General features: G+C 40.3%; 43 protein-coding genes. 27 read left to right on the forward strand and 16 right to left on the reverse strand.

Going from position 1 to position 45,283, the window contains the following annotated elements:
* Positions 1 to 52 precede the first annotated feature (52 nt).
* Positions 53 to 751, reverse strand: coding sequence for an HAD-IA family hydrolase (locus tag AB7U21_RS00350; RefSeq protein ID WP_333786702.1), 699 nt, complete (start codon positions 749 to 751; stop codon positions 53 to 55).
* Between the two features lie 380 nt (positions 752 to 1,131).
* Between AB7U21_RS00350 and AB7U21_RS00355 the strand changes: the two genes are divergently transcribed.
* The 4 genes from AB7U21_RS00355 (at position 1,132) to AB7U21_RS00370 (ending at position 5,882) form a co-directional block, all read left to right on the forward strand.
* Positions 1,132 to 2,583, forward strand: a complete 1,452-nt coding sequence (locus tag AB7U21_RS00355) for a hypothetical protein (protein ID WP_428386386.1) — start codon at positions 1,132 to 1,134, stop codon at positions 2,581 to 2,583.
* Positions 2,584 to 2,729: 146 nt separating this feature from the next.
* The gene (locus AB7U21_RS00360; protein WP_333786700.1) at positions 2,730 to 3,269 is read left to right on the forward strand and encodes a methyltransferase domain-containing protein; all 540 of its coding nucleotides are present in this window, start codon (positions 2,730 to 2,732) and stop codon (positions 3,267 to 3,269) included.
* A gap of 50 nt (positions 3,270 to 3,319) precedes the next feature.
* A complete protein-coding gene (locus tag AB7U21_RS00365) occupies positions 3,320 to 4,681 on the forward strand; it encodes a B12-binding domain-containing radical SAM protein (protein WP_333786699.1) in 1,362 nt (453 codons plus the stop codon).
* A 31-nt stretch (positions 4,682 to 4,712) separates the two neighbouring features.
* Complete coding sequence (locus tag AB7U21_RS00370) at positions 4,713 to 5,882, forward strand: glycosyltransferase family 4 protein (RefSeq protein ID WP_428386389.1); 1,170 nt, start codon at positions 4,713 to 4,715, stop codon at positions 5,880 to 5,882.
* 50 nt (positions 5,883 to 5,932) lie between these two features.
* Here AB7U21_RS00370 and AB7U21_RS00375 read toward each other — a convergent pair whose 3' ends face one another.
* The 5 genes from AB7U21_RS00375 to AB7U21_RS00395 form a co-directional block, all read right to left on the reverse strand.
* Positions 5,933 to 6,889 carry a hypothetical protein gene (locus tag AB7U21_RS00375; RefSeq protein WP_333786697.1) on the reverse strand — a complete coding sequence of 319 codons (957 nt, stop codon included), beginning with the start codon at positions 6,887 to 6,889 and terminating at the stop codon, positions 5,933 to 5,935.
* 81 nt (positions 6,890 to 6,970) lie between these two features.
* Entirely contained in the window at positions 6,971 to 7,663 is a 693-nt protein-coding gene (locus tag AB7U21_RS00380) for a cytidylyltransferase domain-containing protein (protein ID WP_428386391.1), read from the reverse strand.
* 43 nt (positions 7,664 to 7,706) lie between these two features.
* On the reverse strand, positions 7,707 to 8,504 hold the full coding sequence (locus AB7U21_RS00385; RefSeq protein WP_428386393.1) for an HpcH/HpaI aldolase family protein: 798 nt from the start codon (positions 8,502 to 8,504) through the stop codon (positions 7,707 to 7,709).
* Positions 8,479 to 9,393, reverse strand: a complete 915-nt coding sequence (locus AB7U21_RS00390) for an NAD(P)-dependent oxidoreductase (protein ID WP_333786695.1) — start codon at positions 9,391 to 9,393, stop codon at positions 8,479 to 8,481. Before AB7U21_RS00390 ends, AB7U21_RS00385 begins: the two co-directional genes overlap by 26 nt.
* The gene (locus tag AB7U21_RS00395; protein ID WP_333786717.1) at positions 9,393 to 10,316 is read right to left on the reverse strand and encodes an NAD(P)-dependent oxidoreductase; all 924 of its coding nucleotides are present in this window, start codon (positions 10,314 to 10,316) and stop codon (positions 9,393 to 9,395) included. The genes AB7U21_RS00390 and AB7U21_RS00395 overlap by 1 nt, the downstream gene beginning before the upstream one ends.
* Before the next feature lie 345 nt (positions 10,317 to 10,661).
* Here AB7U21_RS00395 and pseB point away from each other — a divergent pair, with 345 nt between their 5' ends.
* The 15 genes from pseB to AB7U21_RS00470 all read left to right on the forward strand — a co-directional run bounded on the left by pseB (position 10,662) and on the right by AB7U21_RS00470 (position 26,237).
* Complete coding sequence (gene pseB, locus AB7U21_RS00400) at positions 10,662 to 11,645, forward strand: UDP-N-acetylglucosamine 4,6-dehydratase (inverting) (protein WP_333786694.1); 984 nt, start codon at positions 10,662 to 10,664, stop codon at positions 11,643 to 11,645.
* A 76-nt stretch (positions 11,646 to 11,721) separates the two neighbouring features.
* A complete protein-coding gene (locus tag AB7U21_RS00405; protein WP_333786693.1) occupies positions 11,722 to 12,054 on the forward strand; it encodes a WxcM-like domain-containing protein in 333 nt (110 codons plus the stop codon).
* Entirely contained in the window at positions 12,051 to 13,184 is a 1,134-nt protein-coding gene (gene pseC, locus AB7U21_RS00410; RefSeq protein ID WP_333786692.1) for a UDP-4-amino-4,6-dideoxy-N-acetyl-beta-L-altrosamine transaminase, read from the forward strand. Before AB7U21_RS00405 ends, pseC begins: the two co-directional genes overlap by 4 nt.
* A 27-nt stretch (positions 13,185 to 13,211) precedes the next feature.
* A complete protein-coding gene (locus tag AB7U21_RS00415) occupies positions 13,212 to 13,940 on the forward strand; it encodes a glycosyltransferase family protein (protein ID WP_333786691.1) in 729 nt (242 codons plus the stop codon).
* 58 nt (positions 13,941 to 13,998) lie between these two features.
* The gene (locus tag AB7U21_RS00420) at positions 13,999 to 14,883 is read left to right on the forward strand and encodes an aldo/keto reductase (RefSeq protein ID WP_333786690.1); all 885 of its coding nucleotides are present in this window, start codon (positions 13,999 to 14,001) and stop codon (positions 14,881 to 14,883) included.
* The gene (locus tag AB7U21_RS00425; protein ID WP_428386398.1) at positions 14,864 to 15,682 is read left to right on the forward strand and encodes an SDR family oxidoreductase; all 819 of its coding nucleotides are present in this window, start codon (positions 14,864 to 14,866) and stop codon (positions 15,680 to 15,682) included. Before AB7U21_RS00420 ends, AB7U21_RS00425 begins: the two co-directional genes overlap by 20 nt.
* A gap of 207 nt (positions 15,683 to 15,889) precedes the next feature.
* Positions 15,890 to 16,438 carry a UDP-4-amino-4,6-dideoxy-N-acetyl-beta-L-altrosamine N-acetyltransferase gene (gene pseH / locus AB7U21_RS00430; protein ID WP_333786688.1) on the forward strand — a complete coding sequence of 183 codons (549 nt, stop codon included), beginning with the start codon at positions 15,890 to 15,892 and terminating at the stop codon, positions 16,436 to 16,438.
* Positions 16,428 to 17,474, forward strand: coding sequence for a pseudaminic acid synthase (gene pseI, locus AB7U21_RS00435; RefSeq protein WP_428386400.1), 1,047 nt, complete (start codon positions 16,428 to 16,430; stop codon positions 17,472 to 17,474). Before pseH ends, pseI begins: the two co-directional genes overlap by 11 nt.
* A gap of 19 nt (positions 17,475 to 17,493) precedes the next feature.
* A complete protein-coding gene (locus AB7U21_RS00440; RefSeq protein WP_333786686.1) occupies positions 17,494 to 18,243 on the forward strand; it encodes a sugar phosphate isomerase/epimerase family protein in 750 nt (249 codons plus the stop codon).
* A gap of 189 nt (positions 18,244 to 18,432) precedes the next feature.
* On the forward strand, positions 18,433 to 19,902 hold the full coding sequence (locus AB7U21_RS00445; protein WP_428386402.1) for a hypothetical protein: 1,470 nt from the start codon (positions 18,433 to 18,435) through the stop codon (positions 19,900 to 19,902).
* Positions 19,903 to 20,072: 170 nt separating this feature from the next.
* The gene (locus AB7U21_RS00450) at positions 20,073 to 21,128 is read left to right on the forward strand and encodes a glycosyltransferase (RefSeq protein ID WP_428386404.1); all 1,056 of its coding nucleotides are present in this window, start codon (positions 20,073 to 20,075) and stop codon (positions 21,126 to 21,128) included.
* Between the two features lie 210 nt (positions 21,129 to 21,338).
* Positions 21,339 to 23,828, forward strand: coding sequence for an oligosaccharyl transferase, archaeosortase A system-associated (locus tag AB7U21_RS00455; RefSeq protein WP_333786683.1), 2,490 nt, complete (start codon positions 21,339 to 21,341; stop codon positions 23,826 to 23,828).
* A 50-nt stretch (positions 23,829 to 23,878) separates the two neighbouring features.
* Positions 23,879 to 24,367, forward strand: a complete 489-nt coding sequence (locus tag AB7U21_RS00460) for a 3-isopropylmalate dehydratase small subunit (RefSeq protein ID WP_333786682.1) — start codon at positions 23,879 to 23,881, stop codon at positions 24,365 to 24,367.
* A gap of 8 nt (positions 24,368 to 24,375) precedes the next feature.
* Positions 24,376 to 25,242 (forward strand): DUF7714 family protein, encoded by an 867-nt coding sequence (locus AB7U21_RS00465; RefSeq protein ID WP_333786681.1) that lies wholly within the window; start codon positions 24,376 to 24,378, stop codon positions 25,240 to 25,242.
* A complete protein-coding gene (locus tag AB7U21_RS00470) occupies positions 25,239 to 26,237 on the forward strand; it encodes an isocitrate/isopropylmalate family dehydrogenase (RefSeq protein WP_333786680.1) in 999 nt (332 codons plus the stop codon). The genes AB7U21_RS00465 and AB7U21_RS00470 overlap by 4 nt, the downstream gene beginning before the upstream one ends.
* Positions 26,238 to 26,265: 28 nt before the next feature.
* Here AB7U21_RS00470 and flaJ read toward each other — a convergent pair whose 3' ends face one another.
* Genes flaJ through AB7U21_RS00500 form a run of 6 tightly spaced genes read right to left on the reverse strand, consistent with a single transcriptional unit; the run spans position 26,266 to position 32,612 of the window.
* On the reverse strand, positions 26,266 to 27,918 hold the full coding sequence (gene flaJ, locus AB7U21_RS00475) for an archaellar assembly protein FlaJ (RefSeq protein WP_428386407.1): 1,653 nt from the start codon (positions 27,916 to 27,918) through the stop codon (positions 26,266 to 26,268).
* Positions 27,919 to 27,929: 11 nt separating this feature from the next.
* Positions 27,930 to 29,588, reverse strand: a complete 1,659-nt coding sequence (locus tag AB7U21_RS00480) for a type II/IV secretion system ATPase subunit (protein WP_333786678.1) — start codon at positions 29,586 to 29,588, stop codon at positions 27,930 to 27,932.
* A gap of 17 nt (positions 29,589 to 29,605) precedes the next feature.
* Positions 29,606 to 30,301, reverse strand: a complete 696-nt coding sequence (locus tag AB7U21_RS00485) for an ATPase domain-containing protein (RefSeq protein WP_292352286.1) — start codon at positions 30,299 to 30,301, stop codon at positions 29,606 to 29,608.
* A 15-nt stretch (positions 30,302 to 30,316) separates the two neighbouring features.
* Positions 30,317 to 30,844 carry a flagellar protein G gene (locus AB7U21_RS00490; protein WP_333786677.1) on the reverse strand — a complete coding sequence of 176 codons (528 nt, stop codon included), beginning with the start codon at positions 30,842 to 30,844 and terminating at the stop codon, positions 30,317 to 30,319.
* A gap of 54 nt (positions 30,845 to 30,898) precedes the next feature.
* A complete protein-coding gene (locus AB7U21_RS00495; protein WP_333786676.1) occupies positions 30,899 to 31,333 on the reverse strand; it encodes a hypothetical protein in 435 nt (144 codons plus the stop codon).
* Positions 31,323 to 32,612, reverse strand: a complete 1,290-nt coding sequence (locus tag AB7U21_RS00500; RefSeq protein ID WP_333786675.1) for a FlaD/FlaE family flagellar protein — start codon at positions 32,610 to 32,612, stop codon at positions 31,323 to 31,325. Before AB7U21_RS00500 ends, AB7U21_RS00495 begins: the two co-directional genes overlap by 11 nt.
* A gap of 175 nt (positions 32,613 to 32,787) precedes the next feature.
* On the opposite strand from AB7U21_RS00500, the gene AB7U21_RS00505 reads away from it, so the two are divergent.
* Entirely contained in the window at positions 32,788 to 33,807 is a 1,020-nt protein-coding gene (locus AB7U21_RS00505; RefSeq protein ID WP_333786674.1) for a methyltransferase domain-containing protein, read from the forward strand.
* A gap of 228 nt (positions 33,808 to 34,035) precedes the next feature.
* Here AB7U21_RS00505 and AB7U21_RS00510 read toward each other — a convergent pair whose 3' ends face one another.
* Positions 34,036 to 35,094 carry a response regulator transcription factor gene (locus AB7U21_RS00510; RefSeq protein ID WP_333786673.1) on the reverse strand — a complete coding sequence of 353 codons (1,059 nt, stop codon included), beginning with the start codon at positions 35,092 to 35,094 and terminating at the stop codon, positions 34,036 to 34,038.
* Positions 35,095 to 35,466: 372 nt separating this feature from the next.
* On the opposite strand from AB7U21_RS00510, the gene AB7U21_RS00515 reads away from it, so the two are divergent.
* Entirely contained in the window at positions 35,467 to 36,771 is a 1,305-nt protein-coding gene (locus AB7U21_RS00515) for a PAS domain-containing sensor histidine kinase (protein ID WP_333786672.1), read from the forward strand.
* A 73-nt stretch (positions 36,772 to 36,844) separates the two neighbouring features.
* Here the strand turns inward: AB7U21_RS00515 and alaS are convergent, their stop codons facing one another.
* Positions 36,845 to 39,619: an alanine--tRNA ligase gene (alaS, locus tag AB7U21_RS00520; protein WP_333786671.1), complete on the reverse strand. Its 2,775-nt coding sequence runs from the start codon at positions 39,617 to 39,619 to the stop codon at positions 36,845 to 36,847.
* Positions 39,620 to 39,867: 248 nt separating this feature from the next.
* Between alaS and AB7U21_RS00525 the strand changes: the two genes are divergently transcribed.
* From AB7U21_RS00525 to surE, 3 genes are all read left to right on the forward strand, one after another.
* Entirely contained in the window at positions 39,868 to 40,143 is a 276-nt protein-coding gene (locus AB7U21_RS00525; protein ID WP_333786670.1) for a hypothetical protein, read from the forward strand.
* A 90-nt stretch (positions 40,144 to 40,233) separates the two neighbouring features.
* Positions 40,234 to 40,650 (forward strand): hypothetical protein, encoded by a 417-nt coding sequence (locus AB7U21_RS00530; RefSeq protein ID WP_333786669.1) that lies wholly within the window; start codon positions 40,234 to 40,236, stop codon positions 40,648 to 40,650.
* A gap of 91 nt (positions 40,651 to 40,741) precedes the next feature.
* Positions 40,742 to 41,527, forward strand: coding sequence for a 5'/3'-nucleotidase SurE (gene surE / locus AB7U21_RS00535; RefSeq protein ID WP_333786668.1), 786 nt, complete (start codon positions 40,742 to 40,744; stop codon positions 41,525 to 41,527).
* Between the two features lie 6 nt (positions 41,528 to 41,533).
* Here surE and AB7U21_RS00540 read toward each other — a convergent pair whose 3' ends face one another.
* Both AB7U21_RS00540 and moaA read right to left on the reverse strand, forming a co-directional pair.
* On the reverse strand, positions 41,534 to 41,683 hold the full coding sequence (locus tag AB7U21_RS00540) for a hypothetical protein (RefSeq protein WP_333786667.1): 150 nt from the start codon (positions 41,681 to 41,683) through the stop codon (positions 41,534 to 41,536).
* A 2-nt stretch (positions 41,684 to 41,685) separates the two neighbouring features.
* On the reverse strand, positions 41,686 to 42,612 hold the full coding sequence (gene moaA, locus AB7U21_RS00545; protein WP_333786666.1) for a GTP 3',8-cyclase MoaA: 927 nt from the start codon (positions 42,610 to 42,612) through the stop codon (positions 41,686 to 41,688).
* 83 nt (positions 42,613 to 42,695) lie between these two features.
* Here moaA and AB7U21_RS00550 point away from each other — a divergent pair, with 83 nt between their 5' ends.
* The 3 genes from AB7U21_RS00550 to pspAB all read left to right on the forward strand — a co-directional run.
* Positions 42,696 to 44,009: a cobyrinate a,c-diamide synthase gene (locus tag AB7U21_RS00550; protein ID WP_333786665.1), complete on the forward strand. Its 1,314-nt coding sequence runs from the start codon at positions 42,696 to 42,698 to the stop codon at positions 44,007 to 44,009.
* A 61-nt stretch (positions 44,010 to 44,070) separates the two neighbouring features.
* The gene (gene htpX / locus AB7U21_RS00555) at positions 44,071 to 44,952 is read left to right on the forward strand and encodes a zinc metalloprotease HtpX (RefSeq protein WP_428386413.1); all 882 of its coding nucleotides are present in this window, start codon (positions 44,071 to 44,073) and stop codon (positions 44,950 to 44,952) included.
* Positions 44,952 to 45,283, forward strand: a 332-nt coding sequence (gene pspAB, locus AB7U21_RS00560; protein ID WP_428386415.1) for a PspA-associated protein PspAB, incomplete at its 3' end; no start/stop codon positions are given. The genes htpX and pspAB, both read left to right, overlap by 1 nt.

The following is a 45,283-nucleotide window of genomic DNA, read 5'->3' on the forward strand; positions in this document are numbered from 1 at the left end:
GGGGAGCCGGGATACAATGGGATGTCCTTATTCAGAGCATATGAGATAGGTATCAGCAATACAATCCCTCCAGATATGACCTCAATTCTTCCAGATCAGAGACCACAATTTCAACATCCTTTTTCTCTATAAAAACATTAGTGCTGCCAGATCTCACCCTGCCTATAAAACGTACACCGGCAGTTTTTGCAGCTTTATAATCGTTCAATGCGTCACCTACAAAGATAGCATCATCCTCCGGACAAACTGTATCAGATAATATTTCTGCAATACATTCTTGTTTTGGTCGGGGAGAGCCGTAAATAGCCTTAAAATAATGATGCAGATCCCTTTGCGTTAATATTTTGTCCAATTCCGTAAAGGGAGTTGCAGAAACTAAAAATAAGGATGTTCTAGCTGAAAAGTATTGTAAGAAATCTATACTCCCTGGAACAAAAGGAGAGTTCAAAACCCCGTCAAGTACTAATTCCGAAAATCTATTGCATAAATATTCATACTGTTCATCAGACAATGGCTCTTTTAACACATTTCTGTAGAAATATCTGAACTTTTCAAATCTTGACATACCCCCATTTTCCCTATGGAAATTGACGATTTCTTCAACATGTCCAGGTGCAAATGAAAACAATCGTCTAAAAGCTTCAGTCTTTACTTCAACTGATTCTAAAATAACTCCATCGAAATCCAGTATGATCAGAGGGCATTTATTATTTAGTAACATTGCTATGTACCGATTATAGTATTTGAACACATCAGACTTAAGCTTTAAAGAGGAAATACAAAATCCTTCACTCGTTGTATATTGCAGTCTTAGGTTTATTGTATAATAATCTTTGGGAATTTGGATTCAATGAATTGCTCGATATAGATCTTCCCACCACAATAAATTCATCGGATGACATCGATGTGATTTTTATTTCTTCATATGCAGATTAGTTATGGATATTGGGAATGTCAATTGAAAGCGTTATACTTATCAATGAGATTTTATGTATATCGTTAAAAAAAGCATTATAGTTTTGCAACCATGGGATGGTGAGGAAGCAAGTCAGCACGAAATTGCTCAATTTTCCATAAGATTTTACAACATATATTTTAATAAATAGAAATACATATAATATTCAACAGCCCATGGAGAAAAGGATGGTAAAAAAGAGGATATTGTTTATTGCACATCACAATAACGATTTTGATCATTTTCTGCCACTTATTGTAAATTACAAAAAAGATCGGGACATATCCACGAAGATCCTTGCATTCTATACCAAGGACGGGATATTGAAAAACAAATTACATAAATACATTTGCACTTCGAATTCCATTGAACTTGATTCTATGATGGACATCTGTCATTTTGGAAAAATAAATAATTTGCTCAATAAAATACATCTGTTTGTTTTGACTCATCTCAAAGAGGGAGAGAAAACTGACAGTAGATCAAAAAGAATTAAACAAATGACTGCAGGTTTCATAAAATCTCCGTTGAATACGGTTCTGAGATTTTTGCATTATTCTTTTTTAAGATACCACGTAATTTCTTCAATTTTTTTGTTGACACAGAAAAATATAAATAAATATATTGACTCAAATAATATTGACCTAGTAATTATCGATCAAAGAACAGCTGATGAATCATTGATCGATTCAAAACCCATAAACAGGTTTATAGATGCCTATACAGGTAAAATAGATCCCATGAACCTGGTACTATTAAGATTTGCGAAAACTGCCAGGGAAAGGAAAATTCCAATCGTCATGATGCCACATGGCCCTCAACCCATTTCAAAACCAAACATAGACCCGAAAAATAAATTGCGTATTGAAAAGTTAAAAGATCCATTTAGACCTGATTTCCTGTTTCTGGGTTCCGAAAAGGAATTATCATCACTTCACCATATGGAGGGCATAAGATCTACTTTTTATCTGGGTGATCCCAGATTTGACATTGAATGGATCAATTATCTGGAATCTTGTGCCTTGGATGTATATGGACCAACGGTTACAAAGCCTGCTGATAAAAAAGTGTTGTTGTACTTGATGGATATTTTTACGTATGACTTGACAAATAATTTTGAGTATAAGAAGAGAATGCATCAGGATATTTTGTCACTTGTCAACTATTTTCCTGATCTCGAAGTGTGGGTAAAACATCACCCACGTGACGTATTTGACATTCCTCTGGATGATTTCATTGTCAATGATAAGAGAAGATCCATAAAACAGTTTGGGAACGACACAGATACAAATATTCTATTAGCAAAAGCAGATATTTGTTTGGCAGCATCATCAACAGTATTAATATCACCTATATTGCAGCGAAAACCTGTCATCTTTTATGACAAATGGAAGGAAGTGCTTCAAAATGCAACATCGATCTACGATGGTGTTTCATTTAAAGCTTCATCACGGAAGGAATTGATAACTCAGTGTGAAAAAATACTGAAGGGAGAATATTTTATAGATGACGCGTATCTGGAAAAACTTTACAGGGATGTATTCTCAGGGAATTATTTGTACGAAAATATGCTTTTAAAATACAACACGCAAATTGACAAAATTCTGGAAACGTATAAGATAAATTAAATTGAATTAAAGAGTTGTGGAATAAATTCTACAGACAGTGAAGCCATTACAGCAATAAATCTCTGAGCGGGAAAACAAGAGAAAACAGTTTTGTCTGAAATAGAAATGGGCGTTTAATAGAAGCAAGGATATGGCAAGGGAATGAGATGACATTAAGAAACATTGAACCTAGAAAAGCATTTTTAATCAAACATTATAAAGAAAACAGGATTTTAAACGTTGGATCTGGTGGGCTATATCTGAAAAATGCGATCAATATTGATATGAATGCACTGAAAAAGCCCGATATTCGTGGAGATTTCCATCATTTACCTTTTAAAGACAAATCTTTTGATGTCGCTTTTGCACTTGATATTATTGAACACACAGAAACCCCGGAAATATTATTAAATGAATTGGAACGTGTCAGCAATAACGTGATAGTAGAATGTCTTGATTTCGACCTATGCCCTGCAAACTGGACAGATGATAAAACACACGTGTATTACATAAATAGGAAAACAATGAAAGAAATACTGTCTCCAAGAGGATATAATCTCTTTCATTTTGTGAGATTGCACCTAGAAGGAGAACACTTTAGAAAAAGTATGCTTGTGGGCGTGAGAAAACCAAAATTGTTTGACAAGCAGATGTTTTTACTTATTTCAGCTAAGCATGCATTCACAAGGTTTTTAGAGAAAGTTTGAAACCGCCAGATAGAATTATACGCTAGAATTAAGTTCATGAGGGGAAAGGTATGGACAAAAGCAAAAAAATATTACTAGTTGATCCTCCACAGAATGATTTCCATGAAGGGATGAAGAAAAGATACCCATCTGGAGCTTTGGTTTTGATTGGAACAATGTGCTACGATCAAGGACACGATGTTAAAATTGTGGACATGACAGCTGAAAATGTAAGCATATCGGACTTAAAAGCTATAATAGAGTCTTTCTCCCCTGATATATTAGGAGTGACAGAAAATACATTCCAAACCAAGTTTGCCAGGAAAATAATAAATGTAGCTAAAGAAGCGGATCCGGGATTATTAACTGTCATTGGGGGACCCCATCCATCATCAATAGGACTAAGGATATTCGATGAAATTCCACAATTAGACGTATCGGTTATAGGTGAAGGTGAATTCACGTTCCTTGAAATTGCCCAAGGGAACGATCTTAATTCTATAAAAGGCATTTGTTATAAAAACAAAATACATGAACCAAGGCCATTTGCGGAAAACCTGGATCACATACCATTACCAAAATTGGATCTTGTTGACATAGAAAAATATGTGGGAATAGCGGGCAGCGGGAATAAATCAATGTATATAATGGCATCACGTGGTTGCCCTTCTCATTGTATCTACTGTAACAAATCCGTATTTGGACATAAAGTACGATTTAGAGATCCTCGGAAAGTCGTTGAGGAAATAAAATGGTTGCATGAGCAATATGGCATTTCAGACATATATTTTCAGGACGATACATTCAATTTTAAGAGAAAATGGATTGAAGAAATCCTTAATCTCATCATAGATAACAAATTAAACAAAAATATAACGTATCAGGCTCCTTTTAGAGCTAACAAGAACCTGGTTGATGAAGAACTTCTGAAACTGGCAAAAGATGCAGGCTTTAAACAAATATTGTATGGAGTAGAAAGTGGAAATCAAAATATGTTGGACACGATGAAAAAGGGGTTGACCATAGATGAAGTCAAGAGAGCTTTCAAGCTTACCCATGATGCTGGCTTAGACTCGTTAGCTTTTTTTATGATAGGTTTACCTGGTGAAAATGAAAAAACGATCATGGACACTGTGAATCTGCAGAAGCAACTGAATAGCTCCTCAGGCTTTTCCTTGGCTACTCCATTCCCAAATACGGAATTTGAAAAAATGTTAAAAGATAAAGGTCATTTACTCAATGACAATTATGATGAATACCGCTATGGTGGATGTTATATCCGTACAGATGAATTAAATAATGAAGAACTGGAGTTTTATTATGCTCTTGTTACTTTGAGTCGAGAAAATGATCTGATCTCTAAATTGCCTATCTTTAAAATGGCCAAAAACAGATTACTTTGTAAGATCTATCACCTCTATCGCCATATGTAAATGAGCGAAGTTGCTGTTCTGAGATAATCTATTGAATGCAAAAATAGTATGGAAAATGGATTTTATGAAAATTGGGATCATAACCGAAGTTATGGATATAGAAGAGAAATCGGGGATACCGAATTATCTTAAATATATCCTGAACAACATTCCAAATATAGAACACGAGCATGATTTTTATCTGATCCACTATCAAAAGAGCAATGATCCTTTATACAAGAACATGAATGAGATCATAGCACCTTTGTATTCAGTGAAACCTACAAGATTCTTGCAAACAACCCTTACTGATGCACTGAAACTACCCTCCTTAATAAAAGAGAATGAAATAGATCTAGTTCATAATCCATCACCTACTCCTTTTCACAACCCACTGTTTCTTCAGAAGGGATTTAAAAAAGTAATGACAATTCATGATCTATACAAGTTTCTCCCTTCATTCCAGACAAAAATATACAACAACCCAAAGATATGGACACACGACATGTTGTGGCGAAGTACTCTTTTTGCAATAAGAGAGAGGGTCGATAAGTTCATAGCAGTATCTGAAAATACAAAAAAAGATATGATAAAATTCCTGAAAATACCCGAAGATAGAATAGAAATAATTTATTCAGCACCCCATGAAAGATTTAAGCAAGTAGGAATGGAAATACCTGAGTACATTAACTCCCCGTTTATCCTATCTGATAATATCCGTACAGACATTATTGAAATGTACTACGGACTAAGAAAAAGGGGAGTTGAGATAAAATTAGTCATTTTCGGTACAGGCAATGTTAACCCACTGCAAAGAGCAAAACTCGAAAAAATGATGGAAGAACTGGGACTTGAAAAAGAAATAATTTTTGCAGGGAGGGTCTCCGACGAAGAATTGTTGAGACTGTATAATACAGCGGAGCTTTATATACGTCCTTCTTGGTATGAAGGATTCGGTCTTCCGCCATTAGAAGCTATGGCTTGTGGCTGCCCTGTTATCGTGTCCAATGTTGGTGCTTTACCGGAAGTTGTAGGAGATGCTGGAATTCTGGCAAACCCCCACAATATCAATGAATGGACCGATAGCATGTACGAGATCCTTACAGACGAAGGCTTGAGAGAGGATATAGTAAGCAGAGGCTTAGAACGGGCAAAGATGTTTTCCTGGAAGAAAACTGCCAAAGAAACAATTGCAGTGTATGAAAGTGTCTGCAATTCGTGAAACACTCAGCAAGACTTACCTTTCCTGATGTATTTGCTTTTTTAAAAAAGTTAGTTTCGCAAATAATCCTCGGGTGTCTTAAAAGCAGAATCCGGTACATTGACATTTAATCTTTGTCCTTTTTTGGTACTTTCCTTAAATTGCCGGTGATACTCCTCATTCAAAAACCGTGTATCATGTTCTATTTCTTTTTGTGAACGAAGAAATTTGGTATGGAAATAAATTGGCTCTTCGTACACCACATCCTTATGAAGCAACAAATTTTTCATGCACTGTATCTGTTGAATCGGAAAAAGAAAATAATTCTCCAGCATTTTCAGTTGGACCATTGATGAACGGTAAGATACTATATCTAAAAGATACTTATTCCCGGCAAAGTACAAATATTGGTCAGCTTTATAAAACCGGGGATGGCTACTGTGTATTGGAGATTTTTCTGACAAGTATTTATAGTCCTCAGTTACTACATTATAACCTGCAACCCGGATATGCTCTTTAGATAGAATAAATTTTTTAAAATCCTCTGTCGCGAATTCAGGCCTTAGTATATGATCGGCATCCCATTGAGGAGCCACATGCGAAAAAGTAGTTTTAGACATCCCGAAGTTAGTTAAATAACTTATCGTATGCAATGATCCTCGTTTATAATAAGGCGAAACAAATAGCTCCGACAGAGCATCGATCTTTCGTCGAATCCGGTTTTTATAGACAGGTGCTTTTACCTGATCCAGACCAAATGGATAGTTATATATTCTTATTTTTGGTGACTTAAAACTCCTGACAATACTCTCAGTTCTATCCCCTTCTACCTGCACGATCACCACAACTATTTCATCGAAGAGTGGTAGACAGCTTTCTATGCATGGACCGATCCATCTTTCGTCACCATAGCATCGTATTACCGCAGATAAGCCCTTTTTTCTGTTTTTGTACCATTCCCGGTCTATATTAAATTCTTCGTATCCTTCGATATTTTCTGTGATCATCCGGAAATTTTCAAACGACATAATCTTCCACTTCACTCTCTTTGCAAATATTAAATAAGATAGGATGCATTTTTAAAAATATAGATTTTAATAGGTTCAAAATCAATTGATATTTTTATTCAGAATAAAATCATATACAGCTTCAGCAATTATGAAATCTTCCGGTTCGTCGATATCTATACATTCAATTTTAGGTACCTCTACAAAAAGAGGAGTCTTCCCCACACGTTTTTTGTTTGCCATGAAATTATCAATTGAAATAATATAAAAATTAGAATTGTCTTCATATAAAGGAAGCATATCCTGAGAGGGAAGCATTATCTGAGGATCATGATTTACGGGGATCTTGTTATGGTCATAGAACCTTGTCTGATATTTTGTAACTCCCATGACAGAATCAAAACCTTCATTCAAACCCTCAAAATAGCACTTAATCGCATAGTCTATAGTATCTGGCTTTAAGAGAGGATTAGTAGCATGGGTTTGTAAGAAATGATCGGTTTTGATATATTGGATGTCGTGTTCAATGATAGAGTTCATGGGAACTTTATCTCCCAATAAATGTTTTGGCCTTTCTATTATACTGACCCTTGGGAAATTCTGCTTTAACAGAGAAATAATTTGCAGGCTGTCTGTATCCACAAGAATCTGATCTACATATTTTGCGGACTCTAAACTTCTGAGTATATGAAAAAAAAGAGGGTCTTTCCCGAAGATCCTTGTATTTTTTGAAGGTACTCGTTCACTATGCCCTTTCATTGGTAGTAGTGCAGTTACAGAAAAATTGTTCCTCATAATCCGTTCATCCTTTATGGCTGGTGTACCAATAAAATAAAATCTACTGTTTGTTTATCCGATGGATCTTATCCAGATCTGTTCTGCACGCTTCTGCCAAAAACAAGCTATCCAGACTATATCCCAGGAAACGATATCCTTCCTCGATCTTGGCTTCCAACAAATCTATTTCAGGAGGTACTACATGAAATCCGGAAATAATATTTGCCTTTTTAGCTGCTTTCTTGACCTTTTCCAGAGACTTTGTCACTTTTGGATCATTGAATTCTCCGGGAATGCCTAAAGAACCCGACAGATCATAAGGCCCTATGATAAAACCATCTACTCCTTCTGTCAGGATAATTTCTTCAATATTATTTACTGCATCAATGTGTTCTATCTGGACAATAACAATACTTTCTCTTTCAACCCAGTATTTATATTTTTCAAAATCCACGCCATATCCCTGAGCTCTTGCAAGCCCTACACCTCTGGTACCGATCGGCGGATATTTAACAGCTTTAACTGCAAGTTCGGCATCTTTTGCATTATTCACCATTGGAACTATAACACCGTGGGCACCTGCATCCATTACGCGTTTTATAAGATTGGGATCGTTATTTCCAACTCGGACAAGTGGAACGCAACCAGAGAGTTCAATCACCTGGATCAACTGCTGTGCCTCATGTAATGTGATAGCACTGTGTTCCATATCCACAGTGAGCCAGTCAAAACCGCTTTTGGCCATAATTTCAGCAATTGAAGGATCACCGATCGTGATCCATGAACCAATAGTTAATGTATGGGTCCGCAACTTATACTTTAGAGTATGTTTTTCATTTAGTTTTAGTTTGCTTGCCATTTTCAATCTCCATTTGTACCTCTCGCAAACAATCAAGAATTCCTTCATTTATGTCAATATATGTTGAAAGATTGATCCGGAGCGGAATGTCTGGCTCAAAAGAATAAGGAGTTATTTTGTAGTGACTATTTTTATCGCTATCTTCAAAAATAATAGTCAGTTTTTCGCCCAGGATTTCCTGTATCATATTGAAAAACTCCTTATGGGACATCTTCTGGTGCCCGGTGATCAATACGGATCTATTTCTAAAATCACTGTTATTGGCAATATTAATAGTTTCACGGGCAGCGTCATTTATGTGAATGTACTCTCGTAAAGAATCAGGAGAACCATAATATGTATATTGTTTACTTAACAGAAGCTCCTTTAAGACACTATACAGGAAATTCCAATTGTTTGCTTCCCTTCCATATAAGCTCCCATATCTTATAATGCTAAAATCAAGACCGAATTCATTTGAATATGTTTTACAAAGAGATTCACCTGTTTGCTTCGAAATTCTGTAAAAGGAACCCCAATTACCACTTACATAAACTGAACTTGCAAACACAAAACGATTTACTTTATGTTTTCTTGCAGCTTCTAGACAATGTAATGTACCCATCACATTTACTTCCATTGTTTCTACAGGATGCTTTAATGCATCCTCCAGATTTGCAATCGCAGCTGTATGGAAAACTGTGTCACATCCTTCCATAGCAGATTCCAGTTTTGAGCTATCAAGGATATTACCCTCAATAAATTGTATAGGTCCGATTTCAGACATCTCATCCATGAAAGAGGATTTAGCAATATCATAAACAATTACTTCTATCCCTCTGTTTGACAATTCCCTGACAATATGATGTCCTAGAAAGCCATTCCCACCGGTAACCAGTGCTTTATTCATTATAGATCCCTTAATTTAGTGATTAATCCGCTAATCGCTTCTTTTTCCATCTCTTGTCTTGATTCAATAGTATTGGACGCAACATGAGGCGTTGTGACGATCTGTGGGTATTCAAGCAATTTTCCGCTATATGGTTCTACCGGGAACACATCTAAACCTGCCCCCCATATTTTATCTTCTTCAATTGCTTGTGCAAGAGCATCTTCATCTATAAGTGAACCACGTGAAGTATTGATCAAGATCATATCATGTTTACAGTGTTCAAATTCTTTTTTGCTCATTATTGGTTTGCCTTCTGAGAGCGGAGGCAGATGCAAAGTCACAATGTCAGCAATTTGGAGAAGACTGTTTAATTTATCCATTCTTATCCATTTTGTACTAAAGTCATCCGGCAAAAAAGGATCATAATAATAAATATTGCATCCCAGCATCTCCAACATTTCAGCAACCTTTCGTCCTATTCTGCCAAGACCGATAATGCCCACAATTCTGCCTGCGAGCAAGAAACCGGAATCAACCGAATAATCGTTTTTACGCATATTTTCGTTATATATAGCTATTCGCTTTAATACAGCAAATATCAATGCGATAGTGTGCTCTGCAACTGATAAAACAGGTGAGTTGGGAGTGTTCATGACCGAAACGCCATATTCATTTGCGGCTTCCATATCAATATTATCAATTCCTGTACCAACACGAGAGATAACACGTAGATTTGGAGAGGATTCAAACACACGTCTCGTAAACTTTTCAGTACCCGCAATAACGCCTTCCACATTTGTAAGTATAGAACACAGATCTTCCTCATTAAGACGTTTACCAGTGTTATTAATATATGATATTTCCCCAATGTCACGAAGTGACAATGACAACAATTGTGTTGCCGAAAATGAACGAATTGTTATTGCAATTTTTGCATCCACTATCAATCAGACCTCTATCTGGAACGAAGAATCGGTGATTTATTTAAGGTTGTAGATATATAAATATACATGGTTCCTGCCCTGTGAAAAAACTTATTTGAATGAACTCATTTTTACCTCTATTGCGACATGGATCTACAACTTTCAAGAAAAAGATGACACATCAGTAACATAAAGAATGATTGACAGTGACTTCAGTTTTTTAAGCCGGATCCAAGATCCTGTGCTGAAAGCAAAGTTTGATCTGGAAATGAAAACAGCTAAAGGAACTACAATCAAAATGAACTTTATATATAAAATGCCCATTATAAGTGTACATAATCACATTCCAAAGTTGGTAAAAGCATGCAAAGCAAAATTGATCTATCCTTATTCGATGGTAAAAATGTACTTCTCACGGGGGGAACCGGTTCTTTCGGTAAAAAATTCACTGAGATCGTGCTTAGGGAATTCAATCCGAACAGCCTGAGAATATATTCCAGAGGAGAATTCAATCAGTACCTAATGAAACAGGAATTCAATGACAAACGCCTCAGATTCCTGATAGGTGATGTAAGGGATCGGGACAGGCTATATCGTGCAATGAACGGAATAGACATTGTGGTCCATGCAGCAGCATTGAAACAGGTACCTGCCTGTGAGTATAATCCTATCGAGGCTATTAAAACCAACATCGATGGATCAGTGAATGTAATTGACGCAGCTATTGACAATTCTGTTGAAAAAGTGATGGCTATCAGTACAGATAAAGCTGTGCATCCTGTAAACCTTTACGGAGCGACAAAAATGGTTGCTGAAAAACTGTTCGTTCAGGGAAATACCTATACCGGCAAAGGAAGAACCAGATTTAGCTGCGTGAGATATGGAAATGTTATCGGCAGTCGGGGAAGTGTGATACCTTTATTCAACGAACAGAAGAAAAGCGGTGTTCTGACAATTACTGATGAAAGAATGACACGTTTCTGGTTGACTCTTGACCAGGGTGTTCGTTTTGTACTCAACTCGATCCAGCAGATGCGTGGAGGAGAAATTTTCGTTCCAAAAATACCCAGTATGAAAATAACGGATCTGGCAGAAGCAATAGCCCCAGAAGCAACTAAAGAATTTACTGGTATCAGGCCTGGGGAAAAACTACATGAAATTATGATCACAGAGGACGAATCCAGGCATGTGAAAGAATTTCCTGACCACTTTGTGATCGAGCCGGAGTTCTCATTCTGGAAAAGAGAAAATACCCCCTCTGGAAAGGAGCTTCCTGATAATTTCAGATATTCAAGCGATATTAACGACAAATGGCTTACAAGCGAACAACTGAAAAAAATGTTATGATGTAGCCATGTTATACGATAAATTGACACGGGTAAAACACAGAAGAGATGATGGATGGCTTTCTGAACTCATATCAATGAATTATGAAGATGAGCCCTTCAATTGTGTGCATTCTTATGTGGTATCTATCGAACCCATGAAGTCCAGAGCCAACCATTATCATAAAAGTAAAGAGGAATGGTTAGCTCTGGCTGCCGGGAAGATCAAATTATGTTTAAAGGACATGGTTTCCGGCGAGTATGAAGAGATCGTGCTGGATTCAAGATCAGAGACATATGAATTGATCTACATCCCACCATTGGTGGCTCATTCAGTAAAGAACATTTCAAACACTGAAGCCAGTGTGATAGTTTTCAGTAAAAACCCTGAGAACAAAGAGGATACAATTCCCTATGAGGTTGCGTTATGATTCCTTATGGGCATCAAACAATAGATGATGAAGATATTGAAGAGGTTATAAAGGTCCTGAGAAGTGATTGGTTAACCACTGGACCAAAGATATCTGAATTTGAAAATGCTCTCTGTGACTATGTAGGATCTGAACATGCAATTGCAATGAACAGCGGTACCAGTGCCCTGGATGTTGCCGTAGCTTCACTCGACTTACCAAAGGGATCAGAAGTTATTACTACTCCCTTTACATTTGTCGCCACAAGCAATGCACTGCTGTACAACGGTCTGAGGCCTGTTTTTGCAGATATTGGAAGAGATACTCGTAATATCGATCCAGAAGATATCAAAAAAAGGATTACACCAAAAACTAAGGCAATACTATATGTGGACTATGCAGGTCATCCCTGTGAAATCGAAGAAATACAGGAAATCGCCAATGAACATAGCCTCTACCTGATAGAAGATGCATGTCATTCCCTTGGAGCCAGTTATCATGGGAAAAAAGTAGGTAATTTTGCGGATCTTACAGCCTTCAGTTTCCATCCTGTGAAACCAATAACTACAGGAGAAGGGGGAGCTGTAGTTACGAACAATCTGGAACTGGCACAAAAAGCAAGGATGCTCCATAGCCATGGTATAGACAGAAATGCAGTGTCACGTTATGGACCCGATGCAGGATGGGCATACGATATGAAAATGCTTGGCCGGAATTATCGGATGACAGATATTCAGGCAGCCCTTGGAATTTCCCAGCTGGGGAAGATCGATGGATTTATTGAAAGGAGGAATGAAATCGCATTATATTACAAGGAACTCCTCCAGGATATTGAATTAATAAGCCTCCCTATAACGAAAGAAAAAATAAGACATGGATGGCACATTTACACGATCCTGCTTGATAAATCAATAAACAGAGATGAATTTTTCAAGTACATGCGAAAAGAGAATATTGGAGTAAATCTCCACTATATCCCGGCTTATCGTCACAGTTATTACGCTGAGAACTTCAGTTTCAGCAAAAAAGACTATCCTGTGACTGAGGATGTATTCAAACATATTATTACATTACCTTTGTTCCCTGAAATGACCGAGGAAGATGTTGAGTATGTGGTGTCATCAATATTGAAGATCATTCATTCTTTATAGATACATGACCGCTCAGAGTTGCTATTAATGAATATTGCTGGAATAATTCAAGCAAGAACAGGGTCTACAAGGCTGCCTGGTAAAGTTGTAAAAAAAATTGGCAATAAAACAGTTCTGGAAATATTATTATGCCGCGTTAAAAATTTAAAGTTTTTTAATAAATTAATTGTTGCTACAACCACTAAAAGGGAAGATGACATTATTGAAACAATATCCTTACAGAATGCCGTTCAAATATTTAGAGGGTCTGAAGAAAATGTATTGGACAGATATTATCAAGCGGCAAAGGAATACAATGCAGATATAATCGTAAGGATAACGGCCGATAATCCGTTGGTGAGTCTTGATCTCATTGCATTTCAAGTCGATCATCTGATAAAACATGATTGCGACTATGTTAGTTCAAAAGGGATAATAATAGGTACAGGAAGTGAAGTTTTCAACTTCCGATCATTAAAAAGGTCATGGGAACTTGGAAAGGAGAAATACCATATTGAACATGTGACTCCTTATATATATGAAAATGAGGAATCCTTTAAAGTCAAATATGTCAGTCCAATAAAAGCTCTTGAAAGAGAAGATATACGATTAACAATTGATACAAAAGAAGATTTTAGGCTTTATTTAAAATTAAACGAGGCCTTTGGAGATCTCTCATATACAGATATCATAGAAATTATCGATTATTTAGATGAACACCCCGATATTAAGGAAATAAATCAAAATGTTAAACAGAAAAACTATAGGGATTGCTGAAAATAAGATGACTTTCCCGCAAAAATGCTAAGTGATGCTTTGAGAAAGGTGAAATCCAATGGTTTCAAGATTAACACTCGGAACAGCGCAGTTAGGTTTAGATTACGGGATCAATAATAAAATCGGGAAGCCGCAGAAAAAAAAGGCATTAGATATACTTGAATTTGCATTTACGAACAATATTAGATCTTTTGATACAGCAAGTGTTTATGGAGATAGTGAAACCATACTGGGTGATTTTCTTAGGAATAAAGAACATTCATCATGTTATATCACGTCCAAGTTAGGACCGCTTGCCAAGAATGAAATTCATCATAGTAATTTAGAGCAAGAGATATTCCAAAGGATCCAAACATCGCTAACTAATTTGAAAATAGAATGCATTGATAACTATCTAATTCATGACTTTCAGGACATTGCTCTGTATGATGAATTGATACCAATTCTGATCAAAGCGAAAAGTTCAGGATTGATTAAGAGTATTGGAGTATCTGTCTATACACCCCAAGAAGCTGAAAAAATAATAGAGATAACTGAAGTCGATACGATACAAATTCCTCTGAGTATTCTGGATCAGAGATTTCTTAAAAATTCGCTCCTCAAAAGATTGAAGGAGCGCGGATTCACAATATTTTCCAGAAGTGTTTTTTTGCAGGGATTAGTTTTCATGGATGTAAATAATTTACCTCCAAACCTGACATCAGCTAACAAATATTTAACAAAGTTAAACCAGCTGGCTCAAGAAAATAGCACGAACCTATCCAAACTGGCATTGGGCTTTGTTAACTCGATTGAAGAAATTGATTCGATCATAATTGGTGTTGATTCAGTTCTGCAATTGAAACAAAACATCGAAGATTTTAAATCCCTTGATATTTTTCCTTTCGATACCTCTATATTTGCTAATATTGATGAGAACATAATTGACCCAAGGAAATGGTGAAGTTCTAATGCTATTAAACAACATGTTTGATCTAAGAGACAAAGTAATTTTAATAACTGGTGGAGGTGGCCATTTAGGAGAAAGCATGTGTGAAGCCCTTGCAGAATATGGTGCTAATTTAATAATTGGGAGCAGGGATATTGAGAAAAATGATAAGTTATCTCAAAAACTTAATGAAGAGTTTGGAAACGACAACTGTTCATTGAAGCTGGATATATCCGACTATGAAAGCATAAAAAACGCCTTTGAGTCCATAATCCAAAATAGGGGTAGAATTGATGTCCTGATAAACAATGCATTCTACGGAGCTGGAAAAGATCTGCTTTCAATGACAAACGAAGAATGGAATACTGGAATTGATGGTAGCGTTAGTTCAGTATACAGGTGTACAAAAGCTGTTTTGCCCCACATGATAGCGAATAAGGCCGGAAAGATAATAAACATATCTTCAATGTACGGATTGGTTTCTCCTGATGTATCAATATATGAAAATAATAACTTTTACAATCCTCCAAATTACGGTGCTGGTAAAGCAGCAATAATACAATTTACGAAATACGTAGCAGCAGTGTATGGTAAATTTGGAATAAGTTCAAATTCAATATCTCCAGGCCCATTCCCAAATCCATATGTCCAAAAGGACAAAGAGTTCATAAAAAAACTTGAAGAAAAAGTTCCATTAAAGAGAATAGGACGTCCAGATGATTTAAAGGGTACAATTCTGCTGCTTGCATCAGATGCTTCTAATTACATAAACGGCGCAAATGTCGTAATTGATGGTGGCTGGACAATATGGTAGATAAATAAGCAAACCCGGTTAAAAAAGAATTTGTTTTACAAATAACCAAATTGTTCTAAAAGAAAGCAGTATTATTATAAAATAAAGAGAGAAATTAATATTGCCACCTTTCGGCAGTTAAATCCCAGAATTTTTAAATATATTGTAAATACAATGTAATTACCTGTTTCAAAAGCATATATATATAAAAACTATGGGAGTTTGCAGATGCTCGATTTACAACAAAATTTCCTTTTTGATGATTTGCTTGTAAAAAATTTTCTGAACCTTTCCCAAGAAGAAAAAGATATCACAAGAAATTGCAGGAACCATGAAACTATTAGAAGATGGATGTATTCAGACAGCATCATATCTCCAGAAGAACATGGTGAATTTCTTGATGATTTAATACATGATTTTAAAAATTTCTATTGGATCGTTCAAAAAGAACACGATTTCATAGGTGTAATTTCTTTAAATAGGGTGGATTTGAGAAATAAAAACGCTTATCTAGGAATATATTCAAACCCTTACTGTAAACTTAAAGGAAAAGGAAATTTACTAATTGAATGTCTAAAAAAAATAGCTTTTGACATTGCTAAACTCCACACATTGAAACTTGAAGTAATGGATGAAAATGAGCATGCAATAAATTTCTATGGAAGATCCGGATTTAAAGAAGAGGGCCGATTGAAGGAATTTGTTTTAAAAAATGGCAATTGGTATGATATGATTGTTATGGGAATAATAGAGGGAGAAAAACTACATGGAAATTAAAATTGGAAAGAGAAATATAGGAAATGACAATCCAGTTTTCATAATTGCAGAGCTCTCAGCCAATCATCTTCAGAATTTTGATCTGGCTGTTGATACCATAAAAGCCATAAAAGAATCCGGAGCAGATGCTGTTAAACTTCAGACATATACTCCGGATACGATTACCATAGATTCTGACAACGAATACTTCCAGATCAAACAGGATACCCTTTGGGATGGGAAAACACTTTACGAACTATACAAGGAAGCATACACTCCATGGGAGTGGCAACCTAAACTCAAAGAACTGGCAGAAGAGTTAGGACTTATAGTTTTTTCATCTCCTTTTGACAGAACAGCAGTTGACTTCCTTGAAGAGATGAACGTCCCAGCCTATAAAGTTGCATCTTTTGAGATAACGGACATTCCACTAATAGAATACATTGCATCGAAAGGAAAGCCTGTGATAATCTCTACAGGTATCTCCACGCTATCAGATATTGAAGAAGCAGTGAATGCATGTAAAAGGATGGGAAACCATCAGATATCACTGCTGAAATGCACGTCTGCTTATCCGGCGCCTTTTAAAGAAATGAACTTAAGAACGATCCTGAATCTCAAAGATACTTTTAAAGCGGTCGTGGGAATATCTGACCATACACTTGGGATCTCTGTGCCAATAGCATCAGTAGCACTTGGAGCTAAAATAATAGAGAAGCATTTTATTCTGGATAGGAACATGGGTGGACCGGATGCTGCATTCTCACTTGAACCGGAAGAGTTCCGGTCCATGGTCAAAGCTGTAAAGGAAGTTGAAAGCGCACTTGGAGAGGTTAACTACGAACTAACGGAAAAGATCAAGAAAAGCAGAGAATTTTCAAGGTCCCTATTTATAGTAGAGGATGTTAAAGCTGGCGATAAGCTAACTCCAGAGAACGTTAGATCAGTAAGGCCAGGATTTGGGCTGCATCCAAGATACCTTGACAGAATACTTGGCCGAAAAGCAAAGAAAGACATTAAAAAAGGAACTCCTTTAGACTGGGATCTTGTAGAATAGATTATGGTTTGGGATCAATATGAGATTTGGCCTGAAATTGTGGTCTACTAATTCGGATACGCTTCCGGAAGCGGAACAACTTATCAATCAAGATGTATTTCATTATATTGAGCTGACACCAGTTCCTGAAACCGATATATCTCCCTTTCTTGCTTATGATCTGCCTTATACGATCCACATCACTACAGAAAGACATGGAATGAATATTGCAAACAAAAATAATCATGACTTCAGTCTTGGAATTATATATGATTGTATTGAGTGGGCAAACGAACTTGATGCAAAATATATGGTACTGCATCCAGGGTTTGGAGAAATTGAACATGCAATTGACCTATTGAATATTTTAGATGACGAGCGGATATTAATAGAAAATATGCCTAAAACAGGAATGAACAATGAAGTCATGGTTGGATACTTACCGGAACAGATCGAGAAGCTAATGAATAATAAATTTGGATTCTGCTTTGATCTGAATCATGCAATAAAAGCAGCTATCGGTCTGGGAACGGAATACAAAGCATTCATCGATAGTTTTCAGACACTATCACCATTTTATTATCATATATCAGATGGCGATCTGAATGTAGAAATAGACCAGCATTTAAATATTGGAGAAGGAGAATATGACCTAAAATATTTGATGAAATCTCTGAATGCGGGTTCTAAAACCTATATGACCATTGAAACACCAAGGATCGATATTCACTCTCTGGAAGAAGATAGCATAAATGTCCAAAGATTAAAAGGGATCATAGATAGTTTATAATTTACAAGGATCGTGTTATAAAAAAAGAGAACATATCGGACACAATTGAACAGATACATGATCTATTATGTAAAAAAAGTGTGAGATAACCGAAAAGTCACATCCTGCTTTGATCTAAACTATTTTTATCCAGCTGACCATGTTTTATAATCATAATATTCATATAAATTTTATTAACCTGAGGCTACTATGAAAATCCTTATCTACATGCCTTTTGCCGACTGGGTGCCACACCTTGCAACAGATCTTGAGATCGCTGCCAGGCATATAGATGCTGGCGACGAGGTGCATATCATACAGTGCTCAAGGGATCTGCCAGCCTGCGAACCAAATCCAAACCACCTCAAGATCAGATGTTTCCTGTGCAGATCCAGAAGAGATAAAGGATTGAATATAATCGGTCTCCCAGAGGAAAATAGACACGAACTTGCATTGAACGATTTCATCAGAGATCTGAAGGTACCTGATTTTACGTCGATGGAAGAATTAAAGAACTTCGAAGTGAATGGCATGGATGTGGGAATGGCAGTTGCTTCTTCACTGATCAGCATGGTAAGGGAGCCAGACCCAAATGTTACTCACTATAAACCATTTATAAAAAAGAATCTGATAATGTCGGTCGCTGTCTATGATGCCATCGAACATCATCTTCAAGAAATAAAGCCCGATATTTTCTATTTGTTCAACGGAAGATTCGCCCCCTTAAGACCTGCATTAAGAGCTGCTCAAAATCTGGGAATAAAAACCTATGTTCATGAAAGAGCCGGTGTCCTGGAAAAATATTCACTCATCGAAGATACGTATCCGCATGATATAGCATATCAGAAGGAACAGATAGAAAAATGCTGGAACAACGAATCGGATGAGGAAAAAAGAGAAAAGACTGCGATCAAATGGTTCGAAGAACGCAGGGGCGGAAAGGATCAAAGCTGGTATTCATTTACTAGATCCCAGATAAAAGGAAATTTGCCAGATGGTTTTGAACCTTCGAAGAGGAACATTGCGATCTACATTTCATCCCAGGACGAATTTGAAGCCATTCCGGGATGGAAAAACCAGTTATACAGGAACCAGACAGATGCAATAAAAGATATAATAAATGCTGATGTTGATAACGACATCGTATTTTATTTAAGGATACATCCGAATTTAAAGGGCCTGAAGAACACTCAAACACAGGAATTAAGCAAATTACAGGCCCACAACCTGAAAATAATTCCTGCAGATGCGAAGATCGATTCCTATCAATTAATGGAAGCATGTGAGAAAATAATAACTTTCGGCTCAACAATGGGAATTGAGAGCGTTTTTTGGGGCAAGCCCTCTATTCTTGTAGGAAGGGCGCTCTACGAAGATGTTAAAGGATGCTATATACCAAAAGATCGTGATGAACTTATTGAGCTTATCAACAAAAAATTAGATTCTCCTGACAGAACAGGAGCCATTAAATATGCATACTGGCAAACCGCCAATGGACATAGATACATATATTACAAACCGGAATCTGTGAGACATGGTACTTTTATGGGAAAGTATCTCAAAAATCCTCGGGCTGAGAGATTAAAAGCCAAGATCCTATCAAAAAACCGGCTTTCAAAATTGGTTTTCAATTTTGCTTATTTAGTAAGAAAGATAAAATGGAAACTGCATCTGTCATGAATAAAAGTTTTGCTTTTTTGACCCGGATCTGTTTGCAATAAATAAAACATAAAATGTTGAATAATTATAAATGGTTAGAATAAATGTTACTAGATATGATTGATCTACTGTTGGCATGGCAGACCCTTGTTGTATTCGAGGTCGGTCTTTTTTCCTCATATACTATGATCATGTACATATATTCCAAGAAAAAGGAAGAACTGCCTGATATTGATGATCTGCCAACGGTCACACTGATAATACCAATGTATAATGAAGAAAAAGTTATCCGGAAAAAGATCGAAAATACATCTCAACTCAATTATCCTGAAGATAAATTAGAAGTTATAGTTTTAGATGATTATTCCACAGATGCTTGTGAAAGCATTGCAGTGGAAACAATAAAACAACAAGAACTAAATGCTGCTGTTGTAAAGAACGAAGGCGGAAAAGGAAAAGCAAGAGGTTTGAACTGGATATTCCCGCAGATCAGTAGTGAAATAACTGTAATATCCGATTCCGATGCATTATTAAAAGAAGATTCCTTATTGCACATCACAAAGAACTATTCTAATCCCATGATAGGTGGAGTTATAGGAAAAATAATAATCATCTCTGATAAAAGAAGAATATCCAAATCACAAGAAGATTCATATAGATTCTATTTTGACCTGTGGAGACAAGGAGAAAGCAAGATAGCATCTGTTTCCGTGTGCAATGGCCCATTAATGAGTTTTAGAACTGACCTGTTGAAAAAAATAAAGGTCGATCCAAATGCCTACGCAGATGACTCAGATATACTGTTTAGGACAATTCAATTAGGCTATAGGGTAGTATATGAAAAAAAAGCCATAGTATACGAACGTGTTCCACTTACCCTGAAGGGACGTACTATCCAGAAGATGAAAAGGATAAACGGCTTAAGAAAAGTCTACCTGAATAATCTTAGTCTTCTTGGAAAAGGAAGCTTCGGAAAAATCATATACCCCTATGCGCTTCTAACACATATAATATCTCCATTGATCATTCTGTTTTTGGTCCTCTTTTATCCTCTGATAGCTCTTAAAGAACCTTGGTACCTTGGATTATTGGTGCCCCTGATCATACCGAAAATAGGAGAAGTATTACTATCTTTTGTGATCACCCAGTTGATAATGAACTTCTCATTCCTTATACCAACATCAGGTTCCTGGGAAGCAGTCGAAGATGCAAGGTATAATGTAAATATAACAACTAATAATAAATAACGTGATGTGGGAAAACTAAAATTTACCTGATGATATATCAGTTTAAGAAATGAAAGAGCGGATACGTGCTATCAAAGAATAGAAACAACATCGTACCACTTGCGAACAATAATATATAACAAGTTAAACTTACATGTACCATTTATCATTTTATCTTGAAAATAAGCGTCTACCTATCAGTTCAGTTGAGCAGGACAAAGAGTTGAATACATGACCAAAGATGAAGTTGTCAAAAGAGATCTGAAAGGAAGTATCCCTTATGCATTGGGGATCTTGATCTCATGTCTTGTAACGTTCTATATAAGGACCATCCCAAAAGCACAGGTTTTTGTAGCTGAGAACTTTGTAAGGTTCAGCGAGAACGATCCATGGTACCATCTGAGGAATATCGAATCAATACTGTCCAATTATCCTCACTTTTTGTGGTATGATGCTTATACCAAGTATCCCACAGGCACGAACCAGGTCTTTGCGCCCCTGTTCGATTGGTCCCTTGCAACAATTATATGGATATTAGGATTAGGAAACCCAAGCCAGGAACTAACACAAACTGTATGTGCATACTATCCTGCATTTTTGGCCACACTTGTAGTCATAGCCACATATTTTGTTACCAAATGGATATTTGACAGAAGAACAGGATTGCTGGCTGCTGTGCTGATCGCACTTGCACCCGGCCAGGTACTATCGAGGTCTATTATAGGCTTCAATGACCACCACATTGCAGAAGTTTTGTTCAGTACGATGACCGCAGCTTTCCTTGTCATGGCAGTGAAAGTTGCAAGGGAACACCCCCTCACATTCTCTAACCTTAAAAAGGCACCGTTTGAAACCATCAGACCTGTATTACCTTATTTCGTACTTACCGGTATTTCCATGGGACTCTACACTCTTACATGGAAAGGTGCACTTTTCTTCAGTCTGATCATTGGTCTTTACATTACAATACAGCATGTTGTGGACCACATGCACGGCAGGACCACTGATTACCTGGCAGTGGGCGGAGTGATCATTTTTGCAGTCACACTGCTGATGGTGCTGATAGCGCCTGAGATAGGAGGAACGAAAAGTACTCAAGGAAAGGCTTTGCTTGCAGGGATATTGGCTTTTCCGCTGTTCACGCTCCTGTCTACCGAAATGCAAAAAAGGAAAATGGACAGGAAGATCTATCCTCTGACCATATTAGCTGGTTTTGCAGCGGTCATACTGGTATCAAAGATCGTATCTCCCTCCTTATATACAATGCTCATTAGCGTATTTGGGTTCTTTAAGAGGACAGGTGGTGCCCTGACCATAGGAGAGGCAGCACCCCTTGATCTGTTCGATGGTTCGTTCTACTATTATTTTGCGGTCATGGGTATTGTTTCCATTATTGCACTTGCTGTACTGACCTATGAAGCTACAAAAAAGAAGAACACGCAGGAGAAAACAGTTCTTATAGTCTGGACATTCATGGTACTGTGGGCAATGCTGCAACAGAACCGTTTCTCCTACTACTACGCAGTGAATGCAGCAATACTAAGTGCATACCTTGGTGTCAGGTTCCTTGACCTTGCAGGCTGGAAAGACCTTAAACTGAGCAACCTGATGGCAACTGAAAAAGTTAAAGAAAAGTCTTCCGGCAAAACAAAAGAGACAACAACTCACAAGCTGAAACCCATTCACATCATATCGTTGATAATAGTTGTTGTCGTATTGATCCTCCCCAATTACAGCCTGGCAACACAACAGGCTCAGTACGCAGGGGGTCCTAATGGTTACTGGCTGGAAGCACTTAACTGGATGAGAATTAATACACCTGATCCGGGTCTTGATTTTTATGAGATATATGAAGCCCCTGCAAGCGGAGAGGTCTATCCATACCCGGATACAGCCTATGGAGTTATGTCCTGGTGGGACTACGGACACTGGATAGAGGTCATTGGACGCAGGATACCAAATGCAAATCCTTTCCAGCAAGGCATTGGCGGACGCAGGAACACTATTGCAGAAGAGAACCTTCCGGGGGCAGCTACGTTCTTTACCGCTCCTTCCGAGGAAGAAGCAACTGCAGTTCTTGAAGCCATCCATCCTGACGCCGATAAGATGGGAGCCAGATACATAGTATCAGATGTGGAAATGGCCACGGGGAAGTTCTACGCAATGGCCTCCTGGACACTGGATACTAACAATTATTATACGGCTGTGCAAACTGACCAGGGAGTAGTGACCGTTCCTTATGAGCGTTACTTCAACTCCATGGAAGCAAAGCTGCATATTTTTGACGGCAATGGTCTGAAGCACTACCGCATGGTCCATGAATCTCCCGGCACCAGCACACAGGGTCAGGAAATAGGGTATAAGAACGTGTACAACGTCCTTCTGGGTGGGAACATCAAAGAAGATAATACGGGTTATGTGAAGATATTCGAATACGTAGAGGGTGCCACGATCACAGGAACTGCGCCTGCCGGAGAGAGTGTGACCATCAGTACGACGATCAGCACCAGCCAGGGCCGGTCGTTCACATATTCACAGACAGCAACATCAAATGGGACATATGCATTCACAGTTCCTTATTCAACAGAAGGCCCTGTCTCCGGACAGACCCAATTTGATGTAGCACCCACAAAGCCATACCAGATCAGCTATGGCAGTGTGGTGGAAGAAGTAAAGGTCACCGAAACCGATATACTTCAGGGTAATACGATAGAGGTGTGAACTCCCGGATATACAAATAGCAACTGAGTAGCCAGCTTAAGGTGAAACATATGGAGAAGATCATCAAAGGAAGAACATGGGTCTTTGGAGATGACATCGATACAGATGTCATAATACCTGGAAAATATCTCCGTACTACGGATATGCAGGTCTTTGCTGACCATGCGATGGAAGGGATAGACCCTGATTTTTCTAAAAAGGTAAAGCCTGGAGATATAGTGGTCGGGGGTAATAACTTCGGTTGCGGCTCTTCAAGAGAACAGGCTGCATTAGCACTTAAATATGCAGGAGTGGCCTGTGTTGTGGCCAAGTCCTTTGGAAGGATATTTTTCCGCAACGCCATAAATGTTGGCCTTCCTCTGATGGAAGCCGATATACAGTGCCACGAAGGCGATGAGATAGAGGTTGATCTTGAAAACGGGAAGGTCACTGTTAACGGGAAAGAATATACGGGCAATAAACTGCCCGATTTCCTTCTGGAAATACTCAGTGATGGAGGACTTGTACCCCACCGCAGGGCAATGCAGGGGAAAAAATAGAGGTTGTAATGATATTCCCTGAAGAGTACAAGTACGTGGGAGTTACAAGGATCCATCCGGATGATGCACATGAAGAGCCGGTATATTTCCTTAGCCGCTATTTAATAGTAGAACAGGTCACTGATGTTGGCCGGGAATATTCCATATATCGGATTGAACATACCGGAGAGGAACTATTAAGGAAGGTCACAAAGATCGAACCCATAGCCTCTGGAGAACAGGTTATAAAATACGATAAAGAATTAAATATCAAAGATAGAAGGCTTCTTATAAAGACAGCTGCAGAAATTTGTGAAGCAAATGTAAATACAGTTATCTTCACAGGTTTTGATAAGCATGTGACGTTTGTACATGATCCCGACATCTCTGAAATAATCGATCTTGAAATAGTGGATGTGATCCCGCCTGAACCCTCCTGGCTTAGCCTGATGGTAAGAAGGCTTGAAGCAAGCGGCATCTTTGGGGATCTAAGCATACGGTTCAAAGAGAATATGAAGGATCTCAGGCAGTTCGAAGGAGAAAGAACTGTGTTCCCGTGTTCTTCATCAGGGCTTGAAGGAAAATGCCTCGACTCTGACATTATTACTGAAGACGGATCACTGCTTGTAGGTTGCGAGATCTCCAGAAAACTCTTCGAATCAAGGTTCCCTGGCCTTAAATATGATTTCATTAACATTTGCCCTTTCCGTTCTGATATTTACACGCCGCAAGGCCCCTTTGTGACACGGTGCTGCTTATCCGAAAGATCGGGCCTTGCTACAATAAATGGGATCAGAGGGGCTGTGGTCCACTGGGGAGCCTCGGAGTTCCAGGTGGCCTTAACAATAAGGGAACTTGTACAGCAGATCCGGAAAGAAAAAGGTGAAAGCAAATGAAAATTGCAGTGGTGGAAGGAGATGGGATAGGCAAAGAGGTAATACCTGCGGCTATAGATGTTCTTGATGCCCTTGCCCTGCCTTTGGAAAAGATACCTGTGGAACTTGGATACGGGAAATGGGAAAGGACAGGCTCTGCCATCACAGACGATGACCTCGATACCCTGAAGGAATGCGATTGTATCCTGTTTGGAGCTATTACAACACCATCTGACCCTGCTTATAAGAGCGTGCTCCTCACAATACGCAAGGAGCTTGACATGTATGCCAATATCCGCCCCATAAAACCTATAGATGGGATCATGGGTGTCACGGGGAGAAATGATTTCAACCTGGTGATAGTGCGGGAGAACACAGAAGGCATGTACTCCGGCATAGAAGAGATACATGAGGATGTAGCGTATACTAAAAGGGTTATTACCCGCAAAGGATCGGCAAGGATAGCTGATTACGCCTGCAAGCTTGCAAAAAGCAGGCAAAACCGTGTGGAGATAGTCCATAAATCCAACGTACTTAAATCTGACAGGTTATTCCTGGACGTGTGCCGTGAAACAGCCTCGTCCTATCATGTGGAATATCACGACACTTTGGTAGATTCCATGGCCTACAACCTTATCGTACACCCGAACAGATACGATGTCATAGTGACCACAAACCTGTTCGGGGATATACTTAGCGATATGGCTGCCGCCCTGGTTGGCGGGCTTGGGCTGGTACCAAGTGCGAACATCGGAAAAGAACATGCGTTCTTTGAACCCGTTCACGGAAGTGCTCCTGACATAGCCGGAAAAGGTATAGCTAATCCCATTGCTGCCATTTTGAGTATGAAGATGATGCTTGAATGGTATGAATTGACAGAACAGGCAAAAGTGGTACAGGATGCCATAGAATATAGCATAAACCAAAAAATGGTCACATCCGATCTTGGAGGCAAGGCCACCACAAAAGAAGTGGGAGAGGCCATTGCAGACCGTGTTCGACAACTTATTGATTGAATATACGGATTTTTCAGTTACATTTCTGTCAACTCATACCCAAAAGCGACCATATGGAAGCCTTCGTGATCACAGCCGTAATACCTGATATCCACACCATTATCACAAAGTCGATGGTAGCACTGAGAAGATGACCCCCGTCAACAACCCTGATCAGAAGTGCAGACATCAGAGAATGTGCAATCATGATGAGCAATACCATCAAAGACAATACTTCAACGTCTCCTATATTCGTATAGATAATCATGCCCATGGACATCCCCGCAGGCATTTCCACACTGGCGAACATACTCTGCATCAGGTCGATCACACCCACGGAGATGTACATCGTAAAACCAATTCCGGCAGTAAGACCGTAAAATACTCCCACAAGGCTCGATGCAGATTGAACCCTCTTTTTTCTTAGAGTCACTATCCTGTGGAAATTCGTAGCTATGATATCGCCTATGATCTCAGGCTTGCCTCCAAGGTTAGTTGACTCAACGAACATTACACAGAACCTCTGAATAAGATGACTGCCCGTATTTGCGGAAAAGAACTCCCATGATTTGAACTTGTCGATCCTGGTGTTTAGTCTCTTGTACAGCTCGTTCACATCTTTTGTAAGAGGACCAAAATCATGGATACGCAATGCTTTCAATGCTTCATCTATCACTCCACCCCTGGCACCTGCCGAGCTTCCAAGAGACCTGATAAAGGCAGGAAAATTCTCATCCCTGCGCCTGATACTTTTCTCGATCTTGCGGCACACCCTTCCTGTGTACACAAGAGGGGTCAAGCAAAGTGCAATAGCGATGGGTGTGACAATTTTTCCGTAAAGCAGAACAGCAATAGTAACAAGGATACATGCCCCTATAGAAATAGGGATCGAACGGTATAATTTGAGCTTATAGTCAGGAATTATGTGAGATTTGCTCCACAGAGGATCCTTCGGCACCTTACCTTTTGTGAACAGAAGCATCACAACATCCGTTATAATGAACGTTACTACCACCATTGACATGAGAAGTATTGCATCCATTCCTGTTATCACCGGCATGATAACGGCAAAAGATGCAAGGAATATAAGAGACATTACCAATGAAACGAAGAGTTCCTTGATGATCTCAACATTATACATAGCACTGTTGTACATGGATTCATATTCGTTCATGACAACATTCTGCTCCGCAAAAAGAAAGGCTTTTATATTCTCTCCTGACTGTAAACCATGAGCGAATCTGTCCAGAAAGTCCTCAAATATAACAGATGGTGTTCTCTTGGAAATGAACCTGCATGCTTCAGCAAGGCTCATATTCCACACAGTAACAAGATTGTAGATCTTTTTTGTTTCAGTGGCTAGCTCCTTATATTCAAGGTTATCGGAAACGATCCTTATTATATCAAGCCGCGGAGTTTCAGCGGTGGCAATGGAGCCCATTTGAGTGATATAATAATGCATGTTGTTATCAATGCGAGATGCTTGCCCCCCATAGATGGAAAGCGGGTAATATACTGCAAAGAGGATGCAAATTACAGGGATCATGATGGGAATAACCCTGGTGCTTCCCTCAAATAAAGTAGGTAGCGCAGCATAAAGTAAAAAGGAAAAGATAAAACCGAATGCTATGACAGGTATAGCGATCTTTTTCATGTAAGTTGTCGGTTCCACACCCATACAATGGAATGCCTTACTGTACATCACATACACCTTTATACTGAGAACGGTAAACCTTCAACACCATGTTTGTAGAAATTGACTATGACCTCCAGCACCTCATAATATTCCTCTATGCCCCTGGAACGCATTTCGTTCAATATCCTGGCACGTAGGAGCAGGTCCTGATAGATCTTACGTTTGTCATCGTAACCTAATTTTGTAGCGATCTTGTTTTCAAGAATGTAACTATTATTAAGTCCACGGAAGATATGTTTATCATTTTCAGGGTCCCACTGGAAAACAGCCCTTGTGACCACACCACCTGCTTCTTCATAATATCCTTCGATCTCCTCTATAGCAAGGCAACGCCTTAGGAACTTACCTTTCCTGTACACTGCAGAGAGGATCATGGCAATGTTCAGGTTATCGATGAAAGTCACAGGTACGTTAATAGGATCACCTGTAAGACGCTGTATCATCTTGGTAACTGCTGATGCGTGGAAAGTTGCCATTACAGGATGGCCCGTCTGCATGCCCTGGAAAGCTACTGCTCCTTCCACTCCTCGTATCTCACCCACAATGATATAATTAGGCCTTGAACGTAATGCGGCTTTCAGCAATACGAAAGTGTCTACTCTTGAGTCCACCGGCCCATCCTCACGTGTGATCAGCTGCTGCCATACAGGTTGTGGAGGTTGCACTTCTGCTGTGTCCTCTGCAGTGTATATTTTGGATTTTGGATTGACAAAGCACAGACATGCGTTCAGCATTGTGGTCTTACCACTTGCTGTTTCTCCACTGAAGAAAACACTCTGACCGTTCTCCAGACAGATCCACATGTAAGCTGCCATCTCGGCACTGAGGGCACCCCATTTGATAAGTTGTACTACGCTCACAGGGACCTCCATGAACTTACGCATTGTGAAACTGCTACCTCTGCGGCTGATATCAGGACTGTATATGATGTTGATACGTGAACCATCAGGCAGGGCACCATCAGCTATCGGGCGGGCATCACTTACAGGACGGCCTATCCGCTCACTCATACTGCGCAGCCAGCTATCAAGTCCTGCATCATCCCCAAAAGTGATATCCGTCTGAAGCATTCCGAAGATCTTGTGAACAATGAACACACCACTTACACCTATACTGTGGATATCCTCAAGATAAGGGTCCCTGATAATAGGCTCTATGGGACCTGAACCAATGATATTCCTTTCTATATAGTACAGTATCTTATTGTACTCCTGCTGACTCACTGGCACTTTTTTCTTCACAGGAATAAGTTTTTGTATGACACCTGTTCCTTTTGTGTCATCTTCGATGTCCCCTCCTGCACCCACGTCCACTGAACTGTTCAATAGTTTAGTGATCAGTTCTTTTAGATCTGCCTCAGATTGTGGTATGGGCTCCTTTGCAGATTTTTCAAGGATAAGGCTCATGATAGTGTCATACTTCTTCTTTTCCTTCTCCGATAGGCCAGGTTCTATGGTATAGTATTTGATCTCACCCATTTCAGGAGTACCATAAATATGGATGAAGATAGGGTCCCCCACAGGAAGGATGATATTGACATTATCAATTTCAATGTCCTTTGACAAGCTTACAAGGAATTGGGGCTCTGAATCTGAACCTTTTTCTTTCTTGAATTTCTCTATATACTCACCAAGATGAGGATTCCTTTGTATGGCTTTCTGGAAATCAGCATCCATTCACATAACCTCCTGTATCATGAAACAGAAGCTATCTCCACTACCAGACCAACCTTGGGTTCGATCCTGAAACCTATCATCTGTCCTACAGGCCCCTTAGCACCAGTGAACTTATTGACAACTACAGTCCTCTTGACCTCATTCGCCATGGGCCTTGACTTCAGCGTGATATATATATCGCAACTTGACCTGAACATAGAAGTTATTTCTTCGCTGAGCTGGCTGGGTTCTATTGTGAGAATGATCACTTTGCCAATACCATTGAGTTTCTTGAAGAAGGAGATGAGGTCCAGGCTTTTTTCAATGTTTGCACTGTATTTGATAAGGGATGATATTGTATCTATTATGATCACATCTTTATCGAAAAGTTCTTCTGCGCTCATTAGTCTTTCAACAAAGTCCAGACGGGATTTTGCAGCCTGAACAAGAGGAATGACAGGTATGTAAAGCAGGGTGCCGTTCAGAAGATAAGGTGCAATGGGATAGTCAAGAGAATACATCTGATTTATAAAACCCTTGGTAGTAAGCTGTGTAGAGACCAGAGTTACACTGGTCTTGTTCTCTATGAACCCATATGTCAGACGCTGGGTAATGGTACTTTTTCCCCCGCCACTACCACCTTCTATTACTACAAAGGAACCGGATGGAAAACCTCCGCCCAGTTTGTCATTGAACTCATCCCTGGAAATGCTAAATGGATAAACGTCTGCCAAATGTATACCTCACATTCATGTTATAAAACTCATCGACCCGGACTTTCCATTCTCAGCAGTGATATGAACACGATGATCACCATGACTAAGAGCTGATGACATTGTTACGTTGACGACCAGTACATCTCCCGGACGCCATACCACATCCCCGTCTATTACACTGCTTTGCACATCAGAAGGCTCTATGAGCATCCCATCGACCAGGATGGTAATAAACTCAGTATTAAGTTCAGAAACTCCTGTATTCTTTGCATAGAAAGTGTAGCGTTTCTCGTAACTGTTGTAAGGTACGATCTCTGGATCATTTATTATCGTAATATCTGTGCGGATCTGATCGGATAGAACTTTGTTTCCTAAATAAGTGGCTCCTGTAAGTGACTGAATATTTACGGAAAGAACAGCAACAACACCCATCGCTATGATAACAGCTGCTATGAAGAATATCATGTGGGTAATTGCAGTTTCACCTGCCTTGTCTGCAGAGAACTTACTGAATTGTCGTGTACTGAACACTGTTCTGTCAACCTCAGGATGATCAAACATATAGAAGAATAATATATTATTATTAGTATATATTGATTCCTAGAGCATCTGGCCTCAAATGTTATACGAATAATAATCGCAGATCCCGTTCTCAGTAACTACTTTTAACCTATGGTCACCAAAACCTGATAGATCATAGATGTTTAAGGCGACAGAGGTTTGTGGAGTCCATGTGGTGGTAGCATTTGCTGCAAGTGAATAAGGCTTATAGACACCATCAACGAGTACCTCTAGTTCATCCGACCTCAAAGTTTCACTGCCCGTATTTAGAACCTCCAGGGACAGCTGGTAAGTCGAATTGTGGATAATAGCACTTGAACCAACGATCTGCACATCGGTATGCAATTTCTTATTAATAAGGGAATAATGCTCATCAGCAGAAGACGATAGCAAGTCATTAGAAGAACTGATAGTGGTATATGACATTGTGGCCATGATCATTACAGACACAAAGAAAATGGTCAATACAACGGATGTCTCAAAGCCCATATAATTCCTCCAGTCCGTGCTTTACCTTTGACATCTCCCGATCAACACTGCTCAGCATGTTCTTGTCTATCTTGCGGCCACATAACCGTTCTATAAAAAGCAGGGATTTAGTGTGGTCCTCTGGGAGAAGGCGCCATGTAGGCTTCTCTACATAATAGTCGATCCCTCTTGCATAGGCCATTATATCCGACCGGACATTATCGCTTATCCAGCCGATATCAACATAATAGTCAAGAGCATCCATCAAATTGTTCCTTCCTACCCTTTCCATAAGGAACTCTATCCAGTTAAGGAGGACAACGACACTTGTGGGATCCTTGCGTATGGCATCCAATCTTACAAGAGGATTTTTCTCCTGAAGTTTCTCCGGATCATTTGGATTTGATCCTTCTGAGGGGATATCCTGAGATAAAGATGTAGAAATCTGATTTTTTAGTGTTTTAGCCCCATTTTTCTCTATATCTTCAACTCTCAGAGAGATTTTACTGATCGTTTCTGAGAGCTCAAGAATGTTATTATCCACCAGAATATTTTTTTCAGTTAGCTCCTTTGTCTGTTCAGAAAGATTATTGATGCTTTCGTGCATCATAGCCATTGCATCTGCAAAAGCATCGAACTTTGTTTCCATATCCTTTATCTTTTCACTAACCGAGTCTATAGCTCCTGAAGAACTTATGCGCTGCGAAAAAGAATCTAGATCGTTCTTCAGCATCACAAGCATATTACCTAGTTCATTGATCCTTTTTTCAGTCTTGTCGAACCTTTCCAGGGTTGCCCTCCCTCCGGCATCATCACCTACAAAAGGGTTCACCTGGTTAGAAACGATCTCGTATAAAGATAGCAATTCGAGGATGTTCTTATCCATCTTTGCCACTGTTTTGCTTACTTCTTCATTCTCCTTCTGCACCATTGAGAGGCTAACTTCTGCTTTTGCAATTTTACCCTCTATCTCCTTTATTTTCTTATTATTAGCTTCCAGTGCCGCGGCATCAACAGATGGCTTCTCTGCAGGAGTTTGCATCCCAGGAGGAAAACCACCAAGTGGACCAGACTGACCGGGTTTTTGAGGAGAGGAAATACCCGGAGGCATTCCAGGAGGGGAAATACCACTCTGGGAGTGAGGCATCCCTGCTGAGAGATCAGGTACTAGGCCAAGACCAGGAGGAGCATTGGAAAACGGATCAGAGTTACCACTGAATGGAGAATTGGTCGATTTATTTTTACCTCCTTTTTTCAGAAGAGAACTTATGTTCTTGATCTTGTCGCCAAGCCCTGCCATCTTAGACCTTTAGGATTTGCTTGAATTCCACATTGTAACATGCATTCAGACTGCTATAGTGCTGATATGTATGTCCTCAATATTATATAATTATATTCCAAGTAAAAGCACATTAAGCAGTTCTTTGCAGACGGATCGGTTTAAATGTATTAAGACCCTTAATGATTTGATCCAGGTGACACGAAAAAAGAATTTTGAAAAGCGATTATTTTCTGATAAAGATGGCCTGCGCTTTGCAACACCATGGCCAGTGGCTGCATATAGGGCAAAAAGACTCAAATGCTCCAGTCTTGCGGACATAAGCTGTGGAATTGGAGGACAAACAGTATATTTTGCACGAGAGTGTGATATTGTATATGCCATTGAGATCGAACCTGCTAAAATAGAGCTTGCCAGAAAGAACTGCAGGCTGTTTGGTTTGGACAATGTGGAATTCATTTGCGGGGATGCGCTCTCAGAGGATGTGCTTGAACAGATACCTGCAGTGGATGTTGTATTCTCTGATCCTGCAAGAGCTGCAACAGAAGATAAGCGTGACATATATAATCTGACTCCACACATACCTGACGTACTGACAGCATATTCCGAAAAGACAAGTAACTTTGTTTTTGAGGCACCTCCTCAATTGCCCCCTGACAGAATAAATTTTGATTGTGAGCTTGAATACCTTTCCCTGGATGGAGAACTTAATCGGCTGGATCTGTATTTTGGAAGGCTTAAGTCCTGCAGCAGATCTGCACTTTCCTTGCCTGGATCAATAAAACTGTGTGGAAAAACCGGGCATGTTGAAGAGATCGAGATGGTTGATGTAAAAAAACCCGGAAGATACCTGTATGAGCCCGACCCATCCGTAGTAAAAGCTGAGTTGCTGCCTGAACTCATTACAGAACTTAAAGAAGGAACATCTATCTTCCGAATGGACAACAAACGTTTGATGCTGACCTCAAATACTCTTGTGGACCATCCCATAATAAAGAACACCTATACAATGGTCTTTAGTGTCGAGTTCGTACCTGAGACCATAAACAGTGAGCTTAAAAAACGAAGATATGGTAAGGTATTACTGCGAGCAGAGGTAGATCCCGCTATGTATTGGGATATTCGCAATAAACTTGAAAGGGACCTGAAAGGAGAAAGGAAGGCAATTCTTTTTGCCAGAGAAAAAATAGCTTACATCTGCGAGAAGATCCAGTGATCCTTACTTAATTTATTGAGTCTGATTTTTAAGAACACACCGGATGGATATCACATACGTACCCGTCTTCCTTAAAGGAAATTCGCAGTATACTGGTATTTATTCCAGTAAATGAGTGTTGCGCATGTTTCCATAAGAGCACCTTCTGACTTTAATTATTAGTAAATAAGAGAGAAGAGTTCTGGCTCTTTGATCGATTTATTTAATAGTAACTAAAATTTGCCTTGATCACTCTTCTTCAGTCCAACCAAATCTACGCATTACCATCCTAATCCTGGCATTTACCTCACGCTTATCAAAAGGTTTGGCAATGTAATCATCAATTCCCAATTCCATGCCTCGTACCTTGTCTTCTACAGCGGTCTTTGCAGAGATCATTATCACAGGGATATTAGCGGATGTTGCGCTTTGCTTGAGATGTTCCACGACTTCGTATCCGTCCATATCAGGCATCATTATGTCAAGGAGGATCAGGTCAGGGCGCTCCCTCAATGTGGCTTCGATGGCTTGCTGTCCATTATATGCTACAACAAAATCATAGGGCTGATTCGAAAGTGACAGCTGCAGAAGATCGGGTATGTCCGGTTCATCATCTACAATGAGGATCTTGAGACGACCTCTCATTAACTTCTTCTGTATATATTCAAAGGATAATTTCCCATCTTCAACATGGAACCTTGCATCCAGAGTCTTCATTCCGATCTCTGCATGGATCTCACCTATGTTTGTAAGCTCCACGATTATCTCAAAGAAAGATTTAATAAGAGCTTCTGATTCATCTTTAAGAGTATCCTTTCCTAATATGGCAACAATGGAACCATTCTTCTCTGAAACTTTTGTGCGGACGAAATTGATGAAACTTTCCACCACCTGCATATTATCTGTGCCCAACACGGTCATGCTGTCGATCACTAGAACCGAGCCTGGGAATTTATCAAATAATTGTACCACATGAGAAGCTATCTTAGTGTGATCAGATGGGGAAGAGAAATAGAGAACACCCTCAGAAGGCTCTTTACCCGGAGGAAGCAAGTCTATGAAAATTATACGCTCCTTATCAATATCGTATTGGTATTCCTGAAACGTCCCTATAACTTTATTCCAGGGGGTTTTCAGGCAAAGCCAGACCACTTTTTGTTGGGGATCGCTTTGCAGCAGATCATACACATAAAAATAAACAATACGTCCTACAGCAACATCTACGGGAGCCAGGAAAAGAACAGTTTTTGACCTCAGGCCCTCTCTTAAAGCATAAATAATGTCGTGTGTTTCGTCCGCATTCATCATATTGACCTTGTCTAATATAATAGTAAATATTTGTTTCGTTCTCATATTAAACTTTGGTACTCTGCTCTGTTACACTATATAATAATAGCATTAAAAATATAAACTATGAATACAATATGAAGTATACTTTCCAGTGAATGCTGGAATGTCGGGCAAAACAATATAAAGATATGATCAGCGATCCCTAGGGGACCCTGATTTTCATAAGTAGTGAATTGCGTATCATAAATGTTCGGCAAGAATTGTAGGTTGGCATCTTCCGAATTATGTGCATTGATATTGGAAAAGAGGTTATTATTACTGGTTAGTGTCACTTTTTTAACGGGAATTTTAGTTGCTGCCTCTTATACCATCCAAAAGTATTTAACTGAAATGCAAACCAAAGAATCTTTAGCCTTCACGACTCCTTTGATAATTGCTGCCTCATTGATAGCATACACCATAATCATATTTTCCCTTCCACAGATCAAGATGCTTAAAAAAGGATCTGATGAACTAGATGAAGACAATATCAATTACCTCTTTGATGTGAAAAACAGCATGGCAAGTGGGGTTTCGGATACTTGCGTTCAAATTGGAACATATATGCAAAAACTCGTTAACGAGATAGAGGAAACATCCAGAAAAGTATTGGAAACCCGAAACTACCTGAACTTAATAACAATTGCAACCCATGATGCCATTTTTGTAACAGATGACATGGGTAAGATAGAATATGTGAACGAAAGTTTTGTGGATCTTTCCGGATTTGTGGAAGATGAAATAGTTGGAAGGCATATGAACACTTTTTTCTCTCCACATGAAGATTGCTTGTTCCGGCTGGGACGGAATAATACACAAAATTGTGAAAATAAGCAGTTAGATACCAATCTGCTCTTAAAAACGGGAACTATGAAGCATGTTTCAATAAGATATGGACATGTGGAACTCTATTCTACGAAAAAACTTGTTTGTGTGATAAAGAATATCAAAGAGGTACAAAAAATTGATGAGATAAAAAACAACATCGTTTCTAATATATCACATGAACTGCGCACACCTTTGACCATAGTAAAAGGGTTCATAGAAATAGCATCAGAAGAGGAGAACAGAGAAAAACGTAACAAATACCTTCAGAAATCCCTGGAGGCCTTAAAAAGACAAGAATGGATGATAGAAGATCTGTTAGAAGTCGCTATGAATGAAGAAGACATTAAATCGAGAGTATATGATTGTGTACATTTACACGATGTTGTGGAGAAAGCTGTCGAGAAAGTGATATCAAAGGCTCGGGAAGCTGACATCGATGTTAAGAATATGATCAAACGTGGAATGTGTGTAAAAGCTGATCCGGATAAACTTTGTTATGCTATGACCAAGCTTCTGGACAATGCAATTAAATTCAATCACCCCGGAGAGGATGTGATCATAGAGGCAGCATCTTCTGAAGAGCTCATAACTGTAAAAGTTGTAGATAGAGGTATAGGGATATCGCCTGAAGACCTGGACAGAGTATTCGATCACTTCTACCAGAGAGACGGCAGCAGTAAGAGAAGATATGGAGGAAATGGTCTTGGCCTCACCGTTGCCAAACGTATCATTGAACATCATGGAGGGAAGATATGGGTGGAGAGCGAGAAGAACAAAGGAAGCACTTTTTTCTTTACCTTACATGGGTTTACCAGAAAAACCTTGTGACATTAACAACATGAACCTTCTTGTAGAAAGAGAGGTGATAGAAAATACCTATCACCGTGTCAGAGCCCCAATTTTAAACTTTGAGAGAAGCTTTGATCATAGAAATGCCTTTTTCCATGGCCTCGGCAGCTTTAGAGGTGTCTGCGCCGCCACCGCGAGCCATGTCCGGCCTCCCTCCGCCACCGCCTCCTACTATCTTGGACATTTCACGTACAACCTTTCCGGAATCGGCTCCTTTGCCAATAGCTTTTTTGCCTGCTGCAGCAACGATCTTAATACCCTCGAAATCACTGATAAGGAGAGCCATAACGTCATCATCCTGAGTTAGCTCACCGGCGATCTTGACGAGTTCATCGGTATCAGCATGATCCACATGCTGTGCAACAAGCCTCAAACCACTAAGATCCTGGGCCTGACTGGACATCTTTACCACACGCAACTGCGCCATCTCTTCCTTTAGCCTTTCATTCTCTTTTTTGAACTCTTTCCATTCGCTGAAGAAACGGTCGATGGTCACAGGAAGCTGCTCCGGAAGCACCCGTAGGGCTTCAGAGGCAGTCGTCAGATAATAATCCGTTTCCTGAATGGCCCTCACAGCTGCCATACCTGCAGCATACTCAATACGTTCCACACCATCCTGGATGCGCTCTGTCTTTAGCACTTTAATGGGCCCCACAAGACCAGTGTTACTACAATGAGTGCCAGCGCATGCTTCTATATCATCAGCTACTTTCAGCACGCGGATCATATTCCCTTTAGGAACACCTCCCTGATAAAGGCCGAAGCCATACTTTTGTTCAGCCTGGTTCCGTTCCATCCATTCAGCAGTAACCCTCTGGTTATCCATGACAGTCTTATTTGCAAGAAGCTCGATCTGGTTAAGCTGCTCTTTTGTGATACGCTTGTAATGTGTGATATCGAGACGGGCCCTGTTTTCTGTTTTCTGGGCACCTGCCTGCCAGATATGATCACCAAGTACCTTTCTCGCAGCATCGTTGACGATATGAGTGGCTGTGTGATGGCATGCATGCGCCATGCGGCGGTCCTTATTAACACGGCCTGTCACAATGTCACCCTTGCGCAGATGAAGCTGATTCTCCATAGCGTCTATCCGGTGAACTACTACACCTTTTACGATCTGGACATCCACTACGTTCAGCACCACATCTTCAAGTACAAAGGTACCGTGATCTGCAGGCTGTCCACCGCCCTCAGGATAGAAAAGAGTGCTATCACATACAATATAATTGTCGAAAAGATCAAGGACAACAGCCTCGAAATCCATCCTGTTGGGTTCATCATAGAATAACTTCTTGGTAGAAGGAAGACGGGAGACGCGTTCAGCATAAGGGAATACCTTTTCTTCTTTTTCCTCTGCCTTGCTATGCCTTCCTGCCACAAGGGAATAGAAATTATCCGGAAGGTCTACTGTGACACCTTCTTCTGCAGCGACATCTTTTGATACTTCAGGCGGGATGCCATGAGTATCATACATCTCGATGATCTGCTCCAGAGGCATTTTTTCCCCGGTCTGCCTGTAGTGCCTGGCAGACTTACTGATCATTCTCCTGCCACGCTCCAGAGTTTCCTGGAACTTGATCTCTTCATGATGGAGGATATCTTCTATCACTTCGAACCTTTCAGCGAATTCCGGATATTCCGGCAGGTTCTTTATATGCATTTGTACGATCTCGCTAAGAGGGATCGAAATATTGAGATCCTTCATCATACGGAGTGTCCTTCTAAGCACCAGTCTCGCCAGGTACCCTGCCTTTACATTGGAAGGGATGATACCATCTCCAAGCATAAAAGTAAGACATCTGCTGTGGTCAGTGATAGCATATACGGTTTCCACGGGTTGCATTATGGCTGCAAGCTTTTCAGCTGTGGTCCCTATACTGGAAGCCACTTGCCTGCGCAGTTCCATAAGGTTTGCCTTTTCACTCACATCCATGAGCCCTGCAAGCCTTGCATTCTGGGCAAGGATGTTCGCATATTCGGGATCCGCAAGCTCATGTTCAATACCAGCGAGATCCATAAGCTCTTTGACGATATTGGGGAATATCGCATCGTAAATAGTAGGAGAACCTTTAGAAGCCCAGACGAAACGTTCAAGACCATAGCCAGTGTCCACAATATAATTGTCCATCTTGCGGTACATCTCACCTTTTATTTCGATGGGTCCGTCCTTTACCTGTTCCAGATCCATGAACACAAGGGTGGCAACTTCCAGGCCCCCAACCAGAGTTTCCACACATGGGCCCGCATTTCCACCTCCTGCCCACGGCTCTTCCTTATAAGTAACTGCCATGGGGTCCACTCCCAGAGAATTCAACAGTTCATCACAGAGTCCCACTGTCCTGTCCTTCCAATATATTTCAGCATTCGGCTTGTTGAATGCATGATGGGCCATCATCTCGAAGGTTGTAAGATGGCGGCCACTCCTGCCTACCGCATCCAGATCAGAAAGCCTGATGCACGGCTGAGATATCGTAAGAGGATTATAAGGAGGAGCAACCTCACCGGATGTAACGAATGGCTGGAAATCTGCAATAGATGCGATCGTAAGGTATATATCATCCCTCCAGCGAGCCACCACAGGATATCTGCTCATTCTGGTATGACCTCTTTCCTCAAAGAAATTCAGGTAATATTCCCTCATTTCTGCCAGATCGAAACTCTTTTTGAACACAGGGTTGCCTATAAAAGAATAAGGGTCACAGGGTGCATCACCACATGTGGCCCTTTCAAGGTCCCGGGTCCAGAAGAACTTGCCACATTTAGGACACTGTTTCCTGACAAAACCGTTATCCTTGAAAAAATCAAGCTGATATTCATCTTCAAGCATAATAATACCATCTGATAATTGAAACGCGTTTTTACCATATCACCTATCTTTCAAGGCTTAAAAACATTTCTTATGGACATCCATATGTAGGAATGAAAGATCGTATGTGAAACAAGTTGGATCATTGCAAAAATAGTTATCAGTAAATTGTTTTTGAACATATAAAAGATAATCATGAACATAGTATGCAAAATAAGGCCATCATACTTAAATGCGTGAACACATGTATCTCAGTGTAGTGATGGCCGATGGAAGCAAAGAGATACATGTCACTGGTTTTTAGAGGAATAGTTGAAGAATATGACAATGCCGGTGTAAGACCCTCCGTATTTATGGATGGCGACGGAAGTTTACATATCTACCTGTGTGACTGCATTATTCCAGATGAAGAAGAGAACTATGGTTCTGAAGTGGATTATTCCTATCAGGTCAACGGTGGACAGTTCGTTGAAACCGTGTGCACACCAAAGAGCATAGAACCCATAAGAACTAAAACCGTCATGGAAGAAGACTGGTCTGAATAAAGGTACTCATAAAGAGCCAATGAATAAATTGCATTGGCAACTGATGTTGACACATCACTGCAAATACCTTCTGATCTGCGATGTGAAAAAATGGATTATAGAAAATTTACCCGTGTCCTTAAAAACGCCAAACAGGTTTACCGGGAAGACTACGTCAAAAAACTTTTCAAGTCTGCACATTATGATATCGGGCTTTTTGAAGAGCAGCTGAGCGATTTCAATGGGAGCCTGACATATGGGGAGAACAGGAAAGCTAAAGAATATATGGACAGGACCATTATTGCCCAGGTGCTTGATGATGCATCATTGCTGCTGGAGATCATAAGTAATAATCCCAAGATCCCCACTGAACAAAACCAGGAAATAGAAGCCATCATTGGCAGGCTGGAAGAGATGCGTGATGAGATAGAAGTCCTTGAAGAAGTAAAAATGATGGCCCAGATGCAGGAAAAGGAAGAGGATCAGGAATCTGAAAGAGGACCTAGAAGAATGTATGTAAATGTGTGAAGCGCATGATCTGATCACCTTTTCCTAAATCAAACTGTTTTGCCAGTTCCCATGGATTAATTTTAAGGCAAGGTCTGACAAAGATGGACCTATGCCAAAGATATTGCTTACAAACGATGATGGCGTATACTCTGCAGGTATCCGCGCAGCATACCGAAGTGTACAGGATATAGGAGAAGTAACTGTATGTGCACCTTCCATGCAGCAGAGTGGAGTGGGAAGATCGATCTCCATTTTTGAGCCTTTGAGGATAAACCAGGCTACTATCAATGATATGAATGTTTATGCCGTTGGCGGCACCCCCACTGATTCCGTAATACTTGGAATATTCGCTGTGATGAAAGAAATGCCCGATCTCATTTTATCGGGATTCAATATTGGCGAGAACATTAGCACCGATACGATCACCACATCCGGAACTATAGGTGCTGCCCTTGAGGGAGCCAGTTATGGGATACCTGCTATTGCTGTTTCGATACAGGCAAAGGAAGAAAAGGATAAATTCGATGATAACTGGGAATATGACCACGATTTTGAAGTTGCGGTTAAGATCGTGAACAGAATAGCAAAAAATGTAATAAAATTCGGATTACCTGAGCATGTAGACCTGTTAAATGTAAACATCCCTCATCAGGTAAAAGAAAATACTGAAATAGAGATTACACGACTTGCCAGAAAGGTCTTCAGAACAGCTGTTGAAGAAAGACATGATCCAAGAGGCAAGCCCTATTATTGGATAGCAGGAGATCTGATTATGGAAGAGGAAAAAGGTACCGATGTACATGCCGTTTCACAGAAAGGACATGTTTCTGTCACCCCCATCTCCCTGGATTCCACTTCACCTATTGACTTTTCAGAAATAGAACACCTGCTCTGAGCAGGCTTATCTTTTTATTTTCAACACTATCTCACTACAGTCGTCCCCCACATCTTTCAATGTGCCGACTGCACCGACCACGGCACCTGCAAGGATCTTCTGTACAAAGTTATTGATCTCTACATCCTTTCCATCAACTGTTAATTTCACTTCCATGATCATATCTCCTTTTGTTTTCTGTAATATGGGATCCTTCTGCTTACTGCAAGCCTGAAAAGATCGGGCATGTCCTCCACAGAGGCATGAGAAACATCCACAAGATTATCGTTTACAAGCAGACAGGGACGAAGTTTTCCATCCGACGTTACACGCAGCCTGTTGCAGTTGGCACAGAACTCGGTGTTATCCACAGGTCTGACGAATTCAACCTCAGCACCATCGATAAGATATTTTTTTCTGTGATGCAACTCTCTGACCTGGACACATCCTGCCTTCAGTTCAAGTTCTTTTTCGATCTCGTCCACATCTACATGATAACAGGCTACATCCCTGAAATCCATGAGCTGGATAAGCTGCAATATCACTTCCCCCTGGAATTCCCTTGCAAAGGAAAGCATGTCCTCGACCTCAGATTCATTGACATCTTTAAGCAGGACCATGTTCAGTTTCACCGGGGTGAGGCCAGCATCAACTGCAGCATGGATGCCCTCTATAACCTTCCTGAACACACCATCCTTACACTTGGTTATATGCCTATAGCTTCCCTCATTCAATGAATCAAGACTTATGTTCACCCTGTCAAGACCCGCATCCTTTAGAGACTGTGCACGCTCCCGGAGCAGGACGCCATTGGTCGTCATAGACACATCCTTAAGAGGAGGTAATGAAACAAGTATGTCCTCCAGATCATTACGTAACAGTGGCTCTCCACCCGATATCTTGAGCCTGTTGACCCCAAAGCCTGCAGCAACGTGCACTATATTGGAAATAGCCTCCACTGACATCTCTCCTGCAGTACCCTTACTACCTTCGTTATGGCAATAGATACAATTCAGATTGCATCTGTCAGTAACAGACATCCTCAGGCTCTTTATGGTACGCCCATAAGCGTCCGTGAGGAATTCCGTTTTGTGTGGAGCGTTCATAAATGCATATATCCCTTTTAAAGGCCTTTGAGCGGTTTAAACGGACATAATGATATATATAAGTTACATACACAGTAAAACTCATGACAAAAGCGGTACTGATAGCGGGAACTAACAGCGGTGTTGGAAAAACCACAGCCTCCATGGGACTAATGGCTGCACTGGTCAAAAGAGGCATGCAGGTCCAGCCCTATAAGGTCGGCCCGGACTATATCGACCCATCCTACCATACAGCGATCTGTAAAAGAGCATCCCGTAACCTGGATACCTTCATGATGGAAGTGGAAGGTGTGAAAAGGGAAGTTGCCCGTACTTCCGGCGGTTCGGATATCTCGGTCATCGAAGGTGTGATGGGACTTTTTGACGGCATGGATTCCACCGAGGTTGCCAGTTCTGCACATGTAGCTAAATCCCTTGATGTGCCCGTGATCCTGGTGGTAAATGTGCATGGGATGTCACGCAGTGCCGCAGCTATTGTAAAAGGATATTCAGAGTTTGATCCCGGCGTGGAAGTCGCAGGCGTGATACTCAACAAAGTAGGAAGTCCAAGACATGCAAAAATGATCCGGGATTGCATTCCTGACATACCCATTGTGGGAGCACTTCCGCGTAACAAGGATATAAGCGTACCTTCCCGGCATCTGGGACTACACATGGCCTTTGAATGTGAGTTCGATACCGGTGAGCTTGCAGGGTTCATAGAAGAGAATGTTGATCTGGATGCCATTATAGGGCTGGCCAGGGAACCTAATACGGATGCCTACGAGGAGAAAGAAATTCCAGAAACAGACCTGAAAATAGGAGTGGCAATGGACAAAGCATTCTGCTTCTATTATGCTGACATGTTCGATGAATTCAGGAGAAACGGTGCGGAAGTTGTGTTCTTCAGCCCCATGGCAGGAGAATTACCGGATGTTGACGGCATGTACTTTGGCGGAGGTTATCCTGAATTGTATCCGTGCGAACTTGAAGCTTCTGCAACTACGAAAGCCTTAAAGGACCTTTCAGCAGATGGGATGCCCATATACGGGGAATGCGGAGGATTGCAGTATCTTTCCACCTCATATGAGATCGATGATGTTACCTATAAGATGGCTGACCTTTTCTCGGCACGTACAGTGCTTACAAAGAAGCTCCAGGCCCTGGGATATACGGAAGGCTACGCCCACGGAGCGTTCATAAAAGGACCAGTGCGCGGACATGAGTTCCATTATTCCGTTACATATTGTGATAACGATGCCCGGCTTACGTTTGAGATGAAACGCGGCAAAGGAATTAAAGACGGATGGGATGGCATTGTGGAGCACAATTCTCTGGCATGTTACCAGCACGCCCATCCTGTGAGCTTCCCTGTAAAGGCTTTTGTGGACATGTGCAGGGAATATAAGCGCAGTTGATATATGCAGATGACAACATCCAAGAGATTAAATCACACATGATTCCAAAGAGGTATACTCCATGAGAAAATGGAAACATGATATAGGATTGGAGAGCAGGATGCTCTTTACCATGTTCTTGCTGGGAGCTGTGTATCTGCTCTTCCTGGTATTCCTGGCCGCTAATGGGGCAGATTCCATGTTCATACTCCTGTTCGCAGGAGTAATGATGTTCGTACAATACTACTATTCTGACAAGATGGTATTGTGGACGTCGGGAGCCAGAATTGTATCTGCAAGCGAGGAGCCTGAACTGCACGAGATCATCACACGGCTGTGTGCGATCGCAGATATCCCGGTGCCAAGAATAGCTATCATGAATACTATGATGCCTAACGCTTTTGCCACCGGCAGGAACAAAAAGAACGCAGTTGTTGCCGTTACTACAGGGCTTATGCGAAGCCTTGACCGGGAAGAACTTGAAGCCGTGCTGGGACATGAACTGACCCACATAAAGAACCGGGATATGACAGTACTGACCATAGCCAGCTTCCTTTCAACTGTTGCTTTCTTCATCGTAAGATACGCCCTGTACTTTGGTGGAGGCGGCAACAGGCGAGAAGGAAATGGAGGACTCATAGTAGTGTGGATAGTTTCCTTGATCGTGTGGGTGATAAGCTTCCTTCTCATACGCGCTCTTTCAAGATACAGGGAATTCTCTGCTGACAGAGGTGCTGCAATTATAACCGGGAAGCCATCCAAGCTCGCATCCGCCCTTATGAAGATAAGCGGTACGATGCAGAGAGTGCCATCTGAGGACCTAAGGAAAGTTGAAGGCATGAACGCCTTTTTTATTATCCCTGCAATATCCGGCTCTTCCATCATGCAGCTCCTATCCACACACCCTTCTACGGAAAAGCGCCTAGCAGCACTTGAGAAATTAGAAAGGGAGCTGGAGTTCTGATGGGAATTCTGGACACGATACTTGGAAGGAGCAAGCTCCCAAAAGCAAAAACTGACAGATTGTTTGCCATTTCCACGGCAAGCATCACTCTTGAAACAAATCTGGGAATTAAGCCCGCCACTGTGGCAGGAATATGTTTTAAACCCATTGAATCATCCCGCTACGAGACAGCGCGCACAGAGATAGAGGATCTCTTAAGATACAGTTGTCAGGAAACCGGAACATCATACAGGCTCAAAAAGGATGAATACAACTTTTTATGGGCCATCCTGGAAGACCCTGATTTTGAGGACATTGTCACTAACATACATCTTGTAAGCCAGACGATGAT

The sequence above is a fragment of the Methanomethylovorans sp. genome (genome assembly GCF_050177135.1).
Taxonomy (GTDB): domain Archaea; phylum Halobacteriota; class Methanosarcinia; order Methanosarcinales; family Methanosarcinaceae; genus Methanomethylovorans.

Coding starts and splice junctions, on each gene's coding strand:
- AB7U21_RS00355 (WP_428386386.1), top strand. CDS start 1,132: ATGGAGAAAAGGATGGTAAAAAAGAGGATATTGTTTATTGCACATCAC.
- AB7U21_RS00360 (WP_333786700.1), top strand. CDS start 2,730: ATGACATTAAGAAACATTGAACCTAGAAAAGCATTTTTAATCAAACAT.
- AB7U21_RS00365 (WP_333786699.1), top strand. CDS start 3,320: ATGGACAAAAGCAAAAAAATATTACTAGTTGATCCTCCACAGAATGAT.
- AB7U21_RS00375 (WP_333786697.1), bottom strand. CDS start 6,889: ATGTCGTTTGAAAATTTCCGGATGATCACAGAAAATATCGAAGGATAC.
- AB7U21_RS00380 (WP_428386391.1), bottom strand. CDS start 7,663: ATGAGGAACAATTTTTCTGTAACTGCACTACTACCAATGAAAGGGCAT.
- AB7U21_RS00385 (WP_428386393.1), bottom strand. CDS start 8,504: ATGGCAAGCAAACTAAAACTAAATGAAAAACATACTCTAAAGTATAAG.
- AB7U21_RS00390 (WP_333786695.1), bottom strand. CDS start 9,393: ATGAATAAAGCACTGGTTACCGGTGGGAATGGCTTTCTAGGACATCAT.
- pseB (WP_333786694.1), top strand. CDS start 10,662: ATGCAAAGCAAAATTGATCTATCCTTATTCGATGGTAAAAATGTACTT.
- AB7U21_RS00405 (WP_333786693.1), top strand. CDS start 11,722: ATGAATTATGAAGATGAGCCCTTCAATTGTGTGCATTCTTATGTGGTA.
- pseC (WP_333786692.1), top strand. CDS start 12,051: ATGATTCCTTATGGGCATCAAACAATAGATGATGAAGATATTGAAGAG.
- AB7U21_RS00415 (WP_333786691.1), top strand. CDS start 13,212: ATGAATATTGCTGGAATAATTCAAGCAAGAACAGGGTCTACAAGGCTG.
- AB7U21_RS00420 (WP_333786690.1), top strand. CDS start 13,999: ATGGTTTCAAGATTAACACTCGGAACAGCGCAGTTAGGTTTAGATTAC.
- pseH (WP_333786688.1), top strand. CDS start 15,890: ATGCTCGATTTACAACAAAATTTCCTTTTTGATGATTTGCTTGTAAAA.
- pseI (WP_428386400.1), top strand. CDS start 16,428: ATGGAAATTAAAATTGGAAAGAGAAATATAGGAAATGACAATCCAGTT.
- AB7U21_RS00440 (WP_333786686.1), top strand. CDS start 17,494: ATGAGATTTGGCCTGAAATTGTGGTCTACTAATTCGGATACGCTTCCG.
- AB7U21_RS00445 (WP_428386402.1), top strand. CDS start 18,433: ATGAAAATCCTTATCTACATGCCTTTTGCCGACTGGGTGCCACACCTT.
- AB7U21_RS00450 (WP_428386404.1), top strand. CDS start 20,073: ATGTACATATATTCCAAGAAAAAGGAAGAACTGCCTGATATTGATGAT.
- AB7U21_RS00455 (WP_333786683.1), top strand. CDS start 21,339: ATGACCAAAGATGAAGTTGTCAAAAGAGATCTGAAAGGAAGTATCCCT.
- AB7U21_RS00460 (WP_333786682.1), top strand. CDS start 23,879: ATGGAGAAGATCATCAAAGGAAGAACATGGGTCTTTGGAGATGACATC.
- AB7U21_RS00465 (WP_333786681.1), top strand. CDS start 24,376: ATGATATTCCCTGAAGAGTACAAGTACGTGGGAGTTACAAGGATCCAT.
- AB7U21_RS00470 (WP_333786680.1), top strand. CDS start 25,239: ATGAAAATTGCAGTGGTGGAAGGAGATGGGATAGGCAAAGAGGTAATA.
- flaJ (WP_428386407.1), bottom strand. CDS start 27,918: ATGTACAGTAAGGCATTCCATTGTATGGGTGTGGAACCGACAACTTAC.
- AB7U21_RS00480 (WP_333786678.1), bottom strand. CDS start 29,588: ATGGATGCTGATTTCCAGAAAGCCATACAAAGGAATCCTCATCTTGGT.
- AB7U21_RS00490 (WP_333786677.1), bottom strand. CDS start 30,844: ATGTTTGATCATCCTGAGGTTGACAGAACAGTGTTCAGTACACGACAA.
- AB7U21_RS00495 (WP_333786676.1), bottom strand. CDS start 31,333: ATGGGCTTTGAGACATCCGTTGTATTGACCATTTTCTTTGTGTCTGTA.
- AB7U21_RS00500 (WP_333786675.1), bottom strand. CDS start 32,612: ATGGCAGGGCTTGGCGACAAGATCAAGAACATAAGTTCTCTTCTGAAA.
- AB7U21_RS00510 (WP_333786673.1), bottom strand. CDS start 35,094: ATGATGAATGCGGACGAAACACACGACATTATTTATGCTTTAAGAGAG.
- AB7U21_RS00515 (WP_333786672.1), top strand. CDS start 35,467: ATGCAAACCAAAGAATCTTTAGCCTTCACGACTCCTTTGATAATTGCT.
- alaS (WP_333786671.1), bottom strand. CDS start 39,619: ATGCTTGAAGATGAATATCAGCTTGATTTTTTCAAGGATAACGGTTTT.
- AB7U21_RS00525 (WP_333786670.1), top strand. CDS start 39,868: ATGGAAGCAAAGAGATACATGTCACTGGTTTTTAGAGGAATAGTTGAA.
- AB7U21_RS00530 (WP_333786669.1), top strand. CDS start 40,234: ATGGATTATAGAAAATTTACCCGTGTCCTTAAAAACGCCAAACAGGTT.
- surE (WP_333786668.1), top strand. CDS start 40,742: ATGCCAAAGATATTGCTTACAAACGATGATGGCGTATACTCTGCAGGT.
- AB7U21_RS00540 (WP_333786667.1), bottom strand. CDS start 41,683: ATGGAAGTGAAATTAACAGTTGATGGAAAGGATGTAGAGATCAATAAC.
- moaA (WP_333786666.1), bottom strand. CDS start 42,612: ATGAACGCTCCACACAAAACGGAATTCCTCACGGACGCTTATGGGCGT.
- AB7U21_RS00550 (WP_333786665.1), top strand. CDS start 42,696: ATGACAAAAGCGGTACTGATAGCGGGAACTAACAGCGGTGTTGGAAAA.
- htpX (WP_428386413.1), top strand. CDS start 44,071: ATGAGAAAATGGAAACATGATATAGGATTGGAGAGCAGGATGCTCTTT.